Source organism: Lysobacter sp. MMG2 (genome assembly GCF_016735495.2).
Classification (GTDB): Bacteria; Pseudomonadota; Gammaproteobacteria; order Xanthomonadales; family Xanthomonadaceae; genus Lysobacter_J.
Genome location: NZ_JAERQY020000001.1, coordinates 1 through 56,132 on the forward strand (window position 1 = coordinate 1; position 56,132 = coordinate 56,132).

General features: G+C 66.2%; 55 protein-coding genes, 1 tRNA gene and 1 pseudogene (1 of these 57 running past the window's edge). 21 read left to right on the forward strand and 36 right to left on the reverse strand.

The annotated features are described in order from the left end of the window. Positions 1-122 precede the first annotated feature (122 nt). From JI752_RS00005 to JI752_RS00015, 3 genes and pseudogenes are all read right to left on the reverse strand, one after another. Positions 123-275, reverse strand: a pseudogene (locus JI752_RS00005) (transposase); the annotation flags it as partial. Between the two features lie 106 nt (positions 276-381). Beyond that, positions 382-2,154: a hypothetical protein gene (locus JI752_RS00010; protein ID WP_216957764.1), complete on the reverse strand. Its 1,773-nt coding sequence runs from the start codon at positions 2,152-2,154 to the stop codon at positions 382-384. A 32-nt stretch (positions 2,155-2,186) separates the two neighbouring features. After that, entirely contained in the window at positions 2,187-3,266 is a 1,080-nt protein-coding gene (locus JI752_RS00015) for a site-specific integrase (RefSeq protein ID WP_216957766.1), read from the reverse strand. Positions 3,267-3,369: 103 nt separating this feature from the next. Between JI752_RS00015 and JI752_RS00020 the strand changes: the two genes are divergently transcribed. The 6 genes from JI752_RS00020 (at position 3,370) to JI752_RS00045 (ending at position 7,409) form a co-directional block, all read left to right on the forward strand. Next, positions 3,370-4,293: a DNA-binding protein gene (locus JI752_RS00020; RefSeq protein ID WP_216957768.1), complete on the forward strand. Its 924-nt coding sequence runs from the start codon at positions 3,370-3,372 to the stop codon at positions 4,291-4,293. Positions 4,294-4,789: 496 nt separating this feature from the next. Then, the gene (locus JI752_RS00025) at positions 4,790-5,329 is read left to right on the forward strand and encodes a hypothetical protein (RefSeq protein ID WP_345777305.1); all 540 of its coding nucleotides are present in this window, start codon (positions 4,790-4,792) and stop codon (positions 5,327-5,329) included. Between the two features lie 24 nt (positions 5,330-5,353). Further along, a complete protein-coding gene (locus tag JI752_RS00030) occupies positions 5,354-5,698 on the forward strand; it encodes a hypothetical protein (protein WP_216957771.1) in 345 nt (114 codons plus the stop codon). 175 nt (positions 5,699-5,873) lie between these two features. Continuing rightward, positions 5,874-5,965 (forward strand) — tRNA-Ile (locus JI752_RS00035). Positions 5,966-6,229: 264 nt separating this feature from the next. Next, entirely contained in the window at positions 6,230-6,487 is a 258-nt protein-coding gene (locus JI752_RS00040) for a hypothetical protein (protein ID WP_216957773.1), read from the forward strand. 730 nt (positions 6,488-7,217) lie between these two features. After that, complete coding sequence (locus tag JI752_RS00045) at positions 7,218-7,409, forward strand: DUF3653 domain-containing protein (protein WP_216957775.1); 192 nt, start codon at positions 7,218-7,220, stop codon at positions 7,407-7,409. Between the two features lie 15 nt (positions 7,410-7,424). Here the strand turns inward: JI752_RS00045 and JI752_RS00050 are convergent, their stop codons facing one another. Together JI752_RS00050 and JI752_RS00055 are read right to left on the reverse strand one after the other, a co-directional pair. Further along, on the reverse strand, positions 7,425-7,892 hold the full coding sequence (locus JI752_RS00050) for a DUF4145 domain-containing protein (protein WP_216957783.1): 468 nt from the start codon (positions 7,890-7,892) through the stop codon (positions 7,425-7,427). A 238-nt stretch (positions 7,893-8,130) separates the two neighbouring features. After that, positions 8,131-8,538 (reverse strand): DUF4124 domain-containing protein, encoded by a 408-nt coding sequence (locus JI752_RS00055; protein WP_216957786.1) that lies wholly within the window; start codon positions 8,536-8,538, stop codon positions 8,131-8,133. Between the two features lie 210 nt (positions 8,539-8,748). On the opposite strand from JI752_RS00055, the gene JI752_RS00060 reads away from it, so the two are divergent. From JI752_RS00060 to JI752_RS00070, 3 genes are all read left to right on the forward strand, one after another. Further along, entirely contained in the window at positions 8,749-10,209 is a 1,461-nt protein-coding gene (locus JI752_RS00060) for an Hsp70 family protein (protein ID WP_216957787.1), read from the forward strand. A gap of 227 nt (positions 10,210-10,436) precedes the next feature. Further along, complete coding sequence (locus JI752_RS00065; RefSeq protein ID WP_216957789.1) at positions 10,437-10,610, forward strand: hypothetical protein; 174 nt, start codon at positions 10,437-10,439, stop codon at positions 10,608-10,610. After that, positions 10,607-11,290, forward strand: a complete 684-nt coding sequence (locus tag JI752_RS00070) for a response regulator transcription factor (protein WP_216957791.1) — start codon at positions 10,607-10,609, stop codon at positions 11,288-11,290. Before JI752_RS00065 ends, JI752_RS00070 begins: the two co-directional genes overlap by 4 nt. 26 nt (positions 11,291-11,316) lie before the next feature. On the opposite strand, the gene JI752_RS00075 is transcribed toward JI752_RS00070, so the two are convergent. From JI752_RS00075 to JI752_RS19475, 22 genes are all read right to left on the reverse strand, one after another. Continuing rightward, complete coding sequence (locus tag JI752_RS00075) at positions 11,317-12,717, reverse strand: peptidoglycan-binding domain-containing protein (RefSeq protein WP_216957793.1); 1,401 nt, start codon at positions 12,715-12,717, stop codon at positions 11,317-11,319. Between the two features lie 80 nt (positions 12,718-12,797). After that, positions 12,798-15,956, reverse strand: a complete 3,159-nt coding sequence (locus JI752_RS00080; protein ID WP_216957795.1) for a DUF4157 domain-containing protein — start codon at positions 15,954-15,956, stop codon at positions 12,798-12,800. A 53-nt stretch (positions 15,957-16,009) separates the two neighbouring features. Next, a complete protein-coding gene (locus JI752_RS00085) occupies positions 16,010-16,828 on the reverse strand; it encodes a hypothetical protein (protein WP_216957797.1) in 819 nt (272 codons plus the stop codon). Between the two features lie 11 nt (positions 16,829-16,839). After that, positions 16,840-18,315 (reverse strand): hypothetical protein, encoded by a 1,476-nt coding sequence (locus tag JI752_RS00090; RefSeq protein ID WP_216957799.1) that lies wholly within the window; start codon positions 18,313-18,315, stop codon positions 16,840-16,842. 18 nt (positions 18,316-18,333) lie between these two features. Next, positions 18,334-20,463 carry a phage tail protein gene (locus JI752_RS00095; protein WP_216957801.1) on the reverse strand — a complete coding sequence of 710 codons (2,130 nt, stop codon included), beginning with the start codon at positions 20,461-20,463 and terminating at the stop codon, positions 18,334-18,336. Further along, complete coding sequence (locus JI752_RS00100) at positions 20,460-22,379, reverse strand: putative baseplate assembly protein (RefSeq protein WP_216957803.1); 1,920 nt, start codon at positions 22,377-22,379, stop codon at positions 20,460-20,462. The genes JI752_RS00095 and JI752_RS00100 overlap by 4 nt, the downstream gene beginning before the upstream one ends. Then, complete coding sequence (locus tag JI752_RS00105) at positions 22,376-27,475, reverse strand: hypothetical protein (protein WP_216957805.1); 5,100 nt, start codon at positions 27,473-27,475, stop codon at positions 22,376-22,378. The genes JI752_RS00100 and JI752_RS00105 overlap by 4 nt, the downstream gene beginning before the upstream one ends. Further along, on the reverse strand, positions 27,472-27,900 hold the full coding sequence (locus tag JI752_RS00110) for a GPW/gp25 family protein (protein WP_216957807.1): 429 nt from the start codon (positions 27,898-27,900) through the stop codon (positions 27,472-27,474). The genes JI752_RS00105 and JI752_RS00110 overlap by 4 nt, the downstream gene beginning before the upstream one ends. Next, positions 27,897-28,193 (reverse strand): PAAR domain-containing protein, encoded by a 297-nt coding sequence (locus JI752_RS00115; RefSeq protein WP_216957809.1) that lies wholly within the window; start codon positions 28,191-28,193, stop codon positions 27,897-27,899. Before JI752_RS00115 ends, JI752_RS00110 begins: the two co-directional genes overlap by 4 nt. 10 nt (positions 28,194-28,203) lie before the next feature. Then, positions 28,204-28,839: a phage baseplate assembly protein V gene (locus JI752_RS00120; RefSeq protein ID WP_216957811.1), complete on the reverse strand. Its 636-nt coding sequence runs from the start codon at positions 28,837-28,839 to the stop codon at positions 28,204-28,206. Further along, on the reverse strand, positions 28,836-29,969 hold the full coding sequence (locus tag JI752_RS00125; protein WP_216957812.1) for a contractile injection system protein, VgrG/Pvc8 family: 1,134 nt from the start codon (positions 29,967-29,969) through the stop codon (positions 28,836-28,838). Before JI752_RS00125 ends, JI752_RS00120 begins: the two co-directional genes overlap by 4 nt. Next, the gene (locus JI752_RS00130) at positions 29,944-30,645 is read right to left on the reverse strand and encodes a hypothetical protein (protein WP_216957814.1); all 702 of its coding nucleotides are present in this window, start codon (positions 30,643-30,645) and stop codon (positions 29,944-29,946) included. Before JI752_RS00130 ends, JI752_RS00125 begins: the two co-directional genes overlap by 26 nt. A 7-nt stretch (positions 30,646-30,652) precedes the next feature. After that, a complete protein-coding gene (locus JI752_RS00135) occupies positions 30,653-31,579 on the reverse strand; it encodes a hypothetical protein (protein ID WP_216957816.1) in 927 nt (308 codons plus the stop codon). Next, positions 31,576-32,001, reverse strand: a complete 426-nt coding sequence (locus JI752_RS00140; RefSeq protein ID WP_216957818.1) for a phage tail protein — start codon at positions 31,999-32,001, stop codon at positions 31,576-31,578. The genes JI752_RS00135 and JI752_RS00140 overlap by 4 nt, the downstream gene beginning before the upstream one ends. 7 nt (positions 32,002-32,008) lie before the next feature. After that, complete coding sequence (locus JI752_RS00145) at positions 32,009-32,188, reverse strand: DUF6760 family protein (protein ID WP_216957820.1); 180 nt, start codon at positions 32,186-32,188, stop codon at positions 32,009-32,011. Further along, the gene (locus JI752_RS00150) at positions 32,185-32,547 is read right to left on the reverse strand and encodes a hypothetical protein (RefSeq protein WP_216957823.1); all 363 of its coding nucleotides are present in this window, start codon (positions 32,545-32,547) and stop codon (positions 32,185-32,187) included. Before JI752_RS00150 ends, JI752_RS00145 begins: the two co-directional genes overlap by 4 nt. 13 nt (positions 32,548-32,560) lie before the next feature. Further along, positions 32,561-33,004: a phage tail protein gene (locus JI752_RS00155; protein ID WP_216957825.1), complete on the reverse strand. Its 444-nt coding sequence runs from the start codon at positions 33,002-33,004 to the stop codon at positions 32,561-32,563. Between the two features lie 11 nt (positions 33,005-33,015). Continuing rightward, positions 33,016-34,572, reverse strand: coding sequence for a phage tail sheath family protein (locus JI752_RS00160; RefSeq protein ID WP_216957827.1), 1,557 nt, complete (start codon positions 34,570-34,572; stop codon positions 33,016-33,018). Positions 34,573-34,596: 24 nt separating this feature from the next. Then, positions 34,597-35,781 carry a hypothetical protein gene (locus tag JI752_RS00165; protein ID WP_216957829.1) on the reverse strand — a complete coding sequence of 395 codons (1,185 nt, stop codon included), beginning with the start codon at positions 35,779-35,781 and terminating at the stop codon, positions 34,597-34,599. Between the two features lie 19 nt (positions 35,782-35,800). Next, positions 35,801-36,490 (reverse strand): hypothetical protein, encoded by a 690-nt coding sequence (locus JI752_RS00170; protein WP_216957831.1) that lies wholly within the window; start codon positions 36,488-36,490, stop codon positions 35,801-35,803. A gap of 2 nt (positions 36,491-36,492) precedes the next feature. Beyond that, positions 36,493-37,077, reverse strand: a complete 585-nt coding sequence (locus JI752_RS00175; protein WP_216957833.1) for a DUF4255 domain-containing protein — start codon at positions 37,075-37,077, stop codon at positions 36,493-36,495. Continuing rightward, positions 37,074-39,548, reverse strand: coding sequence for an ATP-binding protein (locus tag JI752_RS19475; protein ID WP_216957834.1), 2,475 nt, complete (start codon positions 39,546-39,548; stop codon positions 37,074-37,076). Before JI752_RS19475 ends, JI752_RS00175 begins: the two co-directional genes overlap by 4 nt. Before the next feature lie 580 nt (positions 39,549-40,128). Between JI752_RS19475 and JI752_RS00185 the strand changes: the two genes are divergently transcribed. From JI752_RS00185 to JI752_RS00200, 4 genes are all read left to right on the forward strand, one after another. Continuing rightward, positions 40,129-40,452: a YkgJ family cysteine cluster protein gene (locus JI752_RS00185; protein WP_216957836.1), complete on the forward strand. Its 324-nt coding sequence runs from the start codon at positions 40,129-40,131 to the stop codon at positions 40,450-40,452. 14 nt (positions 40,453-40,466) lie between these two features. Continuing rightward, positions 40,467-40,712, forward strand: coding sequence for a hypothetical protein (locus JI752_RS00190; RefSeq protein WP_216961898.1), 246 nt, complete (start codon positions 40,467-40,469; stop codon positions 40,710-40,712). 62 nt (positions 40,713-40,774) lie between these two features. Continuing rightward, a complete protein-coding gene (locus JI752_RS00195) occupies positions 40,775-40,924 on the forward strand; it encodes a hypothetical protein (protein ID WP_216957838.1) in 150 nt (49 codons plus the stop codon). Positions 40,925-41,008: 84 nt separating this feature from the next. After that, positions 41,009-41,278 (forward strand): hypothetical protein, encoded by a 270-nt coding sequence (locus JI752_RS00200; RefSeq protein ID WP_216957839.1) that lies wholly within the window; start codon positions 41,009-41,011, stop codon positions 41,276-41,278. Here the strand turns inward: JI752_RS00200 and JI752_RS00205 are convergent. After that, positions 41,275-42,024 (reverse strand): SDR family oxidoreductase, encoded by a 750-nt coding sequence (locus JI752_RS00205; protein ID WP_216957841.1) that lies wholly within the window; start codon positions 42,022-42,024, stop codon positions 41,275-41,277. The genes JI752_RS00200 and JI752_RS00205 overlap by 4 nt on opposite strands. Positions 42,025-42,119: 95 nt before the next feature. Between JI752_RS00205 and JI752_RS00210 the strand changes: the two genes are divergently transcribed. Continuing rightward, complete coding sequence (locus JI752_RS00210; protein ID WP_216957843.1) at positions 42,120-43,028, forward strand: AraC family transcriptional regulator; 909 nt, start codon at positions 42,120-42,122, stop codon at positions 43,026-43,028. A 30-nt stretch (positions 43,029-43,058) separates the two neighbouring features. On the opposite strand, the gene JI752_RS00215 is transcribed toward JI752_RS00210, so the two are convergent. Both JI752_RS00215 and JI752_RS00220 read right to left on the reverse strand, forming a co-directional pair. Then, the gene (locus tag JI752_RS00215) at positions 43,059-43,910 is read right to left on the reverse strand and encodes an MBL fold metallo-hydrolase (protein ID WP_216957846.1); all 852 of its coding nucleotides are present in this window, start codon (positions 43,908-43,910) and stop codon (positions 43,059-43,061) included. Further along, on the reverse strand, positions 43,907-44,698 hold the full coding sequence (locus JI752_RS00220; protein ID WP_216957848.1) for an MBL fold metallo-hydrolase: 792 nt from the start codon (positions 44,696-44,698) through the stop codon (positions 43,907-43,909). Before JI752_RS00220 ends, JI752_RS00215 begins: the two co-directional genes overlap by 4 nt. A 163-nt stretch (positions 44,699-44,861) precedes the next feature. Here JI752_RS00220 and gcvA point away from each other — a divergent pair, with 163 nt between their 5' ends. Together gcvA and JI752_RS00230 are read left to right on the forward strand one after the other, a co-directional pair. Beyond that, complete coding sequence (gcvA, locus tag JI752_RS00225; RefSeq protein WP_216957850.1) at positions 44,862-45,785, forward strand: transcriptional regulator GcvA; 924 nt, start codon at positions 44,862-44,864, stop codon at positions 45,783-45,785. A 112-nt stretch (positions 45,786-45,897) separates the two neighbouring features. Continuing rightward, complete coding sequence (locus JI752_RS00230) at positions 45,898-47,001, forward strand: alkene reductase (protein WP_216957851.1); 1,104 nt, start codon at positions 45,898-45,900, stop codon at positions 46,999-47,001. 44 nt (positions 47,002-47,045) lie between these two features. On the opposite strand, the gene JI752_RS00235 is transcribed toward JI752_RS00230, so the two are convergent. From JI752_RS00235 to JI752_RS00250, 4 genes are all read right to left on the reverse strand, one after another. Next, a complete protein-coding gene (locus tag JI752_RS00235; protein WP_216957853.1) occupies positions 47,046-47,954 on the reverse strand; it encodes a LysR substrate-binding domain-containing protein in 909 nt (302 codons plus the stop codon). A gap of 83 nt (positions 47,955-48,037) precedes the next feature. Continuing rightward, a complete protein-coding gene (locus tag JI752_RS00240) occupies positions 48,038-48,571 on the reverse strand; it encodes a thioredoxin domain-containing protein (protein ID WP_216957855.1) in 534 nt (177 codons plus the stop codon). Then, positions 48,568-49,071: a redoxin domain-containing protein gene (locus JI752_RS00245; RefSeq protein WP_216957857.1), complete on the reverse strand. Its 504-nt coding sequence runs from the start codon at positions 49,069-49,071 to the stop codon at positions 48,568-48,570. Before JI752_RS00245 ends, JI752_RS00240 begins: the two co-directional genes overlap by 4 nt. 22 nt (positions 49,072-49,093) lie before the next feature. Continuing rightward, the gene (locus JI752_RS00250; RefSeq protein ID WP_216957859.1) at positions 49,094-49,609 is read right to left on the reverse strand and encodes a DNA starvation/stationary phase protection protein; all 516 of its coding nucleotides are present in this window, start codon (positions 49,607-49,609) and stop codon (positions 49,094-49,096) included. 242 nt (positions 49,610-49,851) lie between these two features. Between JI752_RS00250 and JI752_RS00255 the strand changes: the two genes are divergently transcribed. The 5 genes from JI752_RS00255 to JI752_RS00275 all read left to right on the forward strand — a co-directional run bounded on the left by JI752_RS00255 (position 49,852) and on the right by JI752_RS00275 (position 54,717). Then, positions 49,852-51,801, forward strand: coding sequence for an ATP-binding protein (locus tag JI752_RS00255; protein WP_216957861.1), 1,950 nt, complete (start codon positions 49,852-49,854; stop codon positions 51,799-51,801). Continuing rightward, on the forward strand, positions 51,798-52,436 hold the full coding sequence (locus tag JI752_RS00260) for a response regulator transcription factor (protein WP_216957863.1): 639 nt from the start codon (positions 51,798-51,800) through the stop codon (positions 52,434-52,436). The genes JI752_RS00255 and JI752_RS00260 overlap by 4 nt, the downstream gene beginning before the upstream one ends. Before the next feature lie 111 nt (positions 52,437-52,547). Continuing rightward, positions 52,548-52,925 (forward strand): response regulator, encoded by a 378-nt coding sequence (locus tag JI752_RS00265; RefSeq protein WP_216957865.1) that lies wholly within the window; start codon positions 52,548-52,550, stop codon positions 52,923-52,925. A gap of 104 nt (positions 52,926-53,029) precedes the next feature. Then, positions 53,030-53,860 carry an alpha/beta hydrolase gene (locus JI752_RS00270; protein ID WP_216957868.1) on the forward strand — a complete coding sequence of 277 codons (831 nt, stop codon included), beginning with the start codon at positions 53,030-53,032 and terminating at the stop codon, positions 53,858-53,860. 68 nt (positions 53,861-53,928) lie between these two features. Further along, positions 53,929-54,717, forward strand: a complete 789-nt coding sequence (locus JI752_RS00275) for an alpha/beta hydrolase (protein ID WP_216957871.1) — start codon at positions 53,929-53,931, stop codon at positions 54,715-54,717. Between the two features lie 36 nt (positions 54,718-54,753). On the opposite strand, the gene JI752_RS00280 is transcribed toward JI752_RS00275, so the two are convergent. Both JI752_RS00280 and JI752_RS00285 read right to left on the reverse strand, forming a co-directional pair. Next, positions 54,754-55,377, reverse strand: coding sequence for a response regulator (locus tag JI752_RS00280; RefSeq protein ID WP_216957873.1), 624 nt, complete (start codon positions 55,375-55,377; stop codon positions 54,754-54,756). A gap of 5 nt (positions 55,378-55,382) precedes the next feature. Next, a protein-coding gene (locus JI752_RS00285; protein ID WP_216957875.1) for an ATP-binding protein crosses the window boundary here: on the reverse strand, positions 55,383-56,132 show its end. 1,446 nt of this gene lie beyond the right edge of the window; only the last 750 of its 2,196 coding nucleotides appear in the window; its start codon lies off the right edge, out of view — the gene reads right to left on this strand; it ends in the stop codon at positions 55,383-55,385.

A 56,132-nucleotide genomic window follows, 5' to 3' on the forward strand; every position in this document is an offset into this window, starting at 1 on the left:
CACCGCTACAACCATCACCGCCCGCATCGTTCACTGGGCGGGCTTTCACCCGTCCACTACGCAATGGCACACTCGCCGAACACCTCTACTTTCGACTGACTCGAAAAAGCGAGGACGCTACAGGAGGCTTCAAGTCCGCCGTACTTGCTCTTCCACTTGTAATAGGTCGCCACGCTGATGCCGGCCTGGCGACAGGTGTCCTTCACCGGCACCCCGGCGTCGGCCTGCTTGAGGATCGAGACGATCTGCGTCTCGGTGAACTTCGAAGTCTTCATCGCAACCTCCTGGCGGAAACATGCCAGAAAGTTCTACTTTTAACTTCTGTGGCAGGTGGGGGAGCTTACGACTCGAATACGGCCAGCTGGGCTCGGAGGGCTGCGTTCACCGGCGTTGGCGCTCCAGCAACTGCCCTATGGCGGAATTGATGGACTCAAGGGCGCGAATTACGCCATCCATCACGAAGTCTAGGGCCAACCCATAGCCGTCACTCAATTGGCCGGTGTCAAAGCCCATGTCCTGGAGCGTCTGAATGCACCTCCCGACCGCCTCGTGCGCGTCCGCAACGCGAAGGTCATTGTTCAGGAACAGCGGCGCCATAAGTGGGTTCCTGGCAGCCCATCCGTCCGGCTCCCGTTGCGATTCGAAGGCATCTAGGGAGTCTTCGTCGTCGTTCAGTCGCTGCAGAACATTCAACTGCGCCTCCAGCAGTTTCAAGAGCCCGAGGTCGTTGAGCTTGCTACGAGGGCAGCCGGCCTTCTCCAGCAACGACTTCAAATAGCCATTGGGAATCTTCTGCAGGATCTCATGGAGTTGCTTGCACCTCGAAAGAAATGCCTGCTGGGTCATGTCCAACGGCGCGACCTGCGCTAGCTTGCACAAGTTCTGATACGCCATCCAACCGTTATCGGCCAGCTCCTTGCGGGAAAATCCAGTCATTTCTTCGGCGGTCTTCTGTAGCCCAGTGCTGGCACCAAGATGCGAGAGGTTGTCGCCGAGAATGATAATCTGGTCGAGAAGACGTTGTGTCTTCGCAACGATGTGCTCGGCATTCATGTCCATATGCGCGATCTCGTCGCGACCGAGTGCGTGCTCGTATGCATGAACGATCTCGCGACCGGGTTTCGGCTTATACAACTCGCGCATTGAGACCCTGACCAGGTTGCGCCCGACACGGACGCAATCCGTAAAGCCCCATTGACCCTTATAGGAAGGGCTGCAATGCCATACTCCTTCGATCCGGACAGGCGCTGTGTCGTAGAAGGTGCTTTGCTCGTATCGTTCAAGGAACCGGTCGTCCAAGAAGACCAGCTTCCGGGACATCAGTGCGTTGGCGCACTCGGAAGTCATAGGTTCCGTATCCCCCGGCCAGACGATGCCATCCGCGCTTTGCTCGGGGCAGAGTTCGCACGATACGGCTGCCACCGAAGCCCATACTTGGAGCAGCAATCCGCTCTTGTACTCACGAATATCTAGGTTGTACCAGACAGGCCCTGTCTCAGGCTTTAGATCGATATGTCCTTCGGCGCCCATCAGCCTACGGATCTCGGGGTGATCGGGGAGCTTCTTCTTGTAGTAGATCGCCCTGACCCCGCGCGCCGATCGCAACCATAGATACTTCCTCAGGTATTCATTGGACATCGACCAATGAATATTGCGAGTCGACCTCCAGAAGTACTCGTTGGAAATTTCGCCCTGCGCCACGGCGAAATCCGGCAGGCCAAGATCGTCATAAATGAGCTTCTGGTGGTCGTTGCCGATGCAGCGGGGAGTCAGCCCCAAGGTCATCCAGACCTTTTCGGCCAGATGATATGTGTAGAAGGAACCGCTCCCCCAGGACGCGACGATGTAGTCGTGCCCCGATAGGGAAGGTTGATACTCCGCAGCGTTTCCTCTTCCATCGAACGGTACAGAATAGGCGACAACGCCATGCCCGGCTTCATTGAGAACATCCAGTGGCGCGTCGCTACCATCCTGGACCACGGCCATTTGGAGATAGAGGACTTCCTCGTTGAGATCGCAGTCCGGTGCCTCATACATGCGGGCGACCTCGACGGCCTCCCGGGGGTTGAGGCCAACGGGCATCAGCAGGTTGCGCAGCCGCTCGGGAATAAGATCGGCGTGCAGCGGAAAGGCGGCAACGTAGTCGAACGGCATGGGCGAGGGCTTCATTACAAAGGTTCAGCCTTCTATTTAAGCAATCGTGCCGCCGGATTGTCTTCAGCAGCTCCTGCTTGAAAATACCCAAGCACGCTCGCCACCGAACGGTGCTCGGTCATCGCCATCACCGCCGGCAGAGGGACACCTTGCTTCCCCGCCTCGGTAACGAACCCCGACCGCAAGCTGTGCGCCCCAAAGTCCCCCTCCAGCCCCGCCAGCTTGGCCCGTCGCTTCACGATCGTTGCCACCGAGCCCGAGAGGAGGGCAGGGCCGACCCGTCCCTTCCAAACCCGCCGAAAGATCGCTCCCTCGTGAATTCCCGCTGCATCGAGCCAAGCAGCCAGCGCCTCGGCACTGCGACCCAGGATAGGCTTGTCCGGAGTCGAGTCCACAGTGACACCACCCTGCTGGGTCTTGGAATACTCCAGCCGATAGATGTAGCCGTCTTCGCCGACTTTGCGCAGGTCGCGCAGGTCCGCAGCGGCGATCTCGCTGCGCCGGCGACCGCCGCTGGCGAAGCCGAAGCAGAGCAGGGCACGGTCGCGCAGGCCTTCCAGGCTGTCGTCGCAGGTGGCCAACATCGCCTCCAGTTCGGTACGGGTGATTGCGGTCTTCTTGCTGGGCCGCTCGCCGCGCTTGACCGCAGCACGCCGGGCCCGGCTTAGCAGCGTGCGGACGCTGGGCAGCTCACACGGGTTGGCCAAGCGCTTGAGCTTATGGGCGGTGGACAGCACAGCCACGCGCTGGACCACGGTCGACAACTTCAGCGGCCCTACCTTGGCCTTGAGACCGGCCGCGACCAGCGCTTGATCTATTGCTGGCGGGAGCTCGCTGACCAGTCCGTTCTTGTTCTTGCGCTGGATGTGGTCAACCAAGAACTGGATCACCACGGCCTCGCTGGTTGGCAGAGTCAGATCGATGCTGAATCGGGCTTGGTGCCAGCCGGCCCAGTAGCGCAGGGCGGTGGCGTAGCTGCGCGTGGTGTTGGCGGCGGCCGCTTCGGCGAGGAGTTCGCGCACGGCGGCGGCTGCCTGCTGCGCCAGCTGGTCGGGTAGCGCCAGGTTTGCAGCCGTCGCTGGCAAGGCGAGCAGCGTGCTATTTCGCTTCATACTATGTAATGTACATTATGAATTAGGACGCGTACTGGCGATAATCATCACTTATCGCCAGTACGTGTCAACAGAGCAGGGCAGCCCAGTAGGAGGCGCTTCTATGGCGCGAGGCATCACCGAATCCGGCGTGCACGGCGCCGCCGATGCGCTGGTCGCCGTCGGCGAACGGCCGACGGTGGAACGCGTCCGCGCGTACCTGGGTACCGGTTCGCCGAACACCGTCACGCGCTGGCTGGAGACGTGGTGGCAAACCTTGGGCGCGCGGCTGACCGCGCAGGCCGCGAAGGTCGCGCTGCCGGCGGCGCCCGACGCGGTCGTCGCGTTGGCCGCGCAATGGTGGGAGCTAGCGCTGACCGCCGCCCGCGTCGAAGCCGAACGGGCCATCGCCGAGGAGCGTGCTCGGCTCGACAAGGCACGCACCGAACTCGACGAGCAAACACTCGGCTGGCAGGCGCAGATTCAGCAGCACGTCGCCATCGCCGAGGAAGCGCAACAGCAACTGGCCACCGCCGACCAGCGCCTGTCCGACGTGCAACGCACCTGCGATGTGCAGGCCGAACAACTGCGCGACCTGGGGGCGCAACGCGACGCCGCGCACCTGCGCGCCGAGCGCGTAGACGCCGAGCTCGCCGGCCTGCAGGCGCGCGTGATAGAGCGGGAGGAGGCGATCACGCGAGAGCGGGATGCGCAAGTTTTGCACGTGCGTGCCGTGGAGAATCGCACGCACGCCGAGGTGGATCGCGCGCGACAGGAAATCAGGCAACTGCGGGGACAGCTCGCCACGCAAGAGCGCGATCATGCGGCCGAGCGCCAGGAGTTGCAGCACGAACACACCGTGCTTCGGACCGCGACCACCGAGGCGCAACGGGAGGCCGCGGCGCAACGTGCTCGGGCCGATGCATTCGAGGCGCACTTTGCCCAGCTGGGCTCCTTGTCGACGACCCTGCAGGCGGCGCTGCTCCAGGCCAGTACGGCCCCGCCCCCGACAAGGCGCAAGGCGGGCGCAACGCGACGCCGCCCGTAGAACGCTCACGGCTGGACGCCGGCCGGTGACATTCACTTCGTCACATCACGTGATGTGACGAAGTCTGCGTGGCGCAGGGAAGCGACCAGCCCCTTCCAACCAGGTCGGCTCAGCGTATAGTGACTAAGATATCCTTAGGCAAAAAAGAAGAATGAGTAGTGCGGCCAGTACCAAATCGTATGGTTCGATTGACCAAACTAGATAGGCTACAGGCATGAACAGCGTGCTAGTTGCTACCGACAGCGACGGTTGGAGCTGAATTGGCTACTTGGCGCTGATCGACGGGCACTACACGGTGTGCGCTCCCACTCTCGATAGGCTCGCACGGCGACTTCACGCACTTGGAGCCCAGGAACATCACATTACCTGAAGAGGGCGATCGCGCGATGTCCTTGAAGGAGCACGAAGCATTTCGAGCGACGTGGAAGGCAGTGGTACTTGGAAAGGGCTGAACTGCACCGTCCCGGACACACCATGCCAAGCTTAGGAGCTTGCTGTGATCGGACCAACCTACTTGTTTCTCGACACCGAGTGGGCCGACGTGATGGGCTCAGAGCTCGTCAGCATTGCTTTAGTCAGCGAGGATGGCGAGCGTGAGTTCTATGCCGAAAGGGATCCACTGCCATCATTCGCTACGGACTTCGTGCGCCACGCGGTGTATCCGAGCCTCGATCGCGGCACGGTTGCCATGTCGGATGCGGAGATGACGACGGCGCTACGACGCTTCCTTTTCAGCATTCGCCAGTCTTATGTGTTGGCGGACTACCCAATCGACCTGCAGTTGCTCAAGTACGTATTGGCAGGCTTCGATCTGCCAGACGAACACGCTGCGGCTTGTGGCCCGATTCCCTCCCCAGTGATGACACTGATGGGTCGCGAAGGGCTTACAACAGTGCTGCTTGAAGACTGGTTTGCGGCGCATCCCGAACAGGCCAAGCGCCGCCATAACGCTTTGGTCGACGCGAGGGCGCTTCGGATGGCGTGGATGGCCGCTACCGGTCGAATCGATCCGCACTGGTCCAAACTAAGAAGCTAGCTACGTCGTGCAGAGGTCAACAGGATGAGTTCGCCATCGGACACGCTGTTTCGCTGGTATCAACTGACTGAGCGCGAGCGCCTTGTTTGGGCCAGCGCGTTTTCCCAGTTCGTCGGCGCGCCTCTGGACGCCGCACGTGCGGCCGATGCCAAGGTTGTGGCTGTGAAGGGTTTGGACATTGACCAGTACACGATGTCGCCGGAGCACGAGCTGGCCAAGTCGAACCTGGAGGTCCCGTTTGAGGCCTTCGCTCCCTGGTACCGGGTCGCCTACCGCATCAGCCACCGGCTTGGCTGTCAACCACTGACGGACGAGGACGTCGCTCGGGCGTACGACGCCTATCAGCGCAGCCGCTGCGACTTCTATTGATGAGGTCACAATGAGTGCGCCGCTGCGGCGCCTTCGAGCAGGAGTGATGTGATTTGACATCACCTTGCCGTGGTTCGGTCTGAAACTGGAGCGCAGCATAGCGCGTGCTAGCCTTCAGCGATGCACCTCCTGTCGCGAGCGGCATTCCGAATACCGGCGTGATCCCTGAGATCACGCCCCCGTAGCTCAATGGTGAGAGCAGCGGATTCATATCCCTTAGCGCCAGATAAGCGGCCGGTGTCGGTTCGAGTCCGACCGGGGGCACCAATTTGTCGGCAAGCGGCAGTGAGAACCACATCTCTAATCGCCAGCTGGAAGCGGAGGATGGCAACCTTCGCGCGGTTGAAAGATCCCACTTTATGGGCGCACGCGCACATCCATCGCCGATCACGAAGGGCTGCAGCAGTCGACGGATCGTTGTTTCATTCGATGTCTTAGGAGTACTCTCATTCCGGCTCCGGTTTCACGTGCCGCCGCTCGACAGTACGACGGCTACTTGCGTCCAATGAGAGGTGGGCAATGAGAACCCAAATGCTCGACGCACTAGAGGCCCTCGCGCAACCTCAAGGCTTCATCTATCAGGACGAGATCCCGGGTGAGCATTACGAGGCATTCTGGACGTTCACCGGCGCGCAGACAGTGTTCAAGGGGCCTGACGGGCGCCCAGCCATTCCTGGCTCGGCATGGCTCGAGTACGTTGCCTGGCTTCGTGAGGCGCAAGCGGACCCGAGTGCAGTCACGTCAACAACGAAGTTCGAATGGCGCCAACGTACTGGGCGCTGGATCTAGGCGCCCCGAGCGCACATCACCGCAACCGACCAGCGACCCAGATTGAAATCTGCTGGGCTAGCGGGCAGCTGAGCACTCAGATTTCGTTCTGGAGGGTTGATCGGCGCTCTTCATGGGACGCATCAGTCGGCGCTGGTTCCTTCATGGATCACTGTTCGTGGCGCTGGACCTTTCTGGGACGCCTTAGTTGACGTTACTGGCTCGCTTTAGTGGTCGTGGTGGGCCGCAATGGGCGGCGAAGAACACCTGGCTTCGCGAGGAACGAGTGGCCCCGAGTGAGGTCACGGCGACAACGAAAGCCGAATGGCGCCAGCGAACTGGGCGCTGGATTTAGCGCTCGGCGAGACCGCGGTGACGTGATCCATCCCAGTTCATGGGACGCCTCGATCTTGAAATCTGCGCGCCTGGAGTGACGGCGAACGCTTCCGATCCTACACAGTGCACCGTGGCAGCTGGGGCGCTTCTTGGTCGCGACGGAGCGGTTTGTCGGACGCGAAGGGGACGAATTCTTGTTGGCAGACAACGGGTGATCTACCAATTTCTTCGATCAGAACCTATCAAAAACAGCGATCCCGGCAACGGCGGCGACCCCAACGATCACATTACTTCGCATAATGCATATTATGTCAATTCGCCGCAGGGGCTGGCTGGCGCGACTCAGACTTTTCGCCTTGCGGCACAGCTCTTGCCTTCCCAAGCTGGGATTCGGCTTTTGGCACAGGGGGGCTGCATGACTGACGTCGATTTCGACGGCGATTGGAACGGATGGCGGCTGCGAGGCCGCAATCTCGTTTCCGAGGACGGCCAACGCATGACCGTCGAACGCCTGCGCGGCCTGATGTGGCGCGACAAGATGGAGCTGCTCAAGGTAGTCGTCATCGAACTGGCTGAGATTCGCCACCGGGGAACCGTCGCCTCGTAGAGGTTCCCACCAATCCTATGACTTCGGCATCTCCGCCAGGTACTTCCTAGTCAGCAATACGTTATCGATCCAGTTTGTCGTCAATTGGACCAACACCTTCAGATCCTCCACATCTTTTGTGTCCCACTTGCGCAAGTAATGAGTCTCGTCATTACCCAGCCATGCTGCGCGCGCCGCACACTGCTTCACGTTCTCGTCCAGGACGTAGTTATTGATACATGCCGACAACGTTTGAGACCGGATGTCGTCGGCAGCTTCTCGATTACCTGAGATCGCGAAGTCCTTGACAAGGAACTCAAGAGCTTTTCTGAGCCCGATGCCGACCAATTGATCTAGGCCGGCACTCTTCGCTGCCTCAACCTGCTGGCTAATAGCGGAAAAACTCGGAGAGATGTTGGCGACCAACGTTGGAATCGATACAGCTTTGGGCTTCCATGGCTCAACGCTACTGAGTGTTCCCGTGGTTCCCTGCGTGGTGCCCATGCTCGTAATGCGGTAGTTGGCAACAAAAACTAACTCGCATTCTGCCGACGTGCACCGATGAACTGCTTGCAAGGATGCGTTACGTACAGACACGTAGGCGCCGAGGAACTTGGCGTGGACGTGGCGATGGCACCATGGGCATTCGTCAGGATGTCGGTTGATCCTAGCGCTCTGGGCGGTGCCGCCCAAATCGTGTGCAGTTATGTTGATCACGCCCCCTCCGAATCATTGCTCAAGGTCATTTGCACGCCTCGCGCACGCTGTCGTCAAGTTGCTGAAGTAGTTCGTAAGTGCGGCGCATGCCTACAGCCGCCAGAGTGCTTTCGCGAGATGCCTTGGCGGCGTCGCACGCCGAGGCACTTCGGGCGCCATCCGCGCGCACACGATGACCTACCGCCCCCGAGCTTGTGCCGGCCAAGCCGGACAAATAGCGCGAATCGGCCTCGCCCTGCTTTCGCTGGTAGTAGCGCCGCCAGAGTTCTTCATTGGTGGGCGGCTGTTCCGGCGTTGCATCCCAAGTCTTGGCGTGCTGATAGCCAGCCGGACAAGGGCCGCTGTAGTAGTGCACTGCCCCGCCCTTCCCCATGCACTTATTCACCACCTGCGCCGAAGCGCTGCCGCACATCAGTGCGGCGAGCAGCAGCATTCCTTGTCGCATCGCTCCATCCATCCCCCTCAGGACTGAGACGAGCGTAGCAAAAAAGGACCGGCGGTCAACGACGCGCAGACACCCCCCGTCCGGCTTCGCTATCGCCGTAATCCGGGGCTCCGCGACGATCTTCCGACCCGATTCGTTGGAACCATCAACCCCCTTCACGGCAAAATGCCATCAATCCGCCACAGAGTTCAGCACCAGATGCGCATTGGGATTGATTTCGGCACGAGCTATTCGGCTGCCGGCGCCGTCATCGAGGGCAAATTGCAGTTGATCCAGTTCGGTGCCGACCAGCAGTTTCGGACCACCGTGTTCTTTCCGCAGCGGCTTCCGGACCTGTCCGAGTTCGAGCTCACCGACGCCCTGCAGGACGAGATCCAGAAGCTGACCGGCGAGTTCCGGCGAGACCAGTCCAAGCGACATGCGGAGCTCCGCGCACGTCGCGAAGAAGCGATGAGGCGGCCGGAACCGCAGCGGACCCATGAGCTGAACATGATCCCCTCGCCTCGCGTTCGAACGGATCTGGAACTGGAAAGGGATGCTCGCGCGCTCGTGCGCCGCCGCTGGGCCGCCGAGGAGATGCGCAAGGCGATGCTGGAAGGCGCGGACCTGCAGCGGGCGTTGTACGGCGAGGAAGCGGTCGATGCCTTCATCGAGGGCAGCGCAGGCCAGTTGGTGGTTTCGCCGAAGTCGATGCTGGGCTACAGGCTGGAAGCACGTGCGCGCGACACGTTGCTGGGCATCGCCACGCAGTTGCTCCGGCACATCCGGCTCACCGCCAGCGCCCAGCTCGGTTGCGACGTTAGGGCGGCGATTCTGGGGCGTCCGGTGCGTTTTCGCAGCTCCATGAAGGAGGCTGGCGGAGTGCAGGCACTGGAGATCCTCACGGACGCGTCGTATGCCGCCGGCTTTGACGAAGTCGAATTCCTCGAAGAGCCGGCCGCGGCGGCGTATGGCTATCACCAGGGCAGCGAACGCCCTCGCCGGACGTTGATCCTCGATATCGGTGGCGGAACGACGGACATGGCCGTTGCCGATGTCGGCGGGCCAGGGGCTGCGCCCATCGTGCATGGTTCATGGGGCGAGCCGGTCGGCGGCACCGACGTGGACATCGAGTTGAGCATGCGCAGCGTCATGCCGCTGTTCGGCAAGGGAGTGACGGACACGCCGGTGCATCGGTTCTACGAGGCGTCGGCCGTGCAGGATCTGCAACGCCAGGCGAAGTTTCGCGAGACGTCGTTCGAGCACGTCGTCGCTCCCTATGGCCATCGGCTTGAGACCTTGAAGGAAGCAGGTCACACCGTGCGCCTGAATCGCGCCGTCGAGCGCGCCAAGATTCGACTGAGCGAAGCCAGCAACGTGACGCTGGGGCTCGACTTCATAGAGGCCGGTCTGCTCGCGCACATCGATGCGCAACGATTGAGCGACGCGGCAACGCCCTTCCTGTTCCAGTTGCGCTCGTTGATGGAGCGTGCCCGTGCCGAACTGAACGCACCGCCGGAGACGGTCTATCTCACAGGCGGCATGTCACGCTCGCCTTACGTGCCGCTGCTCGTCAAAGAGATCTTCCCGGACGCCGAACTGGTGGCCGGCAATGCATCGCTGGGCGTGGTGACGGGACTGGCTCACGCGGCGGCCAGCCACAGAAGCGACCAGAAGTAGCCCCGATACCAAACGTGTCCACAATTGGTGAATCACGGTACCCCTGTCCCACCAAACCCGGTTCAGACGGGCAAAACAGAGGGCTTTGCGCTGCATGGCGATCAATACTCGCCGCGCAGGATTTCCGCTTAGGGGCGAAAGTGGCGTTGTAGGTAGCGAGCGTTGACGCCGACTTCGCGCTCGATACTGCCTCGATCCGCACCACCAACAGGTGCGCCCGCAGCGGCGTGAACCTGGCCACGGAAGGCGATGCCATGACCTTCGTGAATTCACTCAAGAACGCTAGTCCGGGCCGTATCGGCCCGTCGCGAGATCGCGAACACCGCTTTTTCCGCTTCTGTGCCGACGCGGTTTCAACGAAGGCCGCTGCGGTGAAGAGCCAAGCCTGGGTTGTCAGATGAACCTGCTGGTATTCACCCCTGTGCGACTCCTGGGCGATGGCCTGGCGGCTTCGCTCGCCTCCCGCCGCGGCGTTGACGTTCGCGCCGTTGTCAACGCATTCGCTGATCTGCACGCCGCCATCCAGGCGCACGACGTCGATCTGATGCTGATCGATGTCACGCAGGGCATCGACCTGTCGGAGGTGCGCGCGATCGCGCAGGCGCACCCGGACATCCTGTTGGTGGCACTCGGGCTGGACGAACAGCGTCAGAACGTCATCCGCTGCGGCCGGGCCGGCTTCACCGGTTACGTGCCGCGCGATGCTTCGATCGAAGAGCTGTGCAACGCGCTGTCGGACGTGGTGCACGGCCGCCTCGCCTGCCCTGCCGAGATTTCGTGCGGCCTGTTACGCGCCTTGTTCCGGATGAATGAATCGCCCGACGACCCTGGCGTGACGGGCAAGCAGCTCAGTCGGCGCGAATGCGACGTGATGCACTTGATCGAGCGCGGCCTGTCGAACAAGGAAATCGCGCGAGAACTGTGCCTGAGCGTGTCCACGGTGAAGCACCACGTGCACCACATCCTGGAGAAGCTGGAGTTGTCGCGGCGCACGCAGGCGATGCATCGCGCGCGCGAGGAGCCATGGATTGCGCAGCCGGAAGCGGTGAAGCATCTGGAGGATCGCGGACGGGCTCCGTGAAATGACGTCCGTGGCGACGCGTGCACTCAGAGGCTGTTCCAGGGACGCTTCGCCGGAATGTACGCCTCCTTGTCTTCGATCAGCGAACTGAAAGGTGGGCCTGGCAGGCCTGTGGACATGGTCTTGTCGAACTTGCGGTAGAAGGCCTTGCAGGTAAAGGGATTGACCGTGTGGTCGATGTTGGGGAACACCGGCTTCTTGCCCCGTGGAGGGACCGATACCGCGGAGTGATCGCTTTCGCGCTTCGTGGTCGTGTCGCTGTAGACATGGTCCACCAGATACCCGGACAGCGCTCCGTAGTAGGAGATCGCAGGCTGCCACGGGAACGTGGACGTTTCGAGGAGGAATCGCTCTACCTTGCCGACGCAATCGTCATGGTCCTTGCCCCGAAGATGCGTTCTTTCCGGCGTGAGCCTTCTGACATTGGACAGGAACCTTCCCGTGATCAGCGAGTAAGTGAGCACGAAATCCGACCAGTGCTCCAATTCCTGACCAAGAATCATCGGCTCGACCTCGGGCATCACTCGTTTTATGACCTTCTTGAATGTTCCTCCCGTTTCGTACGGGCAGCCCGAGACACTTTGATCCTGCACGGGGAAACTGCGGTCCGGCTCATCCGAGAAATCGCCGACGGTGATGAAGATCTCGAACCTGGGTTGAGGCAGTTCCCAATCCGCGATGCATTTGAAACACGGCTCCGGCAAAACAGGTTCCGTGCGCACGCTCACCGGCTTCAAGTTATCGAAGCCAGGAATGTTCGCGCCCAACGGCGGATTCTCCGGGATGTGCGCACGAGACACCTGCCGCTTCCTGACCACGTCGAGCAGCTCATTGCCGTTGATCCTGGTGATGCTCGGCAGTGGAATCGGCGGAAGCGGCTCTGCTTCCATGCTGACGGGGCCGTCGTTGCAGGCCGGTGTCGGCGGCTGCTTCAGCATTTGCGCATCGAGCGCGGCGATCGTCCGTGATCCCACGACAGGATCGGAAGGTGAGATCCCCGCTTGCGCCTTGTACCTTGAAACCGCGCTTGCGGTTTCATTGCCGAAGCTCCCGTCCGCGCCCCACTTTGGCAGCGGGAACCCGAGGTCCATCAAAGCCTGCTGGACTTTGAGAACCGCATCTCCCGTCGCGCCGGAATGCAGGAAGTGCTCCGCCTTTCCATCGAAGATGCTCTCCAGCCGGGCATCGCCCCTGAAACGCTCCGACTGCAGGCCTTGTCGCTCGGCAGGATCACGGGCATCCCCGTCTGCCTGCGCCAGACGCGCCCTGTCCATCACATTCCGAATTCCCTGATTGCCAACACGCTGCTTGAGCGTTGTTGCGCTCGACGACTCCCGCTCGTTCGACGGTCGGGCCGCGATGGAGGGCGAAATCGGGCGCCGCTCGATACGGTCGGTCTTACGGTCTGCGGCGGACTCATGGATCATCGCGAATCCCGACGGTGCGCACTTCTGGGACAACGAAACAGGACTTCGTTCGAGGACACCAGGAAACGTCCGCGCCAACGTCAGTCGGGCTTCAATCTGTACGCCTTTCCGCCACTGTCCACTTCATACACCCAGGTCCTTCCGGTTTCATTCACCACGATCAACAGTCTCTCCACGCGGTTCTTGCGAACGGAGGAACGTATCCGGCCGGCCATGTCCTCTCCGACAACCTCCTCCAGCCTGTGCTTCATCGTGTTGAAGTTCCTTCCGGTGATCCAGCTGTCGCTCAACTGCGGCCCGCTCCTCGACTTGCCCATCTTCACCGTGTGCAGATCTCCATCGAACCCTTGAACGAACTTCGTCTCGGAGATCGTGTAATCGAAGTGGGTTCGATCCTTTGGCATCCATACGTTGTCGATGCCCGGGCCTCGGTCCGGATTCTCGGTGCGCGTGATTCCGCCCAGGTTGGCGTACTGCTTGTCGAGCATGTGGTCGGAGGCCACCTCACCGAAGTTACCCTTGGTCGTCTGATGCAGGCGGATATCGTCGACCGCAAGGGATGGATACCCGTCGTAATCGAAATCGTCAGGCAGGTGCCGCCTGGTGTAGAAGTCCAGTTCATCGGTGATATCGGGATTGAGGAAGTCGCCGACGCAGTCTTCCGATGCCCTGCACCAGCCCTTTGCACCCCGTTGGCGTTTCCATCGGTGGCCATTGGGCAATTCGATTTCGATGGCGTCTCCGACCACTCTTACGGGAGACCGGATCGCCGTCGCGAACTCCGCTTCCAGGTACTCGGGCTTGAGCTTCTTCGCGTCCGTCTCACGACGCGCTTCTTCAAGAAGGTTGGTTCTTTCCGCATCGCCCATCCTCTCGCCCTTGGGTCTCTTCTCCTTCAGCCTCTTTGCCGTGGATGCGGAGACCTTGGAGAGCACTTTCTGGCCCAGCTTCTGAATCAGCAGTTGGAACGTCGTCTCGTACACCTGGGCCAATTTCGCCGACGCCTGCTGGGTCTGCACCACGCCCTTGGACTGCTTGGCTTCATCCAGCACCTCGACAAACGACTTGATCAACAGCGCAAGCTCAATCTTGTCCCGGACGTCATCGAACAGTTCCAGCAGGTTGTAGATGATCGAGATCGCCCTCCCCCACGGCCCCAGGTATCCGACGCCGGTCATGACGGCCTTCTTGACCGCCTTGTCCTTGACATATTCCTCGAGGATCTCCCAAAGAATCTTGTCGAGATTGCCGAGCAGCGCGACGATGCCCTGCGCGGCGAATCCCTTCGTGATGGACCATTCCACGGCGGTCATCAGTCGGATCGAAGGCTCCAGCGCAATGATCTTGCTGTCGGCGTTCGCCAGTATGTTCGCGAACGTCGTCAACTCGGATGCGTTGAGCTGGTTGATCAGATTCGGGCCGATCGCCTGAGCGTCCGCGCTGACCTTGCTGAGGAACAGGTACGGATTGACGCCGCTGGTTTGAATGCCGGCCTTGACCTTGGCGGCCGAGAGCGTTGCGCCCAGGGCCAGCCCCCTGGGTGCGTAGTTGTAGAAGTCCTCGATCGCGCGCAGTCCGGAAGGATGCGACTTGCGGAAGGCGCTTATGGCCGCAGCGTCGAAGTAGCTCCACCGGAATGCGGACGCCGTCAACCACTTGTCGAGGGCGGCCTGTCCAAGCGATGCGAGTACGTACGCCGTGAGGCCCGTGGTGTAGGCCTTCATTACGGCAGTGTGCAGAGGCACTTCTTCATGCATCACGAAATGCCCATACAGCCAGGGAATGTCGGGCATCTTCAGCAGCTTGGAGATCGACCGCTTCTTGACGGTCGAATACTCCTTGATGCCCAACGAACGGCTGTACGACGCGGGAATGCCGTTGCCGTAAAGATCCCAGCCCAGGTCGTTCCAGCTTTCGTAGTAGGCCGCCTGCGTGCCGCGTTGCCTGGACTTCGTGGACTCGACCAGTTCGGTCGAAGGCGACACCAACGGGTGGATGATGTTCCAGGCGAAGTTCGGGAAGGCGTTTCCGCCATCCCATTGCTGGATGTGTTCGTCGTCGATGAAGCTCGAATCGGTGAGATCGGGCTTGAGCATGTTGGCCTTGAACCTGGCCAGCGTGTCCTCCTCGGTATTGGAGGGTGCGTCGTAGGTTTCGATCAGCCACGCCAGATACTCTTCCTCCGGATACTCCTCGCTGCCGAAGGAGTTCACGACCGAATCGTGGTAGGCGGCCTTCTGAAGCCGGAAGTCCTCGCTTCGAAGCATCAGGATCTTGCGCTCGGCACTCGCGCCGTGTCCGACCCAGGTCGTTGCGTAGTCCAGATCCTCCTGGAAGCGGCTCTCCCTTTCGCTGAGCTCCTCCCCGGATTCTTCTTCGTGCTCCTCCTCCTGTCCCGGCGGGTCTTCCTGCTCCAGCAGATACAGCAACTCCAGCACGACCCCTTCGGGGACGAACGTCGGCGCAGCTTCGGTGGCGGGTTCTTCCGGCTGCACGCCGGGCTCGTCGTCGCGCTGCACGGTGCCGGTGCTCGCGCCTTTCTGCTGCAGCACGTGGGTCAGTTCGTGCGCGAGCAATCGCTGCCCTTCTTCGGAATGGGGCGCGTACTGGCCTGGCGCGAAAGCGATGTTCTGGCCGACCGTGAATGCCCTGGCATTGATTGACTGGGCGATGTTTCCCGCCTCGGTGCCGGCGTGAATGCGCACCTGACCGAAGTCGGCGCCGAATCGTGGCTCGAAGAAGTTCCGGGCGAACGAGGGCAGCGCACTGCCCTTGCCTGTCAGCGCGTTGATGCTGGCCGACAGCGAGCTATTGAACGGTGCGGCATTGGCGGACGCTTCCTTTCTCTGGACCTGGGTGTGGTCTTCCTCTTCCTCACACTTGGCGCAACGTCGCTGGATGGTCGCGTCGGTGGCCGCGTGCGAAACATGCGGTGCCGACGGTGCTTCCGCCATGCGCATGACCTGGTCGGCCACGTGGTCCGCTTCGCGTTCGAGGATGTCACCTGGCTGGCTGATCGAGAGCGAGGCGCCTGTTGTGGCATGGTTCGGCGCGGCCATGCCCGCGCTGGATTTGGCGGAGATCTGGCCGGCAATGGCTTGCGTGCCCCGGTTGCCGAGGCGCTGCTGCAAGCCCGTTCCGATCGCGCTCGCGCGGCCCGCCACCACGGGGGCGCGCGCGATCGCCACGGGCCGTCGTTCGACGGTCGAAGCTTTCACCGATTTGCGTTCGCGGTCCATTCCACGCGTTCCGCTGCGTCACACCCCGGACGATGACGTGCCCGGGGCCGGCATCAGCGCGGGCCTCGCTTCGGCGAGCCCGTCGTCGCCCTCGCTGCCGCAACCTGGACGTCCTGCGGTTGCGACTGCGCCGCCTGCTCCTGTTCCACCAGCGGATCGCGCATCAGCACCGGACGGATGAACCGCCGCACGCTGTGATCGGCTCGCCACGGCCGGTCGCGCTCGGTCGTCGCGTCGATGCGCGCCAGAATGATGCAATCGCAATCGCAGCAGTCGCAGCCTTCGTCTTTGCAGCCGCATCTGCCGGCGTAATGGTCTGCGTGGCATGGATCGGACGGGTCCGCGCACTTGCATGCCGAGCCACGAAACGCCTCGCGGCCTGCCGACTCCTGGCATCCGCAGCCCATCGGCGCGTCGAGCACGCGGATCTCGAAGGCGTCGCGCTCGCGCGTGCACAGCGCCGGTGCTTCGTCGTCTTCGTCGGATGCGCACATCGACGTCCTCGGCGCGCAGCATTTGCTGGTCCCGCACAGCACGACCCAGAGCGGACCGGGAACGTTCGCATCGCACTCGCTGTCGAGTTCGAACTGTTGCCGCTTCGGCACATGCACCGGGTCGCCCTGGCAGTCGATGGCCAGGCCGCACTCGACGGTGATGCGGACCTTGCCGCAGTGCTCGCTCGCATCCACGCGCAACCCGCAGACCACGCCGCATCCGAACAGCGACCGGATCATCATCCGGTTGAGTTCGCGCGTGTAGGCAGGCAGCAGTTCCAGGTCGCCGTGCTCGAGCAGCATGCCGGGACCGAACTTCGGCCGCACCAGCGTCGACATGGCCTTGTGGATCGCCAGGGGCTTGGGAGTGGTGGTCATGGCGCAACTCCTTAGGCGTCGCTCTGCGCGACACGGAAGTTCGAATGGAAAGTGCCGCCCGGCGTACCGTTTCCGGTCGGGGCCGGCAGGAGGCCGACGGCATTGGCATCCACGGCCTGTCCGTTGCAGTCGATGATGAAGTCGCCGAACACGGCGATCTCCACCAACGCTTCGTCCTTGTTGAAGATCTTGTGCCGCTTCACCGTGGCGTCTTCCGCCCAGCCCGCTTCGACCACCAGCACGGCGCGCGTAATGTGTTGCGGGTCCGGGCCGCCGGAAGTGATGACGTCGATGATGGGTACGCGACGCGACTCTCCCCAACCGGCTTCGTCTTCGGCGATGGTGACCGTCATGGAGAAGCAATCGGGCTTCACGGTGTCCACGCGCACGGGGCGCGAGAACTCGACCCAGTAGTCGCGCGTGACGTTGCGGCCGCTCTTGACGGGATTTTCCTGGCCGAACGACGCCTGGAAGTCGCCGTAGTCCACGAGCGCGTCCCGCCGATGCCACGGCGCCCAACCGATCGCGCTGATCCGCGTGAGGTCGCAGCCCCGGATCAGGTCGAACAGCAGATCGTTGCGTTTGACCAGTCGTCGCGGACCGCAGGCTTCCACGTCATCGCCGAAGCCCCAGTTGCCGCAGTCGTCGCGCTGCAACTTCACGCAGGCCAGCGGCACGCCGTGGTGCAGATCGACGCGAACGCGACCGCATCGCTCGTCGATTTCGGTCAGGCAGCCGCAGTCCTCGTCGAGTTGAAGGCCCGTGAGGTGGTCGCACAGGCAGCGGCAGCCGCCGCGCTGCACCGGTTGCCTTGGCTTGTGCGTCGCGCTGCGCTCAGCCTCCCGCGCGGTTTTGTCGTTCGCATGCTCATCGCAGCACGGGCCGGTGCCGCATTCGCAGGCCAGCCCGCACTCTTCAGTAGCGCAGCACGCGTCGCAGCGGATGGGCCTCAGCGAGAACCGCACCGTCTCGCACACGTGGTCCCATTCCTTGCGCTCGCAGCTGCACGGGTCGTGGAGGTCGACCGGATCCATCGGCTGTTCGGCGTAGTGCACGCTCAGCAGCCAGCAGTCGTCATCGCACTCTGCGCGATCGTGCGACGGTTCCTTCTCGTCGCGTCGATCCGGATCGTCCGGCGATACGCGCCTGCCCTTCGCGTCGAGCACGACCACCGCATCCAGTCCCACCGCGCCCGCGCGCACTCGAACCAGCTCGCGGCCGCAGGCGTCCAGTGCGAGCCCGGATCCGATCCCGAGCGCCCTACCCTCGCCCTGCTCTGCGCGTGGCGCCTTGATCGCGAAGCCGTATACGACGCCCCACCCGTGGATGGCGCGATTGAGCAGGCGTCGGCGGTCGATGAGGTAATCCTGTTCGACCCGGAAGGCGTCCGCGGTAAGGCGCTTGCCTTCGAAGTAGCGGTTGCGCAGGCCGGAATAGCAGGCCTCGTCGGAACAGCATTCGCGTTGTGAGTCAGCCTGGCGATGCATGGCGATTCCTCCTGTCCTTCAAAGCAGCCGCGTGCCGACGTCGGCGCCTGTCGCACCCAGGCGCGCGCCGCGTACGGGAAGTCGGGCCACGCCGGTGACGGCGTCGTCGCCCAGATGGGGCGTAATCGTTCCTTCCAGGGTCAGGCCCGCGTCCAGTCGCCGACCCTGCAAGGCACGCGCGGTGATCCAGCGCACACGCACGCGGGTGGTGAACGGCGCCAGGCCAGCGAGCGCGGCCGGCAACCATCCGGCCCAGGCGCGGCGTTCTTCCGCTGTCGCTGCGATATCGATCCGCACGGACGCAGTGAGTCGCCACGGAGTGCCGACGTCTGCATCGCAAGGCAGACGCATGCGGCCCAGGCGAGCGCCCGAGCCCAGTTCGGCACGCGAGCGCGGCGGGCCGCCGAGCATCGCCGGAAGCGCGCTGCCCTCGCAGCCGGCGCCGCCAACAGTGGCGAAGCCGAACTGCGCGATCGCGTCTTCGATGCGGAAACGCCGCGGCCTCTCCGGCATCAGGCAGGAAAGGAAGGTCTCGATGCCGGCACGCGTTCCGCGCTGGCTGGCGAGGTGCTGCGCATGCGTGACGATGCAGCGCTTGTGCGCTTGCGCCAGGGTGTCGTCCCACGGCAGGCCCAGCCAGCGCGCCATCGCATCGAGCCATTCCTCCGGCGCGGTGGCCGGGTGCACATGGCTGCCCAACGCGGCGATGCGGGCGTCGAGCCCTTGCGTGGTGGTTTCGAGCACGCCGACCAGTGCACGCAGGAAGCTGTCGGGAACGGCTTCCTCGCGCCGGTAGATCGAGGGAAGGTATTGCATCAGCGTGCGGCCTGGGTACAGCACGGCCAGCTCGTTCAGCACCGGCAGAGCGGCTGCGCCGGGACTGGCGATGATGCGCACGCACACCCACACGTACGGATCGCGCGTATCGAACAGCGGCGCGACGCAATGCGTCGTCCTGTCGCCATCCGCGCCCTGGAACGCCATCGGGGCGTACCAGATGCCGCGCTCGGCGAGGATGCGCTGCGTTCGCTCGCTCGAAGTCAATGTTTCGTCCGCCGCGAGTTTTGCAAGGCGATCGCGCACGGAACGATCGCTGGTGGAGGCATACGACAGGGAAAGCATCGTGCCCGGCGGCAGCGTCGCGCTGGCTTCGATGCGCAGCCAACGGCGGCCGTCCTCGCGATCGGGCGAATGCAGTGCGGGCGTGAGGAGCACGCATTCCAACTCGGCGGCGTCGTCGGGAACGGCCTGCACCGCGCCGAATCGCAACAGCCCGCGCGGGCCCGTCACGTACACCGCATCGCGTGCAGCGGCGACGCCCGTGGCGGGAGCGTCCCTGCGATCCAGCGCGATGTCGCCGGACGCGGTGCCGTCGCCGTCGAACCGCATCACCCGGGCTTCGCCGCCCGGGCCGGCGTCGACGCCCGCCAGGAACACCGCATCGCGCGCGTCGCTGCCGAGCGCGGTGGCGCTGAAGCAGTGATGCATCGCGGCGACCGACTTCCTTGCGCGCGCGGTGCCGCCGGTTTCGTCGAACCACATCAGTTGCGCGTCACGACCCGAGCCGAGCACCACGAATCGCTTGCGAGTGCGCAGGAACACGAACGCCGTCGCCGCGCGCACGCCGTCCAGCTGTGCGGTCACGTCGAGCCGTCCTGCGCAGTCCACGCGCAGCACCTGCCAGCGACCTTCGCGTTCGGCGAGCACGAACACGCCATCGCGTCCGTCGGCGGCGATATCGACGGCGCGCCAATGCGACAGGTCGATCACATCCAGGCGAGTGAGCGAGTCGAGTTCGAACCGTTGCAGCGAACCCGTGCGCAAGCTCCACACGCCCCAACGCGTCACCAGCAATCTCGTCGCACGCGCGATCGCCGCCGGTGCGGGCCCGATGTCGGGCGTGTCGTCACCGGGCGACAGGCGGTACAAGCGGTCGGTCGCATCGTCGTGCCACAGCACCTGCGCGCCGGGCGCCACTGCCGGCGCCCGCGCGCCCTGGCTCGGGAATCGCTGCGCAACGGTGGCAAACGGCAGGGAGGGCCGGATCGTATGGGTGGAAACCGCGCCCGGGTCGATGCCGATCGACAGGCACGCGCGCCAGTGGGCCTGCTGCGTGAATCGATAAGCGCGCTGCGGATCGGCGCTCATGGCGCGCTCCCCTGCCCCGCCCGGCGCACGTCCACCGTGCTGTGCACGGCGTCGAATCGCGGCAGTCCCTCACGCGGCATGGTGATGATGTGCACTTCATCGCCGGAGCCGCGCCGCAGGCGCAACGACACGATCCGCGCCACGCCATCCACAGCGCGGAGCCATCCGGCCACGTCGCCATGCGAGACGGGAACACCGGGCCGTCGCGCCGACGGGCCGGTGGTCGCCAGTCGCGCACGCACGGCGTCCAGCGCGTTGCGTTGAACGCGGTCGACATCGCGTCCGGGCGATGCCTCCAGTGTCGCTTCGACCACCACGGCGCTATAGCGCGGGCCGATCACGGCCAGTCGGGTGCCCAGCGGCATGCGCGGTTCCAATCGTCGCTGCACGGCCCTACGCCACCGCCGTGTTTCCGGCGTGCGCGGGTCATCGCCGGCTTGCAGGCCACGCATGGCCACCAGCGTTACCGCGCCGGTGTTCGGCCGTGCTTCGTTCGCCGGCACGATCCAGGCCCGCGCGACCTCCAGCAGCGGCAACGCCAGCGCGGCGCGCACGATGTCGTCGGCGCTCACCAGTGCGTGATCCTCACGCACGCGCCGACGTGCTTCGCGGCGTTGTGCGCGCCAGTCCTGCGGGCCTGCGCCGCCGGCCACCGCGTCCGGATTGACGCCGAAGGCCTCGCCAAATCCCTGCACGTGCCAGCGTCGGTTGCGCGCGACGCTGCCCTGCGCGCCGTCGCTCACCGCATACGACACCCGCACCTGCGCACCATCGCGGGGCACGCGGCCGTTGATTCCGTTTCCGAACGTGATCCGGTCGGACGCGATGTCCAGTTCGTACACCGCATCGTCGGGCCCCTGCGCGGCCAGTCGGTCGCAACGTCGCCACGTGCTGCCGACGGCGGCTTCGACGACCTCGACCCGCACCGGCGCTTCCGACGCCGCAAAGCGCAGCCCGGGCACGTCGAGCTGGAAGCTCCAGTCAGGCAGTGCGCCGTTGGCGATATGCACCTCGCCTTCGACCGCGCGACCTTGCACGATGGGGACCACGTTGGGCGCGATCTGCAGCACGCGCGGCGGGCGTGCGAGACCGTCCGGCGCGCGCAATTCCAGCGTGAAGCGCCGCGGCGACGAGCGGACGGCGGAAAGATCCAGAACCAGCGCGCCGCTGCGCAGCAGGCCCTGGGTGGTGTCGGACACGATGGCCAGCGGATACCGCTCGGTGTCGGTGACGAGTTCGACCCGCAGCGGCGATGACGACGCGGCAACATCCGGCTGCATGCCCGCGACAGGCGACGCGGCGCGCACGCCGAGCGTCCAGCATGCGCCATCGGCCTGCGCGCGTTCCGGCGGGAACAGGCCGTCGTCGCTGCGGCACTCGAAGTCGATCGCCAATACATCGCGCGAGCGTGCATGCGCGCCGAAGGGCTGGAACGCGTGACCGGGTCGCCGGTTCACGGCGGTGTGGTCGAGCGCGCGCCCGTTCGCCAACCGCGTCGTCAGTGCGCGTATCTCGCCCGGAACCCATAAGAGCCTGTGTTCCGGATGGAACATCGGCCCGTCCGACTTGACCGGCCGGATGACGGCGTCCACCGGAATCACCACGCTCTGCGCAAAGGTCACGACAGGCGCGCGCGGGTCCTGCAGGTCGGGCCAGATCAGGCCGCGTGCCGGCTGCGTGCCGCTGGGCAGGAGCGCAAGCAGCGCCGCGTACGCCGCGCGCTCGTCGCGCCGCGTGTGTCCCGCCGCATAGAGTTGCGCTTCGGCCACCCACGCCAGCAGCTCCATCAGCGTGATGCCCGGATCGTGCGCGTTGTGGTCGGTCCATTGCGGTGCCAGCGCGGGCAGTTGCGCGCGCCCGATGGCCAGCAGGTCCTGGAACCGGCGGTCGAAGCGAACCTTCACCAGACGGCTCATGCGCCCTCCTCGCCCGGATCGAAGACCAGCTGCCATGCGTCGTCGCGCAGGACGACCAGGTCGGAGCGACGGATCGACGCAGGCCACGCGCGCTCCACCGCTTCGTCGACCCGCTCGTGCAGCACTACGTCGAGCACGCCGGCCAGCCGCGGTGTATCGACGAGGGCGAGCGCAATGTCGCTGGCGTCCGGACTGCATCCCAGCGGCCAGCCGTCGCCGTCGGCGCCGCCCGTGACCGGATCGAACCACGCTTTGATGCGCGCGCGCACCGCGCCGCTGACGGCACCGGCATCGTCGAGGCGGACCACTCGCAATCGCAGCTGCGCTCCGAGCCAGCGCAGGGTCGGGCCGGCGATGCGAAGCGCGCCCAGCCCGACCGGCGAAACGCCGAGCAGCAGTCGCTCCAGTTCCCGTCGTTGCGCCGCGTTCGGCACGGGGTTGCCGCCGCGCATGACGACGACAAGCCGCACGCCGCCGCGCGTGACGAAGCAACGCGCCTGCGCGATGTCGGGCGAACTCTGCAACGCCAGGTCTTCCAGGTCGGATGCGCTGATCGCACGGTTGCGATGGCGCAGGCGCGCGGTGCCGAAGCGCAGGATGCGTGGTGCGTCCTCCGGCGGCGCACCACCGGCGGCCTGATCGGCGGCGGATACCGCCTCCACACTGCTCACCGGCGAAGCGAGATTGAGCTTCGCGCGGGCGGCGACGGCGTTGGCCGGCACGCGGTCGCTGCCGTCGGCGGCGCGTTCGGTGCGCTGGTAACGGAAGGCAACGATGGAGTCGCGGCCCACCGGGGGAATCATGCCGTGCGTGCCATCGCCGAAGACGACCTCACCCGTCGCTTCGTCCAATGCGTACACACGTCGGGAGGCATCCTCGTCGGCGGGATCGAACACCTGCTCCCAGCGCACCCAATCCCCGGGCAGATTGGGCACGTCGCTGAGGACGCGCGCGGGGTCATCGGCCGTGAGGTCAGCGCGCTCTTCTTCGCCCAGCGGTTCGCGCACGCGCAGTTCGAGCGTGCCTCGCAACACGGGCGGTCGCGCGAGCACCAGGGTCAGGTCCGGCGCGCCTTCGGACGAACCGAGGCGTTCGTACGCCATCGTTTCCGCGGCGGTCGCCCACGCGGCATTCAGATGCGCGCCCAGCAAGGTCGGCGACCAGGCGTCGGCGTCGCCCGAGGGCGTGATCCGCAGCCAGCGCAGCGTCGTGCCGAACAACTCGCGCGGCGTGGGTTGTGCGTCGAAGACCAGCGTGAGCATCCCGCTCTCCCCCATTCCGCGCGTGTCGTCCTCCACGACCAGCGGGACGAAGCGGTCGGCCACCAGTGCGTCCACGCGCACGGCGGCGTGCGAGACCTGAGAGGCATCCTCCGCGACGCGCAAGTACAGACGAACAGGACCGCCGGAGAGCGGTCCCTTGAAACCCAGGAAGAAGGCGCGCCCCGCAGACGGCACGGCGTTAGTGGACGTCGCTGCGCCAGCAAGCAGGTCACCGGGCGACTGCGTACCGCTGCAGGCGCACTCGGGCGCGCATGCGGCGTCGTCTTCGGGCACCGCGGCACCGGACAGACGGCCCAGGAGAACGGGCAATGGCACGAACGCTTCGACGATCGCATTCGGCGTGCGATTGGCATCGCTCTGGTCGAGGATGGAACCGCTGTCCTGTGCGAGCACGAAGGTCGGCAGCACCGCATCCTCCGTCGCGTAGGACACGTGCAGCCGGGCCACGTAAGGCGCGCGGATCCCGTCGGTGTTGCGCTCGATCGTCTGCCGGGTTTCGCCCGGCGTATTGGTGGGCGTGGTGACGACCGTGACTTCTTCACGTCCGTAATCGCCACCGATCAGGCGCGCGCGGATCCAGTGGCTCGTCTTGCCGGACCAGTCCGTCGGCCGCAGGTCGGCGGGAACCTTGAACGTGATCGCGCCGCTGCGCTTGAGGTGCTGCGTGCCGGCGTCGTTCGCGCCGAGGTTCCACCAGCCCGTGCCGTTCCAGTACTCCCACGACAACGCCGGGTTCGAGGTGGTGTCGGAAAGCTCGGCCGACCACGTCCGCACCGCCTCATCGACGTAGAACTCCACCCTTCCCAGGTTGATCGGCGGTTGCACCACCCAGGGCGTCGCCAGGTCCACCAGCAGCGGATGCCCGTTGCCGTCGACGCGGAACGCATGGCCGCGCTGCCAGACGGGATCGCCGCCCGGCAAGGCCAGGAGCGTGCGCTGCAGCAGCGCCGCGTCCCAGTGGCCGCTGTTGGCGGGATCCAGCTCCAGCAACGGCACGACGCGCCTTTCATCGGGCACCGGCGATGGCGCGGGCAACCGATAGCTGACCTGCTCTCCCGCCGGCAACGGATTGGGCACGTCCAGTTCGCGGTCGAGCGTCGCGATCCGCGTGGTGTTGTCGAAGTCGTCGACCTGATAGACGTCCATCGACAGCGAGGTCGTGATGAGCAGGCGCGTCTGGTCCGGGGTGATCGGCTCGTTGCCTGCGATCAACACCGTGTCCAGCGCAGCCGGATCGACGGCGGACTGACCCGCCGGATCGGCGGCCGGATACACCACGATGTCGCCGTCGATCGCCTGCACATCGAACGCGAACAGCACCTGCCCGCTCTGCTGCGCGGTCGATGCGGCCGTCGCGACCTCGAAACCGCCCAGCACGGGAAACGCGACCTGGTCGAGCGCCTGCAGCGGATCTCCGGGACGGGTGATGATCGCGGTCATCAGCGGCGCCGTGCGCTTGGCGCAATCGGCCGGATTGAATAGCGCCACCAGCACCTGGCTCGACAGCACCGGCACGATCAGATGCGCGGGCAGCACCGTCGGCACGCCGGCGGCGGGACCGAGCTCGGCCGGGATGTGCGTGCTGAACGGCAGATCCGACAGCGCGGGCTCGAACGGCGACCAGCGCACCAATCGTGTCGTGCCATCGGATGCCGCCAGGCATGCGGCGAACACGCCGTGCACGTTGGCCACCGCCGCATCGACCGCACCGCCAAGCACGCGCGCAGTCCCCAGCGCCGCATCGGCGACGGCCTGCTGCAGCAGGGATCCCGGGTCCGACAGGAAGGCAAGCAGGCTCGGCCCCGACATGCCGGTACCCACGGCCACGGCGAGCAGCGTGTCGTCAGCGCGCAGGATCGCCGCGGGCGTCATCGTCGGATCCACGCCCGTGCGCAGCGTCGTGCAATCGGCCTGGAGCGGCGCGCCGCCGACCCTCACTGCGTACATCGACAGATCCCTGGCGACGCCCACGATCCGCTCCGGCACCGTGGCCGCGGCGGTCGCGACGAAGATCGATGCGATTCGCGTGAGTTCGACATCGGCCGGGCCGTCCTTCGCAGCGACCTCCGTCCATTCCGGGGCGGCTGCGTCGGGATCGCAGGCATAGAGTTTGGCGTCGCGCACCGCGAGCAGTACGGCCGATGCAGGCAGGTACACCAGGCTGTCGATGAGCGGCGTCGCCTGCCCCGTCGGCGGCGGTGCGACCGGCACCGCCGGCAGCGAGGTCCAGCCGCTCAGGCGGCCTTCTTCCAACTTCACTTCGCGCCAGCACCACACGCCATCGTCGGCCGCCACGGCCACGACGAAGTCGTCGCCCTTGTCCCAGATCGCCAAAGCGCCCGCGCGCAGCGGCATGGGCGCGGCATCCACGGTGGCACCGCCGGCGGCGGGCGACGGCGGACGCAGCGGCGGGCGATCGCGGAAGCGCGAGAGGCTCGCCGTGCCCGCATCGAAACCGAGCAATTGCAGACCGCCATCGCGCGTCACCCCGGCAAGGACGGTGTTCGCAAGCGGGCCCGTGCGCAGGCATGCGAACCCCTGGAAGCTCAGGTCTGCCATCTCGAAGCACAGTTGCACGCGCGCGTCCTTCTTCGAGAAGGCTTCGGCGCTGCCGATGTAGAACGCGTCGAACTGGCGCGGCTCCCGGCCGAGCGGATAGAAGGCGCCATCCACGACGAGCGGCGTCGTGTTCGACATCGCTTCGAAGCCGACGGAAGGTTTGTCCGCCACGCTCTGGCAGCTCGCGCGGCTGGGCGTGTAGTTGATCCGGACACTGAGCCGGTCGGCGGCGAGCAGCACGCGGTCGACCTGGCGCGCGACGGCGCGGATCCACCGTGCGCGCTTGCCGGGCACGACCTCGCGCGGCTCGATGGCGCCTTCGGGTTTGCGCAGGGTCAACGCGTTGGCGTACTTCTGCTCGTCCGCGCGCACCAGTTCCTGCCATCCCGCCGCCACGGGATCTTCGGATTCGACCTTCTTTCCCCAGTACTCCCACTGCACTCCCGCCAGGTCCTGCGCGCCGACGATGTCGAACGTCGCCTCGGCGGTGATGTCGAACAACTCCATGCCGCCCAGGTAAAGCGCATGCAGCTGTTCGTCGTTCCACAGTCCGTCGAAGGGAGAGAACTGCGTGAGCTTGCGCACCGTTGCGCCTTGCGCCAGGCCGCTGCGCAACGGCGGCTCGATGGTGACCAGGCCCTTGTCTTCCTGCGTGATGCGCACGCGCTGTCCGTCGGATTGCAGCACCATGTCCGGTGACAATCCCTCCGCCGGATCCAGTTGGAGCCTGGCGGCCCCGGGTGCGGCGAAGCTCTTCAACAGCCACTGCTCGGGCAATGGCAGCAGCGGTTCCAGCGACGCCAGTCCCGGCGGCGGGAGATGGAAACGGTCGGCTTCCACGCCGACGATGTGCGTCAGCTTCGACGGCACCAGTTGCACGTCGGTTTCCGTTTCGAACACCACGGACGCGCCGTCGACGTCGGCCTGCAATCGCGTCTGCGCGGGCGCCAGGACGGCATCGACCGCCTTGTCGCCCAGTTTGAACGCCACCGGCGCGCGCGCCGGCCGTGCCGCTTCGCCATGCACGCCGAGCCAGTCGAACAGCCCGTCGCGCAGCTTCTCGCCAGCGCCGTCCAGGCGTTCGGCGACTTCCGCGCTGAACCGCGCCGCGACCTGCAACAGGGCCCGTCCGAAATCCGGTTCGTCGTCGGCGATGGCCCAGTCGGGAATCCACGCGCGTGCGCGCGCCTGAAGTTCGGCCATGAACTCGCGCGTGCGTCGCCGGTCCATGCGCGGCGGGAGGTGCGGCTTCATGGCGGCCCTCCTTCGCGGAAGTAGAACGGAAAGACGAGGTTGCCGGTCTGGTTGGTCTTGCGGACGCGATACTCGATGGCGACCAGGAGCGTGCCTTCGCGTGCCTGCGTTTCATCGACCTCCACCGCGAGCACGTCGATGCGCGCTTCGCATCGGCGCAGCGCTTCTTCCACGGTCGAGCGGATGCGCTGGAGCGTCATGCTGTCGATGGCTTCGAACACCAGTTCGTGGATGCCGCAGCCGAAGTTGGGCCGCATCACGCGTTCGCCCGGCGCGGTTTGCAGGATGATCCGCATCGACTGGCGGATGTCTTCCTCATACGCAACGCTGGCGACCCGTCCGGTGCGCGGATCCAGTGCGACCGGCCACGCCCAGCCGCGCCCCAGGAAGGCCTTCTGCTCGTCCATGGCGCGGTCGTCGCTCATCCGATCATGACCGTCATGGCGCCCAGCACGATGGGGTTCGGCGCGCCCGCCTCCACCACCATGTCGCCCTGGCGCGCGGCGGGGAGCCCGCCGATGAACACGGTGAAGCTGCCCATCACCACGACGCCGCCGACATGCGGCTTGGGTCCGTCCGACAACGGACACGCGTGCGTATCGGCCAGTGCGCGCCATGCCGGCATGCCGCCGATCAGCACCGTCGCGCTGCCCGGTCCGGGGCCGAGCGGCGTGCCGTGGCTGGTGGTGTCTCCGAGGCGGGCAGCGGGTTGACCCATCGGTGCGCTCCTAGTTGATGTTCACCAGGCCGCCGCGAATCGTCATCGTGGCGTTGGCCTTGAGTTCGAGCGTGCCGGTGGCTTCGATCGAGATCGTGGTGGCCTTGATCTGCAGCGATCCGATCGCCTCCAGCGCGATGGCGCCGCGGGTGTTGTCTATCGAGACCGTGTTGCCCTTCCCGTCGTCGATCAGGATGCCGTCGTCGCTCAGTCGCACGAGGCCGCCGTTCTCGTGCCTGAGTTCGACCACGCCCTGCGTCCCGTCGTCGAACAGCAGCCAGTGGCCCTTGCGCGACTTGAGGATCCGCTTGTCGTTGTTGCCGTCGTCGTTGGCGATGGGCGGTGTGTCCACGCCGTTCCACAGACCGCCCAGGATGAAGGGGAAGCGCAGGTCTTCGCGTTCGAACGCAACAAGCACCTCGTCGCCGACTTCGGGGATGAGCACCAGGCCGCGGTCCTTTCCGGCCATGGGCGTGGCCAGGCGTGCCCAATGGCTCTCGCGATCGTCGAGCCACGGGAAGGCCACCCGCACGCGGCCCAGGCCTTCGGGGTCCTGGTTCTGCGTCACGATGCCGACGGCCAGGCCTTTGGCGAAGCCGCCGGTCTCCAGACCGGTTTCCGATTGCGGAGGCGAGAGGAGGTTCACAGCGCGGTCTCCCGGACACGGAAGCGCGTGCGATAGCCGCTGCCGTCGATGCGATGCGTGGCTTGCTGGATGTAGTAGGTCTTCGAGAACGGCGTGCCGATGCCGTCGATCTTCACGGTGCGGTCGGGTCGCAACTCGGGCAGGCCGATCGATTCGACTTCGCCGGTGAGGAACTCACGCGTGCGTTCGCCCAGCGCGGCTTTCGCTCGCTGGTCGGCCTCGGCTTGCGAGAACACCGGCTGGCGCAGCCGCAGCACCGGCTGCCGGCCCGGTGCGCGGACCAGTGCGCCCAGGTGCTCGGCGATCGTCTTCGCGCGCGCTCCGGCCAGGTCGGCACTGGCGCGACCGATGAAGGTCGTCTTTCGCGCCGTGTCGCTGCCGATGACTTCGACCTTCGCCACCTGCCCGGCCAGGTTCGCCTGCGGCCTGAAGCTCAACAGTCCCCGGCCCCACTCCAGGTGCACGACCGGATCGGATTTCACGCGCGGCCCGCTGAAGTGCAGCGTGGAACGGTTGCGTCCTTCGACATCGACGTAGAGTTCGAAGTGATCCTGTTCGACGTGGTTGCGCTGGGCGAGCTTCTTTAGGAAATCCCAGTCGCTCTCCTGGTTCTGTTCGATCTGCGGACGTCGCTCTTCGGTCTTGTCGACGACCACGTCGAGGTTATGGAAGCGCGCGATCTGCCGCACGACATCACCGTCGGTCTGGTTGCGCCAGCTGTCGGAGTTCTTGCCCAGGGTGAGCAGGAAGCCCGGGTCGTAGCCGGACACGATGAGCTCCGGCGCGCCGCCGTCGGGGAAACTCGTCGACACCTCGGTGATCACGCCGTTGATGACGGTGGGCATCGACTTCGCATCGCGGTAGCCCATGCACACTTCGATGCTGGCGCCGAAGGCGAACTGGCCGAGCAGATCGTGACCGCCCTGCCCCGTGCGGAAGGCGCCGGCGGCCGGGTCGAATGCATCCACCACGGTGAACGTGAAGTGCCATGCCGAGCCGAGCACCATGTCGACTTCGACCTGGCTCACGGCGACCTGCAGATCGCGCACCAGCTCCTGGCCCGCCAGGCGGACCACGAAGCACGGCGCGTAAAACTCGCCGTAGTCATGGGACAGTGCGACGAGTTCCATCCGGATTCTCCATCGGCGGCAGTTCCAGCCAGTCGCCCGGTGCGATCTCGCGCGGGTCGTCGAGGTCGTTGGCCAGCGCGATGCGGACCCATTCGTTGGGATCGTCGTACTCGCGGGCGGCGATCCACCACAGACGCTCGTCCCCGACGACGACGCGGCGCTTGGTCTTGTCGGCCGACTCGCGACGCGGGTCTTCCAGTTGCTGACGCAGGGTTCGGTATTCCTTGAAGCTCACCGACAGCGTCACGCGCGCGGGGTTGCCGTCGGGATGGAACATCGTGACCTTGCGGCCCAGGCGTTCGATCACCGCCGAGAACTCCAGCGTGCCCCAGCTGAAGCGCACGGGCGGCGGCGCGTGCAACGATGCATCGATCACCAGCAGCGATGTCAGCGCCTTCAGGCGCGTGCCCAGCGGGTTGTTCTCCTTCTGCAACAGCGAGGTCGGCCCCTGCCGGTCGGTGGCATCGTCGAGGAACAGGTCCATGCTCAGGCGGTCGGACTCGCCGTTGACGAATTGCAGCAACGGCGCGCCGATGCCCGGTACGGGCGTCGCCTTGTAGGTGTTGGAACGTTCGAAGGTGTATTCGGTGGGGTTGAACAGCACCGTGATCACTTCGTTCTGGCGCGAGCCCGCCAGCACGGTGATGGTGGCCTTCTTGAGCTGCGATTCGGCCATGGTGTCCTCACAGTCCCCGGCGTTCGCGTTCGATGCGCGCGCGCCGGTCGATGCGGCGGATCACGTCGTCGGCCAGGCGGTCGACGATCGCGGGATCGAGCACCTGCGCGCGCATCGCGGCGCGCACCTGCGGGGCGAGGTCGGCGGGTTCGATGGGTTCGAAGGCGGTTGGACGCGTCGTCTCATCGGTCGTCGGATACGGCGATTGCGCGAGCGTCTGCACGCTTGCCGGCACGGCGGCGGGCGGCGGCGCGCGCCAGATCAGATCCGGTGAGCCGCCCATCGACTGCGACGGCGACATCGCGTGGCGTGCGCCTTGCGTATTCGGGGAACTAGCGCGCGATGCCCTGGCCCGCATTGCAACGGCGGACAGGCGCTGATCCTGGGCCTCGATTCCGCCACCGCCGTGCACCGGCCGCGGCGTCCGCGCGGCCTGTACGCGCAGGGCCGCAACGACCCGTGCACCGACGGTCGGCGCCTGTGCGCGCTGTCGCGCGTCGGGCAGCGCCATCGGGTTTGCCGCGCGGTGTGGGCGCAGTGGATGGTCCATCCGCGCGCGCCGCGCGCCGGCTCTGCCCACAGGCGCAAGCGTGTTTTCCACTGGCGAGCTGTAAAGCGCACGAGCCGGCGTCATCTGCGAAGACCGCAGCGTCATCGAGGACGAACGCCCATTCACCGCAGCGCTCGACAATGCGGGCGACGTCATCTGGCCACCCATCTGCCGCGCGTGATGAGCGAACCCAAGGTGCACGTGAATTTGCATCCCCATCACGCGACTTCGCATGCCGATACGCGCAGCCGTTGACGCATGCACACGCCGGTACCGCAACAACAGCGGCAGCCATGCCCGTCCCGGTGTCCGCGCCGGGCGCCTGCGCACGAACCTGCGTGCCGCCAGGCACGCGAGCAGCGCCAGCTGCGGCCGCGCCTTCATGTCGCCTTCCTCAAACCGTGATGCGCCAGCTCCAGCGTTTCCATGACCACCTGCGACGATGCCGCATCGAGGTCGGACGCCGACCACTTCACCGGAAGCGCATCGGTGATCTGCCATGCCCAGGCCTTGTCGTTGGCCTCGTCCTGCAAGCGGATCCACAAGGTGCGACGTTGCGCGTCGCCGTCCGCCGCCGCCTGCGCCCACTTCCACAGGTCGTCCATCGCCAGGCCGCGCTCGAGCACCAGCGATGGATACGTCACCTGGCCCAGCAGCTTGTGTTCGTACTCGTTGACGCCGCCTTCCCTGTACGACTCCACCCGCACTTCGCGCGACAACCCCTTCACGCGCAGGAAACCGCCGCTCACCAGGCCCTCCATCTCGACCAGGTAGCGGAAACCGCGGAAGGGATCGCGACGCGTCATCGTGCCCTCACAGTTCGAACGGATTGGCCGGCGCGCCGTCCAGCGCACGGTTCATGCGCGAGATCTCCCGGCACCAACGCCGCCGCTCGCGATGCTCCAGCTCCATCAGGTCGCGATGGGACCAGTGGAAATGGTGGGCGATGAAGGCCATTTCCTCGTAGAGGACGGGCACGGGATAGGCCTTCATGCTTCCCCCAGGACGGCCAGCCTCGGCGGCGCCTGCCTGGCGTCGACGTCGTCGACGGCGTTGAGCTCCTCGTAGAGCCGCTGCAGGTACGCGAGGTCGGACGCGTACAACCCTTCGATGACACCGGTGTGGATGTCCGGCAACGTGCCCAGCCGCACGATGACCCGGGCCAGCACGATCACCGCCAGGTAGGCCTCGTTCTGCTGCACGCGCGGGTCGCGCAGCGGCAGGATCTCGTCGGCCGCCGTCGCCAGGCGCATGACGCCGTGGCGATGCAGCGTGCCGGTGTCGTCGAGGTAGCCCTTGGGCAACTCGAAGTCGATTTCGGTCCGGAAGCCCGGATGCGGATTCGCGTTCATCCTGCCCTCCTCGTCAGCGGACGCGCTCGATGCCTTCGTTGACCAGCTCGAGCAGTTCGATCACCACCTCGTTGCCCTTGGCATTGAGGTCCGACGGGTCGTACTTGACCGGCCATGCGTCGCTGACCACGAAGCGCGCGGCGTCGGCGCCGGCTTCGTCCTGTACGACGATCACGACCTTCTTGCGCCGCTCCCGGACCTGTCCGGACGACACGTCCATGTGCCACTTGTAGAGATCCAGCGCGGTCGCGCCGATGGTCATGCCCCACTTGAGCGTGATGTTTCCGTACTTGGTCAGGCCGGAAAGCTTGCGCACATGCGGGGGATCGGTGCCTTCGCGGTAGTCGACCGCGTCGATCGTGGTGTCGCCGATGGCGACTTCGCTGAAGGCCGCCTGGGTGATCGAGTCGATCTCCAGGCGGTAGCGGAAATTGCGCAGGGGGTCGATGCGTGCCATGGCTCACTCTCCTAGCGCTGGGGCTCGGCGGTGTTCTGGAAGATCCGGAACACGACGAATTCCGCCGGACGCACCGGCGCGATTCCGATTTCGCAGATCAGCCGTCCGTTGAGGATGTCGTCCTGCGTCATCGTGGTGCGGTCGCAGGTGATGAAGAACGCCTCTTCCTCGGTGCGTCCGAACAGCGCCCCCAGCCGCCACTGCGTGCGCAGGAACAGGCGGATCGTGTCGATCACGCGCGCCCACAGCTTGTCGTCGTTCGGCTCGAACACGACCCATTGCGTGCCCTCGTAGATCGAGCGCTCCAGGAAGATGAAGAGCCGGCGCACGCTGACGTACTTCCACAGCGCGTCGGAACTGAGCGTGCGTGCGCCCCAGACACGGATGCCGCGTCCGGGGAACTGGCGGATCGCGTTGATGCCGCGCGGGTTCATCTGGTCCTGCGTGCTGTCGTCGGTTTCGGCGGACAGTTGCAGCGCACCGCGCAGGATCTCGTTCGCCGGTGCCTTGAACACGCCGCGCTCGCTGTCGGTGCGCGCGTACACGCCCAGCGTGTGGCCGCCGGGCGGCACCAGCGTGCGCGCGCCGGACTGCGGATCGGAGATGTAGATCCACGGGTAGTACAACGCCGCGTACTTGGAATCGGCCACCGCGTTGCGAGGCTCGAACGTGGTCGGCGTGGTGGTCTTCTGGCAGTCCACCACGGCGAAGCGGTACTTGAGGTTCTCGCAGTGCGTGATCAGCTTTTTGGCGATGTCGAAATCCACGCCTGGTGCGTAGACCAGCGAGACGTCGCGGTAAGGGTCCAGTTCCAGTGCCGCCAGGCCCTGGGGGTCCGGGCGCTGCGGCAGCGCGACCCTGCCTTCGTAATCGGCCGGATCCGGCACGCCTCCGTCGGCGCCGTTGGCCGACAGCGCCAGCGCGGTGGCGGTCTTCTGCGGAATCGCGCCGACGGGTGCGTTGGTCGGCGGTATCAGTGTTGCCAGCGCGGAACTGTCGAGCAGGCGCTTCTCGTAGTAGTCCGGCGAAGCGCGGTTGCCGACGAGGTCGTCGAAGTTCTCCGAATACGAGGGGAACGGCGGCTTCGTCGGGTCCTTGAACCACTCGGTCGGGTCCTGCGTGGGCGCCGTGGCGTAGTACGCCAGCTGCAGGCGGAAGCCGACGGGAACGAGTGTGTTGCCCGGTCCGGGCCGCTTCGTCGAGCTGTCGCTCACGTAGGCGTACACGCGTTTGCCCCAGGCCCCCGCCCCCACCGCACGGACGAGGAAATTCTGCGGCAGCGCGACTTGCGCGGGCGTCGCGGTGTCGTCGGCGATGCGGCATACGAACAGGCGTTTTCCGCCGTTCTCGAAGAAGCCGTTCACCGCATACGGCAGGAACTTGTCGGTGGAGGTCACCCCGCCGAACCAGCGCTGGTAGTCCTTGTAGCTGGTCACCATGCGCGGCATGGTCGGGCCGCGCTCTGCTTCGCCGAGGAACGCCGCGGTGCTGGTCGGCACGCCCTCGATCGGTTTGGGACCGCGTTCGATTTCTTCGATGTAGACGCCGGGATGCAGGTACTCAGGCATGGCCGTTCTCCGGTGTTCGGGGCATCACGCGCCGGACTGTTTGGGGGTGTCGGATTCGCAGGGCGGTTGCGCCGGAGGGCAAGGCTTGGGCTCCTCCGGCTCTTCGGTGGGCGGTGTGCACGGGTCGTCCTTCCCGTTCTTCTTGCGGTACGGGCCGCAGTCGATGGGGCCGGAGAGTTCGGCCATGAAGGACGCTTCCAGGGCTTCGGTTTTCGACTTGATCTGGGCGGCCGTGCGTTCCAGGTCCTGCTTGGCGTTCTCCAGCAACGCATGCGCCTCGGCGAGCAGTTCTTTCGCCGGCAGGTAGCGTTCGGTCACCAGGCAGCACAGCAGGTCGGCGAGCCCGTTGGGATCGATGAGATACGGCAGCGGCGCGCGAAGTCGCTCGATCACGGTTCCGGCGCTGGTGTCGGGACCGCAGCACTCGTCCGGATCTTCGTTCCCGCAGGTGCAGATGTGGGCGTAAGGCTCGACCTTGGGTTTGGCCATGCCCTCCCCGCGCGGCCGTATCGCCCAGTGCGCCGGAATCAGCTTCACGAACAGCGTATAGATCGCCGCCGCCGGATCGGTGCTGAGCTGCGCGCGCGCACTGTCGAGCAGGGCCTGGTTGGCGGTGAGCACCTCGTCCAGCGTGGTGGCCGGATCCTCCCAGGCCGCCAGCACGGCCTTGATGCGGTCGTACACGGCCTGGCGATCGTCGCGGTTGCGCTCGTGCCAGCTGGCAAGTTCGCGCAGCGTGTCGACGCTGGTGGGGTAATTGCCGTAGCCGTTCAACCTGCGCTCGAGCGTGCGGATCTCGTACAGCAGCGGACACAGGCGACATTCGAGCAGGCATTCCCAGCAACTCACGCTGCACGCGACATCGCTGGCGAGCTTGCCGATGGCCGCATCCTGTTCATTCCAACGCTTGCTCAGGCCGGTGAACTTCTCGCGCGTGTAGCCCGCGCGCGCGGCGACCATCTTGTCCTGCAAGGCGCGCAGTTCGTCGGCGAAGTCCTTGGCCATCGCCGCCTTGTCGGCCAGCTGCGATTGCGCGGCGATCACACTGTCCAGGCAGGAACCGCCGTTGCCACCGGGCCCGGGTGGGCAACAGCACGGCACCGGGCAATCGATGGGATCGGGCAGCTTGGGCGGCTCACGCGTCGGGAATGGCGTGCACCTGGGCTCCGTCGGCTCGGCGGGCGGACACGGCTTGGTCGATTCGCTCATGGCGACGAACTCCTTGGCATCAGGACAGCTGGTCCCAGGCATGGATCGCGTTGCGCACCCGCCCCTGGGGGTGTGCGAATTCGACGAACTTCTCCACGACCGGCAGCACCGCCGGCGTGCGATTCGCGAACAGCCTGAGCTTGACGTGGCCACCGGCGTCCAACTGCGGGAGGTCGGCGGGGAGGAAAGGAACGAAGGCGGCGAACTCGCCGCGACTGTCGGTGAAGAAACGTTGCGCGGGCGGGTGCCACGTGGTGCCGTCGTCGTCCAGCCATTCCAGGCGGATCGATGCGCCGGGGACCGCGATGGGGGCCGTGCCCGGCAACGGAACGGTTTCGACGAGCGCGCCCAGGATCGCCGTCGTGCCCGGCGCGAACGCGTAGTTCGAGCGCGGCTGCAACGCAACGGTGTGCAGCGGCAACGACACGTCGGCCGGCGCGAGTTCCACTCCCGCGAACGGCAACACGCCCGGGTCGATGGCGATGCCGTCGAAACCGGTCAGGTTCGCGCCGCGCCAGACGAACAATCCGCCGTGGTTGAGCACCGGCCTGCTGCCCACGCCTTTCGCGGTGACCGTGATGCCCTGCGATATGCGCCGCAACGTCACGGCATCGAGCACCTCTACGGCCAACATGCCTTTGCGCGACCAGCCGTCCTCCTGCGTCCAGGGGCGCTCCAGCGGTTCGTACACGTCGAAGGGACGGGCCATGGCTAATCCACCGGAACCGTGGCGCGCATGCCGACATCGAGGCTGTCTTCGAGCACCACCTGCGCCTGTTCTGGCGGCTGCGCCGGATCGATCCACACCGGCGAAGCCAGATAGGCGACGGACGTCCGGTAGTTCGCCGTGGGGAACAACGCCCAGATGCGGCTGGTTTCCTCGGTGGTGAGTGGTTCGAGGGTTACCCGCACGACCTCCTGGTTTACCGGCGAACCGGTGATTTCAGGCACCGCTTGCAGCGCCTGCATCGCGAAGCCCAGCACGCGCAGCAGCGGTTCCTCGCTCATGCCGGGGCGCGTTCCGACGGTGAGCAGGTAATACAGATCCAGCGGCAGCGCATTCTCGTGGACGATCACGGCGGGCGGCGGCGTCTGCGCCGCCACGCGGTGTTCGCGGTTGCGAAGGCTGGCATTGGGCGCGATCCGGTAGAGGAACAGGATCAGCGATGCGCCGACGGCATCCTGATCGTCCAGCGGCCCGATGAAGACGGTGCCGGGATCGCCCGAGGCGACGACGGCCTGTTGCAGGCGCGCTCCCAGTGCCTGCGTGACGCGCAGGATGGCATCGGCGTTCATGCCACCCTCCGCACGTCCGGGTCTAGCTGCACGGGCGGCATGCCCAGCTTTGCGAACTCGGCGTTGGCCGCGCGCGCGATGTGCGGCAGGCCGATCTTCGTGCCGGCAGCGGCGGCGATGAACGCCGCGCGCAGCGTGATCTGGCGGATGTGGCCGCCGGTGAGGTCGATGCGCCGCCCCAGGTGCCGGAATGCCGCCTCATCCAGCGCATGCGATTGCGGAGGCAGGCAGCGCTGCCAGATGCGTTCGCGGGCCTCTGCATCGGGCCGCGGAAAGTCGATGATGAAACGCAGGCGCCGCAGGAACGCGGCGTCGAGGTTCTGGCGCAGGTTGGTCGTCAGGATCGCCAAACCCTCGTAGGCCTCCATGCGCTGAAGCAGGTAGGCGACTTCGATGTTCGCGTAGCGGTCGTGCGCGTCCTTCACCTCGCTGCGCTTGCCCAGCAGCGCATCGGCTTCGTCGATCAGCAGCGCGGAACCCGAGCGCTGCGCATCCTCGAAGACGCGGTCGATGTTCTTCTCCGTGTCGCCGATGTATTTGCTGACCACGCGCGAGAGATCGATGCGCAGGATCTGGATGCCGAGTTTGCGCGCCACCGCCAGCGCCGCCATCGTCTTGCCCGTGCCGCTGGGGCCGTGGAAGAGCGCGGTGACGCCACGGCCATACGGCAACTGCTCGCCGAACGCCCAGTCGCCCAGCACGCGCTCGGACAGCAGCACGTTGTCGACGATCTCCAGCAACTGCTCCTTGCGATCCTGCGGCAGCACCACGTCGTCGAGCGCGAAGATGGGATCGATGCGCTCGGTCATGCGCGACAGGCCTTCGGATGCGACCTGCTTGCAGGCGGCGAGAAACGCGTCCCGGCGCTGGGTCGGCGAAGAGCCGCCTGTCGAACGTGTCGCGGCCAGGCGCATCGCTTCGTCGATCCCGGAAATGGACAGTCCGAACTGGCGCATGGCGTGAGCGGCCTGTTCGTCATCGATCTGCGCGCCGGTGCGCTGCGCCGCTACACGCAACGCGGTGGCGCTGTCGGCGCCCGACAAGGGCGCTTCGATCATGCTGTTGAACGCCGCCGCGCCGAGAAGCCGGGCCAGTCGCGCGGCGTCGTTGCAGATCAGACCGGTGCGGCAACCGGTAGCGGCGATCGCGGCGAAGAGACGGCGCTGGGCGTCGTCCGCGTCGGAAAGCCCGTCGGCACTGCCGTGGTCGAGCACGAGCGGGTGATCGCCCAGCAGCGCGGCGCGACCGATCCGAATGCCGAGGTCCTCGATGTCACCGCTTTCCGGCGATGCGGCATAGGCGACATCCACGCGCATCAGCTGCGCGTGTTGCGCGCGCGCACCGAGCTCCAGCAGCGCCTTCCACCCGGCGGCATCGTCGCCCGGCAGCAGCAGCCATTGCGTTTGCGGCGCCGTCGCCAGTCGCCGCAGCAGGACGTCCGCGCGCGTGCGCAGCGACGGCGTGTCGATCAACTCCGCGCCCGGCCACGCCGCCAGGCGCAGCACGCGACGCAGGCGCGCGTCGCGCGACAGCGCGTCGTCGTCGCCGAGGATCCAGGCCACGATTGCGGGATCGAGCCGCAGTGGCTCGTCGGCGGGCGGAAGCCATCCGCTCGTTGCGTCGAACACGCGCCAACGGGCGAGATTGCCGGCCGCGTCCAGTTGCAGGCGGACCTCGACCGGATCGCCAAGCAGTTCCGCGCACAAACCCAGCGTGGCCACGCGGCGACTGAGATCATCCAGCAGCACGCCGATGCAGCGCTGGTAACGCGGATCCAGCTCGGGCGCCAGCGCGAGCAGTACCGTGCGGAGTTCCAGGCCCGTCAGTGACATCGTGGACGCGAGTGCGGCCAACGGCTCGTCGCGTTCGCCGGCGGCAGAAAGCGCGCGTTGCAACTGGGCATCGGCTTCGCGCAAGGCTTCGCTGGACTCCGACGCTTCGCGCTCGCCGCGCACGTCCAGTTGCTCGACGATGCGCGTGGGTGAAACGGTCAGACCCGGCAGGTCGCCAGGCGTCGTCGCAGTGGACGCAGCGGCGTGTCGGAGTAACGCGTGCAACCACGCCAGGCCCGCGCGGAACAGTGGCCCGGCGGCCGGCATCACCGCATCGTCGTCCATCCGCGCCATGTTGCGTGCCGGCGCACGCGGTTCGGCCAGCACGCGGATCTGATCGAGCAGGTTCTGCAACCCGATATCGTTGAAGGCCGTGCGCACGCGGTTGCCGAACGGCGCATTGACGCGGATGACCACCAGCCCCGCGCGATCGTCCAGTGCGCGCTCCGCGATTTCGGTGTCGGCGTCCGGCCCGACCAGCACCAGCACGGCCGGCGGATCGCGCGGGATCGCGGCCAGCAATGCCTCGATCTCCGCCTCGCCTACCGCCCGCCCCCCGACCAGCGACATGTCGACGCAACCGGCGACCGCGGCCGCAATGCCTTCGGCCTCGATATCCGGCGACGTTTCGGCAACCACGACATGAATTCGCGCCACTGGGCCGACTCGCTGGGGAATCCGGCCTTCGTTCTCCCATGCACCCCATCCACGGGCAATGCGCCATCTGGGACCACCGATGGTCTATCGGGACAGCAGTCCCCCGATGGCTCCCGGGGGCCATCGCGTGAGGATCCCGCGATGGATCCTCGCTGGATCGGAGGATCGGGCGCCGTTGGATGCGTGGTGGTTCCCGCCAGGTCGATATGACCGTGATGATTCAGGAACGCGTCGGCGGCCCCCGCGAGAGCGGCCCGGGATGCTCGGATCATGAACACGGTGCGATGCTCGAGGCATTGGAGCCGAGCATCGAAGGTTCGGATGCAGGCGCAGTCAAGTATGAGTAGCGCAAATACTGTAGGATGCCTGACAAGGCATAAGCTCCTCAGCGCGACCGCCTGTTCACGCGCTTCGCTCGGACCTCAAAGCGTCCGCCCGCATCGCTCCCTCTCACGCGTGACCCTCTCCTGCGTTCTGCGGAGAGGCGCCTCAAGGGAGCCCCGATGCCAGGCCATTCCACCCGCAAACCAAGCCGCGATACACACGCGCGCTTCGGGAACCGATGAACTCACAAAGCCGCCACGCGCGAGATGCGGCCCGATGCAGCCAATGCGATGCCGTCTGCTGTCGCCTCACGGTCGTGCTGCAGCCCGAGGATCGCATTCCATCCCATCTGACCACGCGCACCACCGGGGACCTGCTCGTCATGGCACATGACGAGGATGGCTGGTGCGTGGCCCTGGATGGCGCCCGCATGAACTGCGGCATCTACGAGACGCGCCCTTCGGTGTGCCGTCGATTCGTCATGGGCGGCCCTTACTGCATTGCGGTCCGCAGCGAGTACGCGGCGGAACGCTCGCGTGCCATCGATCTACACCTGCAATGAGAGGAACTGTTCCCATGTCCACCACTCGCCAGCGCGGTTATGGCCCGCTGTACACCTCGGGCTTCCAGACGTCGTACGACAAGGGAGGCACCCGGGAACGCTTGGCGGCCGACATGGAAGAGTTCGACAAGGCGGGCGGCCTGATCGAAGTACTCGGCGTCACGCCATTGCGACGCAAGCCCGCCAAGCCGGACGGAGCGAGCAAGGATGCGCCTCCCGTGCCGCCCACGATCGCCGCCGCGAAACTTCCCAAATCCTGAGACCACGCGTTCGCCCGACTCGCGACGCGTGACGACCTTTCACCCCATGGAGACATCCCGACTTGGCAAAGCCCAACTATGCATTCGAGAAGCGCCAGCGCGAGATCGCGAAGAAGAAGGAAAAGGACGCCAAGCAGTCCAAGAAGCGAGCGACGCGTGAGGACACACGACCCGACCCTGCCTCCGCAGCGGAACCCGAGAAAGGCCGTTGACGATTCCACCCAGGCTGCGCGCGCCCACGGGCGCGCCTGCCACGAAAGCCAAGCGCGATTAGCCATGCAACCCCAGGAATGCTGATGAAGCCCATGATCGCGATTTTCCGATTCACCATCAGCAACGGGCAGAGCATCGGCCCGGAGCGCCTGCAGCAGGTCTGGGCGCAGGCCTGCCGCACGCCGGACGTCAGCGTGGGACGCAAAGTCGGCCTGCGCAGCGGGGACCGACCGACCTATTCGCTCTACGGACGACAGAACCTGGCGAACCTGGTGGAGATCGAGCAACGTCTTCGCGCGTTGTTCGAGGAACTGCACATCCGCGTCGCGCTGGTCAGCGTGGATCGCCTCTAGGCGACACGCCGCGCCGCCAGCGCCACGGCATCCGCACCGGCCGGATAGTGGAGCCTGCCCGTGGTGTCGTTCGCCGCGCGCCATGCCGCTTCGGCCACGTCCTGCTCGCGCGTCACCGCCTGCACCGTCGAAAGCGCGTCGAAGAATCGCTGCGCGAACGGTGCATAGGCCTCGGTAATCAATCCACGCATGCGCGCTTCGCCGTTCGCCGCGAAGTGCGTCGTGGGCGCGTAGCCCGGTTCGACCAGCTTCACGGCGATGTCGAACGTCGCCAGTTCATGCGCGAGTGATGCGGTGAAGCCTTCGATCGCGGTCTTGCTCGCGGTGTAGGCCGCGACCAGCGGCATCGGTGCCAGCGTCGCGCTGGAGGTCACGTTGACGATCACGCCTGCGCCGCGCGCGCGGAACTGCGGGATCACCGCCTGCGTCATCGCCATGGTGCCGAAGGTGTTGGTGTCGAAGATCTCCCGCACCGTCGCCATCGGCGTGGCTTCGAACGCACCGAACAAGCCCAGGCCGGCGTTGTTGATCAGCACGTCGATCGGGCCGCTTCGCTCCAGCGCCGCCGCGATGCTGTCGGGCCGCGTCACGTCGAGCGGCAGCACGAGCATGCGTGCATCATCGGGCAACAGGTCGGCGTGCGGCGTGCGCATCGTCGCCACGACACGCCAGCCCTGCGCATGGAAGTGGCGCGCGGTCTCCAGGCCATAGCCGGAGGAACAGCCGGTGATGAGGACGGTTTTCATGGGACTCCAGGACGGGGTGGGTGCGGACACGTTAGGCCGGCCTTCCCGTACGATCCATGCTGGATAGTCTGGATTTGTTTTGAGATAGTCCGGCCATGCACGATCCCCTGTCCGACGTCGTCCGACTGCTCCGCCCGCGCGCGGTGTTCGCCAAGGGCATCAGCGGCGCCGGGCGCTGGTCGGTCCGCTATTCGCAGTTCGGCGACCCCAGCTTCTGCGTGGTGCTGGAGGGCCGCTGCACGCTGGCGGTCGACGGCGAGGCGGTAATCGCACTGGAAGCCGGCGACTTCGTACTGCTGCCGGCGACGCCGGGCTTCACCCTCTCCGCGCAAGAAGGCGTGCTGCTGCCCACGCTCCTCGACCCCAGGCAGATCCCCTCCTCCACCGACGACGTACGCCACGGCCGCCAGGACGGACCCGCGGATGTGCGCCTGTTCGGCGGCTGGTTCCAGTTCGACGCGGATGCCCCGGCGATGCTCGAATCCCTGCTGCCCGGCGTCGTGCACGTGCGCGGCGTGCCGCGTCTTTCGCTGCTGGTGGGACTGGTGGGCGAAGAAGTGCGAAACGATCAACCCGGACGCGAGGTCGTGCTGTCGCACCTGGTGGGAATGCTGCTGGTGGAGGCGCTGCGCGAGACCGCGCGCGGCTCCCGTTCGAGCGGATTGCTGCGTGGCCTCGCCGATGCGCGGCTCACGGCGGCCCTGCGCTCCATCCACGAACGGCCCGCGCATTCGTGGACCATCGCGAAGCTCGCCGATACCGCGGCCTTGTCGCGCTCGGCGTTCTTCGACCGCTTCAGCCGCACGCTCGGTGTGGCGCCCATGGAGTACGTCCTGGCGTGGCGAATGGCGCTGGCGCGGGATCTGCTGCGTCATCACGACGCAAGCGTCGCCGACGTCGCCGAACGCGTGGGCTACAACAGCACGAGCACCTTCAGCACGGCGTTCCGCCGCCATGTGGGGGCCTCGCCGATGCAGTACGCGCGTGCAGCGCGGTCGGATTGACCGCAAATCGGCACGACGACGCGGCTTCGCTCATCCGGCTGCCTGCGCATCCCAATCCATCCACTCGCCCGGCGCGATGGGATGGATCGCCACGGATTTCGCGCGCGCCGCCTGGTGCAGGCGGCCGAGCGGATCATCGACCTCCACATACTCCTGCATCCCCGATATGCCGTAGTGGATGGGCACCAGTCGGCGCGCGCTCAGGATCTCCGCGGCCGCCACCGCCTGCTCCGGCGTGAGCACGCCCGGCTGACCGCTGACCGGCTTGCGCCAGCCGAAGCGCGCTCCGTTGATCGGCAGGAAGGCCGCATCGAACGGCCCGAACTGGCGGCCGATCCGCCACCAATGCCCGTGCCATAACGTGTCGCCGCCGTGGAAGATCCTGCGACCGCCGGCCGACACCACCCAGGACACCTGCGGATCACCGTAACCGTCCGAGGCAGGCACGGCGGTGGCGGTGAAATCGCCGATCAACTGCGGCTCCCACAGCGCGCTCGGTCGCGCGCGCGCACCTTGCGGGATCGGCAAGGGCAGCGTTGCGTTCGGGTACGCCAGCGTGCCGCCGTTTCGAAGAGCGTCGGCCGCGGCTTTCGCGTCGAAGTGGTCGGGGTGCGCGTGCGTGATCAGCACGCTGGTATCGCCGATCGCATCGCCAACGGGCACGAGCGGATCCTTGAGCGCGCTTCCCCACGCGTCCGGATTGACCAGCGGGTCGATGAACATCGTCGCCTGCGGCAATTGCAGGCGGATGCCGGCCCAGGCCAGTCGCCTGATGCGCAAGCCGCTCGCGGTGTCCGCCGGCGCGAAGGCGCGTCCCGGAAGTGCGACGGCGGCCGTCAGCGCGGCGCACACCGACAGGAATCTCCTGCGCCGCAGGTTCATGCGCGATCTCCCACGGCCGCAAGCGCCGTGTCCAGCGCGAAGGTCGACTGGGCGAGGATCACCTCCAGATTGCGCTGATGCCATTCCCGTTCGAACGCGACGGGTTCGACGCCCGCCGCCACGCAGTCTTCGATGCGGATCGCGCCGATGCGCGCCTCCAGTTCCTGCACGGGAGCCTGCGAGCGGATGCGCACCACCGTCTCGCGCAGGCGGTCGAGGTAGTGGATCGCATGGTCGAGCACCACTGCCGGAAACCGCCCGATGTGCCCGCCGATGACCGTGCTTCTGCCGAACTGCCGCATCCGGCCGATGGCAGCGCGCATCAACGCGGGATCGGCCCGGGAGAGATAGACGATGTTGCCGACGATGTTGTCGCCTGCGCACACGAGGTCGGCGGTGGGGACGTCGACGCTGATGTGGTCCATCGTCTTGCCGGGGTTGTACAGCAGGCGCAGTTCGTTGCGCCCCCAGCGAATGGCCATCGCGTCGCCGAAGATCACCTTCGGCTCGCGATAGAGCGCATCGGCCGGCCGGTTCTGCGAAAGGAAGGCGTGGCGGTGATGCCGGTGCGCCAGCGTCATCGCATCGGGAAACTGCGTCAGGCCCGCCATGTGGTCGCTCATGTAATGCGTCGCGACGATCACGCGCACGGTCTTGCCCATCTGCAGGCACAGCACGTCGTGCAGCCAACGGGCGTCGGCCTGGCTGCCGAGCGAGTCGACCAGCAGCACGTCGTCGCCATCGATGAAGGCGGTGGCGACGGACTCGTGTTCGTCGCCGACGAACATGAGGACTTGGGAACCCAGATCTTCCACTCTCACGATGCACGCCCTTGGCTTCGACGGCGTCATCGTGGTTCACGCTCCAAAGCCCGACAAACGAGATGTTTTGCGCCTCGCATTAGAAAAGCTAAGCTGGCATGACGACCACGCCCGCCCCTGCGACACCCCCGTGAAGCCCCGCCGCCCTGCCCCGCTCAACGCCTTGCGCGCCTTCGAGGCCGCCGCACGCAGCCTCAGTTTCCAGGCCGCTGCCGCGCAGTTGTTCGTGACGCCGGCGGCGGTCAGCCATCAGGTGAAACACCTGGAGGACTACCTGGGCGTGAAGCTCTTCCAGCGCGGCCATCGCGCCGTGCAGCTGACACCCGACGGCGAAGCGCTGTCCGCGTCGCTGGGCGAGGTGTTCGGACTGCTCGACCTCGCGCTGGACCGCGCGACCGCACCGGCCGTGGCCAGCCTGCGCGTCAGCACGATGGAATCCTTCGCCGCGAAATGGCTGGCACCGCGCCTGCATCGATTTCATCGGCTATGCCCCGACGTCAGGCTGCGCATCGAGACCGGCAATGCACTTGTCGACGTGGCCCACGGTGGCGCGGACGTCGCCATCCGCTACGGTTCCGGCGGGTATGCGGGCGTGGACGCGCAGCGGCTGATGGAAGCGCCCGTGTTCCCCATCTGCGCGCCTTCGCTGACGAAGCTTGCGACGCCCGACGACCTGCGGCACCACACGTTGCTTCACGACGAAAGCGCGGCCGGCCGTCCGGGCGTGCCCGACTGGTCGGCGTGGCTGGCAGCGGCGGGCGCGAAGCACGTGGACGCCGGCCGTGGTCCGGTGTTTCCCAGCATCTACCTGGCGCAGGAAGCCGCCGCCGCAGGGCACGGCGTCGCATTGGGCATCGCGCCGCTGGTGGAAGAAGACCTGCACAACGGCCGGCTCGTGAAGCCGTTCGAGCTGGTCCTGGACAACGCTTATGCGTTCTGGATCGTGCGTCGCCAGGGCGCGCATTCGCTGCCGGCGGTGGACGCGTTCTGCCAGTGGTTGTGCGCGGAAGCCGCGCAGGATGCGATGCGCGTGCCTTCGCCCGCGGGTGCGTGAACATCGCCTCTCCAGTCATGCCGCTTGCATATATCTGGAATCCAGTAAATAAATTGGATCAATGCCAGCGCGGCGCTCATGCTTCGGTCACCCCACCAAGGAACCGACTGCAATGTCCGCCGAGCTTCTCTTCTCCCCGACCCGCATTGGCGCGATCGAAGTCAGCAACCGCATCGCGATGGCCCCGCTCACGCGGTCCCGCGCAGGCATGGACGGCGTGCACACACCGCTCGCCGTGGAGTACTACCGCCAGCGCGCCTCGGCGGGCCTGATCATCACCGAGGCGACCAACATCTCCCGCCAGGGTCGCGGCTATGCCTACACCCCGGGCATCTACACCGATGCGCAGCGTGATGCATGGGCCCGCGTCACCGACGCCGTCCATGCCGAAGGCGGCAAGATCGTCATGCAGCTGTGGCACGTGGGCCGCATGTCGCACGTGAGCATGCAGGAGAACGGCATCGCGCCGGTCGCGCCCTCCGCGATCCAGGCGGGCGGCAATGTGTTCACGGAGAATGGATTCGAAGTCCCGTCGATGCCGCGTGCGCTCACGCTGGACGAGATCGCGGCCGTCATCGAGGACTATCGCACCGCCGCGTTGCGGGCCCGCGAGGCGGGATTCGATGGCGTGGAAGTCCACGCCGCCAATGGTTACCTGCTCGAACAGTTCCTGCGCGACAGCACCAACGTGCGCGAGGACCGTTATGGCGGTTCCATCGAGAACCGCGCGCGCCTGCCCATCGAAGTGGTGGAAGCGGTCGCGGGCGTCTGGGGCGCCGACCGCGTGGGGCTGCGACTGTCCCCGCTCTCCACGGCCGTGGGCAACACGCCGCTGGACAGCACGCCGGTGGAAACGCACGGTTATCTCGCCCGCCAACTCGGTCATCTGGGCCTGGCCTACCTGCACGGTGTCGAGGGCCAGCTGCATGATGGAAACGGCGCGGACGCATTCGACTTCCAGGCACTGCGCGCGGCCTTCGGCGGCACCTACATCGCCAACAACGGTTACGACCGGCAGTCGGCCATCGATGCGATGAGCGCCGGACGCGCCGACATGATCGCCTTCGGCAAGCCGTTCATCGGCAACCCGGACCTGGTCGCCAAGCTGCGCGCGAATGCGCCGCTGTTCGAAGCCCCCGCTTCGGCGTTCTTCGGTGGCGGCGCGGAAGGCTATACGGTCTTCAGCGGTACACCTGACCTTGCCAGCGCGGCCTGACGCACGGTCCGTCCCTCTCCCGCACGGGAGAGGGACACGGCGACTCAGCGCCTGCGCTGCAGCTCGCGCACCACGTCGCCAACGAGCGAACGCAACCACTGATGCGCGGGGTCGTGCCGGTATCGCACGTGCCACGCCATCTCCACCGGAAACGTCCCCAGGTCCACGGGCGCCGGCAACACCTTCAGGCGCGGATCGCCCGCGAGGCGACGGCAGATCAGGTTCGGCAGCGTCGCGCAGTAATCCGTCACCGCGATCAGCTCCGGGATCGCGAGGAAGTGCGTGACCGAGACGGCCACTTCGCGCCGCACGCCCTGCCGCTCGAGCATCTGGAACAGGCCCGCGCGCAACCGTCCCGGAGGCAGCACGTTCACGTGCTTGAGCTGCTCGTACTGTTGCTTCGACAGACGCTTGTTGACCACCGGATGATCGGCGCGCACGACGCAGGCGAGGCCTTCGTCCATGAGGTGCTGCACCACCAGATTGTCGGGCGGATCGATCACGCGCCCCAGGACCAGCGCGGTTTCGCCGGAAATCACGCCGGTTTCCGCCAGGTCCGTGCCGTACGGCGTAAGACGCAGGCGAATGCCCGGCGCCTGTTCGCGCAGCCGCTCGACGAGCGCGGGCATCAGCACGAACTCGACGTAGCTGTTGGGCGCCAGCGTGATCAGGCGCTCGGCCTTGGCCGGATCGAACTGCTGCTGCCCCAGGATGAGTTCGTCCAGGCTCGCCAGCGCGGCGGCGATCGCCGGAGCGAACTCCACCGCCTTCTGCGTGGGCGCCATGCCATATCGCTCGCGGATGAAGAGCGGGTCCTGGAGCATGTCGCGAAGGCGCGACAGCGCATTGGACAGCGCAGGCTGCGTGATGCCCAACCGCTGCGCGGCACGCGTGACGCTGCGCTCGTCCATCAGCGCGAGGAAGACCGGCAGCAGGTTCAGGTCGTAGCGCATGCGGTCATGGTGTCAGCAAATGACTGCAAGTCCACTCATGGATTCCATGAATGGCGGTACGCGCCGACCGACGGAGCGGCAGGCTACTTCCCCGCCCCGCCCACCAGGCGACGCATCGTCGCCACCAGGGCCTCCGGGTCCGGCGATCCGTCGTAACGCTGGCCGTTGATGAAGAGCGTCGGCGTTCCGTTCACGCCACTGCGCACGCCGCCCATGAAATCGGCCTGGATCCTGCCGTCGAATCGCCCTTCGAACGCTTCGCGCAGGTCCACCGCGCGCAGACCCAGGCCGTCGCCGTACTCCATCAGGTCCGAAGGCCGCAGCGCGTCCTGGCGTTCGTACAGCAGATCGTGCGCTTCCCAGAACTTTCCGTCGGCCGCCGCCGCTTCGGCGAACTGCGCCGCACCCAGCGCATACGGATGCGATTGCGTGATCGGAAAGTTGCGGAACACGAAGCGCAGGTCATCGCCCATGGCACGCTGCACGGCCTGGATGACGGGGTACGCCTGGCCACAGTACGGGCACTGGTAATCGCCGTATTCCACCAGCGTCACCGGCGCGTCCGCGCGGCCTTGTGCATGATCGGAAGCGCCGACCGGAATCGTGAGACGGCTCATTGCACTGCCTCCCCGCCTTTGCCGGCGAGCTTGTCGAGCGCGTCGAGAATGCCGTCCGCGCCCGGATTGATGCCCAGCGCGGAGACATGACTCCAGCGCACCACGCCTTGCGCGTCGATCACGAACAGCGCCCGCTCCGACGTGCCGTCGGCTTCGCGATACACACCGTAACTGCGTGCGACCGCACCCTTGGGCTCGAAATCGGCCAGCAGCGGAAAGTGCAACTTGCGCTCCTGCGCGAACGCCGCGTGGCACCACACGCCATCCACCGAGATGCCCAGCAGCTGCGCACCGTAGCGCCGGAACTCCGGCAGGATCTCGTTGTACAGCGCCATCTGATCGCCGCAGACCGGACTCCAGTCCGCGGGATAGAACGCCAGGATCACCGGGCTGCCACGCAATTCCTCCAGCGAGACCTTCTGGTCCGGCGTCGAAGACAGCGTGAACGGCGTCGCGGGCGTGCCGGCTGGCAATGCCGTGGAAGCAGAGGTGGATTGCATGTGGATCTCCTCGCGGGGGAGTTCAGCGCGACGCGCGCGTGCTTTCGAACAGGAACCAGCTGCGACGCTCCGTCTCGTCGATCCAGGTTTCGATCAGGCTGGTCGAGGCGACGTCGTTGTAGCGATCGCACACGCCGTGCGCCGCGCGCAGGAAGCCGGCCAGGCGCCGGTTGTCGTCGGCCAGTTCGGCCAGCATGTCCTGCGGCGTGACGTAGTCGGCGTCGTTGTCGAGCAGGCGCTGCATGCGCTGCACGTGGCCGATCGAGCGCAGCGTGCTCCCGCCGACCTTGCGCGCGCGTTCGGCGATCGGATCGGTCATGGCGAAGATCTGGTCGGACTGCTCGTCCAGCAGCAGGTGGTAATCGCGGAAATGCGGGCCCGACATGTGCCAGTGGAAATTCTTCGTCTTCAGGTACAGCGCGAACGTGTCCGCGAGCAGGCCGGTAAGCGCGGCGGCGATGTCGCGCGAGGCCGCCGCACCGATGTCGGTGCGCGTGCGCAACGGCGCGTCCTGGCGGGACTGGAGGGGCAGATTCATGGACGGTCTCCTTGGGCTGCATCCGCGTGGGGGAGCGGGATGGCCGGGTGATTCCCGGCGATGGCCAGACTATCCACCGCGTCGCGGCGCCTGTATTGGATGATCGTTTCGTCCTCTCATACCTTGGTTTACCTGCGCGCGCGCCGGTGGCTGCGCGGTGTCGCCGGGTGCTAGTGTTCGGCCACGGCAGCGCATGGCCGCCGCCGCCCGGCGCAGCCGGGCCTGCTCGCGGAAGCCCCTTGATGTCCTCGACCCTGCGCCCCCACCGCCCTTCCGCGCTCTCGCGCGCCGGCCATCCGGTTCCGGCCGAACGCAGGCTGCGTCTGGTGCTGCGCCTGTCCGCGGCGGTGCTGATGCTGGCGATCTTCGCCCTGGATACGTTCACCACGCTCGAAGGCGCCGTCGCGGTGCTCTATGTCGTGGCGGTGCTGCTGGTCGCACGAACGTACCGGCGCGGCGACATCGTGATCGCGGCGGTCGGCACCGCGGCACTCACGCTGGTGGCCTACGTGGACATGCACGGCACCGCCCCGTTCGGCGCACAGACCGTGCGCGCGTTCGTCAGCCTGGCCGCGATCGGCATCGCCGCCGTGCTCGCACTGCAGAACCAGAGCGCGATGCGCACGCTGTCGGACCAAGCCATGCTGCTGGACCTTTCGCACGACATGATCTTCGTGCGCGATGTCTCCGGCCGCATCACGTCCTGGAACCGCACCGCGCAGGAAGTGTACGGCTGGCCTCCGGAGGATGCGGTGGGCCGTCGCGCCGACGAACTGTTGAAGACGCGCTATCCGGGTCCGCGCGAAGCGGTGGAGAGCGAACTTCTGGACACCGGTCGCTGGGAAGGCACCCTGGAGCAGACGACGCGTTCGGGCAGCACGCTCGTGCTCGACAGCCGCTGGGTGTTGCAGCGCGACCGCGCGGGTCGCCCTGTCGCGGTGATGGAAACCCACACCGACGTCACCGAACGCAAGGCCGCGTACGCCGCGCTCGTGCGCAGCGAGCGGCGCTATCGCCGCATGTTCGACGCCAGCCGCATCGGCGTGGTGGAACAGGACTGGAGCGCGGTGCGTGCGGAACTGGACGCGCTGGATCTACAGGACGCCGCCGCGATCGAAGCGCATGCAGCGGCGCACCCGCAGTTCATCCGCCAGGCGCGCCGCCTCGCGCGCATCCGGGACGTCAATCCCGCATTCGCCGCGATGCTCGGCGCCGTGGGCACGGCCTACCCGGCTTCCGTCGATGATCTGCTGGGCGAAAGCGACCGCACCTTTGGCGAAGCACTGGCCGCCTTCGCGCGCGGCGATGCCTTCCACGAAGGCGAATCCGAGATCATCGGTGCGGACGGGCGCCGCGTGCCGGTGCTCTTCGCGATCACCTTCCCTTCGCCCGAAGACGGCGACGCGAATGTGCTGGTCTTCGTCATCGACAACACGGAACGGCGGCAGGCGCAGGACGCCCTGTTCACCGCGCAGACCGAACTGGCCCACGCCGCGCGCGTATCGACCCTGGGCGAGCTGACGGCTTCCATCGCGCACGAAGTCAATCAGCCGCTGATGGCGGTGGTGACCAACGGCGAGGCCGGCATGCGCTGGCTGCGGCGCGAAACACCGGATCTTCCCGAAGTCGAAAGCGCGATCGCACGCATCATTTCCGAAGGTCGCCGCGCGGCGGAGATCGTCCATCGCATCCGCGCGTTCCTGGCGAAAGTCCCCGTGCAGCGGCAGCGCATGGAGGTCGCCTCCGTTGTCGAGGAGGCCGCGCGCCTGGTGCAGCACGAACTCGCCCGCGAGCGGGTGAAGCTGCGCGTGGACATCGCTGCGCACCTGCCCGCCGTCGACGGCGATCGCGTCCAGTTGCAGCAGGTCCTGGTGAACCTGATGGTGAACGCGGGACAGGCCATGGCATCGCAGCCGGCACCGCGAATGGTCACGCTCACGGCCGCGCCTGCGTCGGATGGTCAGGTCGCCATCCGCGTGCACGACACCGGGCCCGGCATCGCGGCGGAACATCTCGCACGCCTGTTCGATCCGTTCTTCACGACGCGGCCGCAGGGCATGGGCATGGGGCTTGCGATCAGCCGAACCATCGCCGAAGCTCACGGCGGCCGCCTCCATGTGGAAAGCGAACCCGGCCACGGCGCCGCGTTCACGCTGCTGCTGCCGACGGCACGGCCGGATGCAACGACATGACCAAGCAAACTCCGCCGCCGCCCGCCGTGCCGCTGGTTGTCGTCGTCGACGACGAGACCGCGGTGCGCGAGTCGCTGGACAGCCTGTTCCGGTCGATCGGCTATCGCACGCTGCTGTTCGCCTCGCCGGCGGAGCTGCTGCAGAGCACGCTGCCGGACGGCCCGGGCTGCATCATCCTCGACGTGCGCCTGCCCGGCATCAGCGGGCTGGACGTGCAGGACGAACTCGCGCGGCACGGCATCGCCCTGCCCATCGTCTTCATGACCGGGCACGGCGATATTCCCATGTCGGTGCGCGCGATGAAGGCCGGCGCGGTGGACTTCCTGCCCAAGCCCTTCCGCGATCAGGACATGCTCGACGCCGTGGCCGCGGCGATCGACCGCGATGCGCGACGACGGGCACACAGCGCGGCGCTGGACGGCGTGCGCGCGCGTTACGAAACGCTGACGCCGCGCGAGCGCGAGATCATGGCGCACGTCGCCACGGGACTGATGAACAAGCAGGTCGCCGGTCTGCTCGGGCTGAGCGAGATCACGGTGAAGATCCACCGCGGCAACGTAATGCGCAAGATGGGCGTGCGCACGCTGGCCGACCTGGTGCGCAATGCCGAGGCGCTGGGGATCTGCCAGCGCTGACCGGGCGCGGATGCAAACCTCCGTATGATTCCCGCGCCGCCCGCGGGGAGGCATAAAGGAGGCTGGCCGTCGAGCACGCATGTGCGCGCTTCTCGGACCGAAGGACTTCCGATGACCCGCGTCCCCACCATCGTGATCGTCGACGACGACGATGGCGTCCGAGTATCCCTGTCGAGCCTGGCGCGGTCGCTGGGGTACCAGGTGCGCGCGTATCCCTCGGCGCAGGCATTCCTGCGCGACACCGAAGCCGGCGATCCCGACTGCCTGGTCACCGACATACAGATGCCCGGCATGACGGGCGAGCAGCTGCGCGATGCCCTGCTCGCCGCCGGTCGGCGCTTTCCCGTGATCTTCATGACGGCCTTCCCCAACGAGTCCTCGCGTGAACGTGCGATGGCGAGCGGTGCGTGCGCCTACCTCGTCAAACCGGTGGACGGCGCGATGATCGCCCGCTGCCTCGCACGCGCGCTCGCCGCGCCGCGCGTATGACCCACACCATCGTATGAGGCATCGAACCGCACGTACGATGTTCCGCCCGCCTCCATCGGCCTAGTGTTTCTCCTGCACCACCCCACCCCACGGAGAACCAGGCAATGAGCACCATCACCACCAAAGACGGCGTCGAGATCTTCTACAAGGATTGGGGCCCGAAGACGGCCCAGCCCATCGTCTTCCACCACGGCTGGCCGCTGTCGAGCGACGACTGGGACACGCAGATGCTGTTCTTCCTCGCCCAGGGCTACCGCGTCATCGCGCACGACCGTCGCGGCCATGGCCGCTCCAGTCAGGTCAGCGAAGGTCACGACATGGACACCTACGTGGCCGATGCGGCGGCCGTGTTCGAAGCACTGGACCTTCGCGGTGCCGTGCACATCGGCCATTCCACCGGCGGCGGCGAAGTCGCGCGCTACGTCGCGCGTGCGCCGAAGGGACGCGTCGCCAAGGCGGTGTTGATCAGTGCCGTTCCGCCGCTGATGCTCAAGACGCCCGCCAATCCCGGCGGCTTGCCGATCGACCTCTTCGACAGCCTGCGCGCGGGGCTTGCGGCCAACCGCTCGCAGTTCTTCCGCGACTTCGCCTCCGGCCCGTTCTACGGCTTCAATCGACCGGGCGTGAAGGCGATCGAAGGCGTGATCGACAACTGGTGGCGCCAGGGCATGATCGGCAGCGCGAAGGCGCACTACGAGGGCATCAAGGCGTTCTCGGAAACCGACTTCACGCAGGACCTGAAGGCGATCGACGTGCCCACGCTGGTGCTGCACGGCGATGACGACCAGGTGGTTCCGGTGGACGATGCCGGCCCGCTGTCGGCCAAGCTGCTCAAGAACGCCACGCTGAAGCTATACCCGGGCTATCCGCACGGCATGTGCACCACGCACGCGGACGTCATCAACGCCGACCTGCTCGCCTTCATCCGCAGCTGAACACACGCGATCCCCCGCGTCGTCCGGTGCAAGGATGCACCGGTGGCGCCCTCCATCGAGGCAAGACCATGAACACGTTGAACTCCACCCGACGTTGGACGTTCGCAGCGTTGATCGCGCTGGCGGCGTCGTTCGCACTCTTCCCGGCGGTCGCGCAGCAAGCGCCCGTCACACCGGCCCGCAACGTCGTCCTCGTCCACGGCGCCTGGGCCGACGGCTCGAGCTGGGCCGAGGTCATTCCACGTTTGCAGGCGGCCGGCTTGAACGTGACCGCGGTGCAGAACCCGTTGAGTTCGCTGAAGGATTCGGTCGACGCGACGCGGCGTGCGCTCGCGCAACAGGACGGCCCGACGGTGCTGGTCGCGCATTCATGGGGCGGCACCGTGATCAGCGAGGTCGGCAACGATCCCAAGGTCACCGCCGTGGTGTATGTCGCCGCGCGTGCGCCGGATGCGGGCGAGGATTTCGTCGCGCTCTCCGGCAAGTTCCCCACCGGCCCGGTGCGCGCGGGCATCCAGACACACGACGGCTATACCACGCTGTCGAAGGACGCGTTCCTGTCCTACTTCGCCAATGGTGTCGCACCGCAAAAGGCCAATGTGCTCTATGCCGTGCAGGGCGCCACCGCCGCGACGCTGTTCGGCGAACGCACCACGCAGGCCGCATGGCGCGACAAGCCCGCGTTCTACGCCGTGTCGCGCCAGGACGGAACGATCAATCCGGATCTTGAGCGCTTTCTCGCAAAGCGCATGAAGGCAACCACGATCGAAGTGGATGCGGGCCATCTTTCGCTCGTGTCGCATCCGAAGGAGATCGCCGATCTGATCCTGAAGGCGGCGGGCCAGGGAAAGCGGTGAGCTTGCGCTCCCTCCCCTTGCACGCAGGGGGAGGCGTCATTCACACGGCGCAATCTTCGCGCGCTCGGCCAGCCGGACCAGTTCGGCCACCGAGCGCACGCCGAGCTTCTGCATCACACGAGCGCGATGCACCTTGATCGTCTTCTCCACGATGCCAAGCTCGGACGCGATCTGCTTGTTGAGCCGGCCCGACAGGACGTACCGCAACACTTCGCGCTCACGCGGGGTCAGGGTCATGATCAGCGCGCTGACCTCGCATCTCTCATCGCGCACGCGTCGTGCTTCCAGGTCGAGGTCGATGCCGCGTCGCACCGCGTCGAGCAATGCGTCCACTTCCACCGGCTTGGTCAGGAAGTCCAGCGCACCGGCCTTCATCGCACGCACGGTAGAGGGAATGTCGCCGCAACCGGTGAGGAAGATCACCGGATGGGTCACGCCCTGCCCCTCCAGCAAGGCCTGCAACTCCAGCCCGCCCATTTCCGGCATCGCCAGGTCGAGCACGATGCAGCCGGGCACTTCGGGATCGTAACGGGCCAGGAATTCGCGCGTGGACTGACTGAGCGACACCTCCAGCCCTTCGGTTGCCAGCAGTCGCGCCAATGCCTTGAGGACGCCAGCGTCGTCGTCGACCAGATGAACAAGTGCGGTGGTGGTGGACATGGCCGCTACTCCACGCCTGGCAGATCGAAACAGACCCGCGTGCCGCCGGCTTCCCGGTTCTCCGCCCAGATGTGCCCGCCGTGGGCCCGCACGATGGTACGGCAGACGGCCAGCCCCATGCCCATTCCGTTGGGCTTGGTGGATTCGAACGGGCGAAAGATCGTCTCCAGCATCGCTTCCGGAATGCCCTGCCCGCTGTCCACCACCTCGGTGCACACCCCCAGTTCCGATCGCACGGTGCGCACGGTGACGATGCGCTCGCAATTCTCTTCGGGAAGTGCGTCGCAGGCGTTGAAGATCAGGTTCAGCAGCACCTGTTGCAGCTGAATGCGGTCGCCCACCACGCGCGGGATGCCCGGCGTGAGATCCATGCGCCACGCCACGCGACGGTTGAGCAGATCGTTGCGCATCAGGCGGATCGACTCCAGCACCACTTCATTCATCAGCAACGGGTACTGCTCGCGGTGCTCCTTCTTCAGCAGCCCGCGCAATCGGTTGATGACCTGGCCGGCGCGACGGTCGTTGTCGACGATGTCGCCGAGGATGGCCTGCACTTCGCCGATGTCGGACGGATCGCGGCGCAGGATGCGCTGGGCGGCCTGAGCATTGCTGAGGATCGCGGCCAGCGGCTGGTTCAGCTCGTGCGCGAGCGAGCCCGACAACTCACCCAGCATGGTCACACGCGAGAGATGCGCGATGCCTTCACGCTCCATCGCCATCTCCATTTCCAGTTCGCGGCGTTCGGTCAGATCCGT

What these genes read in the sequence shown, in the direction of transcription:
- JI752_RS00010 (WP_216957764.1), bottom strand. Translation starts at nt 2,154, where the DNA reads ATGCCGTTCGACTACGTTGCCGCCTTTCCGCTGCACGCCGATCTTATT.
- JI752_RS00015 (WP_216957766.1), bottom strand. Translation starts at nt 3,266, where the DNA reads ATGAAGCGAAATAGCACGCTGCTCGCCTTGCCAGCGACGGCTGCAAAC.
- JI752_RS00020 (WP_216957768.1), top strand. Translation starts at nt 3,370, where the DNA reads ATGGCGCGAGGCATCACCGAATCCGGCGTGCACGGCGCCGCCGATGCG.
- JI752_RS00030 (WP_216957771.1), top strand. Translation starts at nt 5,354, where the DNA reads ATGAGTTCGCCATCGGACACGCTGTTTCGCTGGTATCAACTGACTGAG.
- JI752_RS00040 (WP_216957773.1), top strand. Translation starts at nt 6,230, where the DNA reads ATGCTCGACGCACTAGAGGCCCTCGCGCAACCTCAAGGCTTCATCTAT.
- JI752_RS00045 (WP_216957775.1), top strand. Translation starts at nt 7,218, where the DNA reads ATGACTGACGTCGATTTCGACGGCGATTGGAACGGATGGCGGCTGCGA.
- JI752_RS00050 (WP_216957783.1), bottom strand. Translation starts at nt 7,892, where the DNA reads ATGGGCACCACGCAGGGAACCACGGGAACACTCAGTAGCGTTGAGCCA.
- JI752_RS00055 (WP_216957786.1), bottom strand. Translation starts at nt 8,538, where the DNA reads ATGCTGCTGCTCGCCGCACTGATGTGCGGCAGCGCTTCGGCGCAGGTG.
- JI752_RS00060 (WP_216957787.1), top strand. Translation starts at nt 8,749, where the DNA reads ATGCGCATTGGGATTGATTTCGGCACGAGCTATTCGGCTGCCGGCGCC.
- JI752_RS00070 (WP_216957791.1), top strand. Translation starts at nt 10,607, where the DNA reads ATGAACCTGCTGGTATTCACCCCTGTGCGACTCCTGGGCGATGGCCTG.
- JI752_RS00075 (WP_216957793.1), bottom strand. Translation starts at nt 12,717, where the DNA reads ATGATCCATGAGTCCGCCGCAGACCGTAAGACCGACCGTATCGAGCGG.
- JI752_RS00080 (WP_216957795.1), bottom strand. Translation starts at nt 15,956, where the DNA reads ATGGACCGCGAACGCAAATCGGTGAAAGCTTCGACCGTCGAACGACGG.
- JI752_RS00085 (WP_216957797.1), bottom strand. Translation starts at nt 16,828, where the DNA reads ATGACCACCACTCCCAAGCCCCTGGCGATCCACAAGGCCATGTCGACG.
- JI752_RS00090 (WP_216957799.1), bottom strand. Translation starts at nt 18,315, where the DNA reads ATGCATCGCCAGGCTGACTCACAACGCGAATGCTGTTCCGACGAGGCC.
- JI752_RS00095 (WP_216957801.1), bottom strand. Translation starts at nt 20,463, where the DNA reads ATGAGCGCCGATCCGCAGCGCGCTTATCGATTCACGCAGCAGGCCCAC.
- JI752_RS00100 (WP_216957803.1), bottom strand. Translation starts at nt 22,379, where the DNA reads ATGAGCCGTCTGGTGAAGGTTCGCTTCGACCGCCGGTTCCAGGACCTG.
- JI752_RS00105 (WP_216957805.1), bottom strand. Translation starts at nt 27,475, where the DNA reads ATGAAGCCGCACCTCCCGCCGCGCATGGACCGGCGACGCACGCGCGAG.
- JI752_RS00110 (WP_216957807.1), bottom strand. Translation starts at nt 27,900, where the DNA reads ATGAGCGACGACCGCGCCATGGACGAGCAGAAGGCCTTCCTGGGGCGC.
- JI752_RS00115 (WP_216957809.1), bottom strand. Translation starts at nt 28,193, where the DNA reads ATGGGTCAACCCGCTGCCCGCCTCGGAGACACCACCAGCCACGGCACG.
- JI752_RS00125 (WP_216957812.1), bottom strand. Translation starts at nt 29,969, where the DNA reads ATGGAACTCGTCGCACTGTCCCATGACTACGGCGAGTTTTACGCGCCG.
- JI752_RS00130 (WP_216957814.1), bottom strand. Translation starts at nt 30,645, where the DNA reads ATGGCCGAATCGCAGCTCAAGAAGGCCACCATCACCGTGCTGGCGGGC.
- JI752_RS00135 (WP_216957816.1), bottom strand. Translation starts at nt 31,579, where the DNA reads ATGAAGGCGCGGCCGCAGCTGGCGCTGCTCGCGTGCCTGGCGGCACGC.
- JI752_RS00140 (WP_216957818.1), bottom strand. Translation starts at nt 32,001, where the DNA reads ATGACGCGTCGCGATCCCTTCCGCGGTTTCCGCTACCTGGTCGAGATG.
- JI752_RS00145 (WP_216957820.1), bottom strand. Translation starts at nt 32,188, where the DNA reads ATGAAGGCCTATCCCGTGCCCGTCCTCTACGAGGAAATGGCCTTCATC.
- JI752_RS00150 (WP_216957823.1), bottom strand. Translation starts at nt 32,547, where the DNA reads ATGAACGCGAATCCGCATCCGGGCTTCCGGACCGAAATCGACTTCGAG.
- JI752_RS00155 (WP_216957825.1), bottom strand. Translation starts at nt 33,004, where the DNA reads ATGGCACGCATCGACCCCCTGCGCAATTTCCGCTACCGCCTGGAGATC.
- JI752_RS00160 (WP_216957827.1), bottom strand. Translation starts at nt 34,572, where the DNA reads ATGCCTGAGTACCTGCATCCCGGCGTCTACATCGAAGAAATCGAACGC.
- JI752_RS00165 (WP_216957829.1), bottom strand. Translation starts at nt 35,781, where the DNA reads ATGAGCGAATCGACCAAGCCGTGTCCGCCCGCCGAGCCGACGGAGCCC.
- JI752_RS00170 (WP_216957831.1), bottom strand. Translation starts at nt 36,490, where the DNA reads ATGGCCCGTCCCTTCGACGTGTACGAACCGCTGGAGCGCCCCTGGACG.
- JI752_RS00175 (WP_216957833.1), bottom strand. Translation starts at nt 37,077, where the DNA reads ATGAACGCCGATGCCATCCTGCGCGTCACGCAGGCACTGGGAGCGCGC.
- JI752_RS00185 (WP_216957836.1), top strand. Translation starts at nt 40,129, where the DNA reads ATGAACTCACAAAGCCGCCACGCGCGAGATGCGGCCCGATGCAGCCAA.
- JI752_RS00190 (WP_216961898.1), top strand. Translation starts at nt 40,467, where the DNA reads ATGTCCACCACTCGCCAGCGCGGTTATGGCCCGCTGTACACCTCGGGC.
- JI752_RS00200 (WP_216957839.1), top strand. Translation starts at nt 41,009, where the DNA reads ATGAAGCCCATGATCGCGATTTTCCGATTCACCATCAGCAACGGGCAG.
- JI752_RS00205 (WP_216957841.1), bottom strand. Translation starts at nt 42,024, where the DNA reads ATGAAAACCGTCCTCATCACCGGCTGTTCCTCCGGCTATGGCCTGGAG.
- JI752_RS00210 (WP_216957843.1), top strand. Translation starts at nt 42,120, where the DNA reads ATGCACGATCCCCTGTCCGACGTCGTCCGACTGCTCCGCCCGCGCGCG.
- JI752_RS00215 (WP_216957846.1), bottom strand. Translation starts at nt 43,910, where the DNA reads ATGAACCTGCGGCGCAGGAGATTCCTGTCGGTGTGCGCCGCGCTGACG.
- JI752_RS00220 (WP_216957848.1), bottom strand. Translation starts at nt 44,698, where the DNA reads ATGTTCGTCGGCGACGAACACGAGTCCGTCGCCACCGCCTTCATCGAT.
- JI752_RS00230 (WP_216957851.1), top strand. Translation starts at nt 45,898, where the DNA reads ATGTCCGCCGAGCTTCTCTTCTCCCCGACCCGCATTGGCGCGATCGAA.
- JI752_RS00235 (WP_216957853.1), bottom strand. Translation starts at nt 47,954, where the DNA reads ATGCGCTACGACCTGAACCTGCTGCCGGTCTTCCTCGCGCTGATGGAC.
- JI752_RS00240 (WP_216957855.1), bottom strand. Translation starts at nt 48,571, where the DNA reads ATGAGCCGTCTCACGATTCCGGTCGGCGCTTCCGATCATGCACAAGGC.
- JI752_RS00245 (WP_216957857.1), bottom strand. Translation starts at nt 49,071, where the DNA reads ATGCAATCCACCTCTGCTTCCACGGCATTGCCAGCCGGCACGCCCGCG.
- JI752_RS00250 (WP_216957859.1), bottom strand. Translation starts at nt 49,609, where the DNA reads ATGAATCTGCCCCTCCAGTCCCGCCAGGACGCGCCGTTGCGCACGCGC.
- JI752_RS00255 (WP_216957861.1), top strand. Translation starts at nt 49,852, where the DNA reads ATGTCCTCGACCCTGCGCCCCCACCGCCCTTCCGCGCTCTCGCGCGCC.
- JI752_RS00260 (WP_216957863.1), top strand. Translation starts at nt 51,798, where the DNA reads ATGACCAAGCAAACTCCGCCGCCGCCCGCCGTGCCGCTGGTTGTCGTC.
- JI752_RS00265 (WP_216957865.1), top strand. Translation starts at nt 52,548, where the DNA reads ATGACCCGCGTCCCCACCATCGTGATCGTCGACGACGACGATGGCGTC.
- JI752_RS00270 (WP_216957868.1), top strand. Translation starts at nt 53,030, where the DNA reads ATGAGCACCATCACCACCAAAGACGGCGTCGAGATCTTCTACAAGGAT.
- JI752_RS00275 (WP_216957871.1), top strand. Translation starts at nt 53,929, where the DNA reads ATGAACACGTTGAACTCCACCCGACGTTGGACGTTCGCAGCGTTGATC.
- JI752_RS00280 (WP_216957873.1), bottom strand. Translation starts at nt 55,377, where the DNA reads ATGTCCACCACCACCGCACTTGTTCATCTGGTCGACGACGACGCTGGC.